Source organism: Stenotrophomonas lactitubi, assembly GCF_002803515.1.
Lineage (GTDB): Bacteria > Pseudomonadota > Gammaproteobacteria > Xanthomonadales > Xanthomonadaceae > Stenotrophomonas > Stenotrophomonas lactitubi.
Window position 1 is genome coordinate 1404890 of sequence record NZ_PHQX01000001.1, and the last position, 57167, is coordinate 1462056.

Sequence of the window (57167 nt, forward strand, 5' to 3'; positions counted from 1 at the left end):
TACCTGCTGGGCCGGCCGGCACCGTGGACGCGCGCGGCGGCCTGAGCCACCGCGCACGCAGTCTTCAACGCAACGCCGCGCGGCGCTTCTCGTCGATCCACTTCGAGGCCTGGGCCGGCTGGTAGTTCTTCATCCAGGCCAGCATCTCTTCGATGTCCGAGCCGTACCACAGGTCCTGGCGCTGCTCGGGGTGCAGGAAGCGCTCTTCCACCATGCGATCGATCATGCCGATCAGCGGTGCGTAGAAGCCGTCCACGTCGAGGAACGCGCAGGGCTTGTTGCCGATGCCGAGCTGGCGCCAGGTCAGCATCTCGAAGATCTCTTCCATGGTGCCGAAGCCGCCGGGCAGGGCGACGAAGCCATCGGAAAGATCGAACATGCGCGACTTGCGCTCATGCATCGAACCGACGATCTCCAGTTCGGTCAGGCCGCGATGGGCCACTTCCCAGTCGGCCAGCTGGCGCGGAATCACGCCGGTGACCTCACCGCCGGCGGCGAGCACGGCATTGGCCACGGTGCCCATCAGGCCGACATTGCCGCCGCCGTACACCAGGCGCATGCCGTCGCGGGCGATGCGATCGCCCAGCGCAATGGCGCGTTCGGTGTAGACCGGCTTGCTGCCAGCGTTGGAACCGCAGTACACACAGATCGACTTCATGGATCTTCCTGTCTTGGCCGGAAACGAAAACGCCCCGCGGTCGACCAGTGAAGCCGGTCGCAGGGCGGGGTGTCCGGGCAATTATGAGGCCTTACCGATGTTCTCTGTAGCGCCGGGCCATGCCCGGCGGCATTTCGTTCAGATCACCGCCAGCCCGTCGGCCTTCAGCCGGGCAGTGCCCGGCTCTACGAGGGTCTGCGGTTACGCAGCGGCAGCCTGCTCGCGGCGGGGCCCTTCACGCAGCGCGCGGCCCACCATGCCCACCAGCAGGTCCAGCTCGCTGCTGTCCATGCCGAAGTGCGGGGTGAAGCGCAGCGAGTTCTCGCCGCCGTGGATCACGTTGATGCCGTGCTGGCGCAGCCATTCCTCGGTGGAATTGGCGCCATAGCACTTGAACTGCGGGGCCAGCTCGCAGGAGAACAGCAGGCCGGTGCCCTGCACCTTGGTGATCAGGCCGCCCAGCTCGTTCTTCAGCTGCTCCAGCTTGCGCACGGCCTCAGCGCCGCGCTCGGAGATCGCCGCGCGGACCTGCGGGGTCAGCTGGGCCAAGGTGGCGCAGGCCACGTCCAGCGCACGCGGGTTGCTGGTCATGGTGTTGCCGTAGATGCCCTTGCGGTACAGCTGCGCGGCGTGCTCGGTCACCGCCAGCACCGACAGCGGGTACTGCGCGGCGTTGAGCGCCTTGGAATAGGTTTCCATGTCCGGCGCATCCAGGCCTTCGAAGCCCGGATAGTCGACCACCGACAGCACGCCATGGGCGCGCAGGCCGGCCTGGATCGAGTCCAGCAGCAGCAGGCTGCCGTGGGCGCGGGTCAGTTCGCGGGCCAACGCATAGAACGCAGGCGGCACGGAGCGGCCCGGGTCGCCTTCGCCCATCACCGGCTCCAGGAACACCGCTTCGATGAACCAGTTGTTCTGCGCGGCATCCTCGAACACCTTGCGCAGCCCGGCCTCGTCGTACGGGGCGACGGTGATCACCGACTCCTCGCCACGGTAGCTGGCCAGGTGCTGCATGTAGGTCTTGCGGCTGGAATCGGAATACAGCGCCGGGCGGTCGGTACGGCCGTGGAAGCTGCCCTTGATGACCACCCGCTTGATCGCCGCACCGGCATGGCGCGCGCCCGGGTCGGTCTGCAGCTTGGCGTTGACGTCGGCGATGCGCGCGGCCAGGCCAACCGCTTCGGAGCCGGAATTCAGGCACATGAAGCGTGTGAACGGACAGCCGCCACGACGGTGGCCGATCTCGGCCCGCAGCGCGGTGATGAAGCGCTGCTGGGACAGGCTGGGGGTCATGATGTTGGCCATCACCTGCGGCCGTGACATCGCCTCCATGACCGCATCGGGGGTATGGCCGAAGCCGAGCATGCCGTAGCCACCGGCGTCATACAGCACCGCGCCCTTCAGGGTGACCACCCACGGGCCGCGTGCGGCCAGCGCCACGTACGGGGTCACCGCATCATCGGCGTAGAAATTGACGAAGCCGTCCTGCATGGCATCGATCTGCGCCTGCTCATCCTGTGCCAGCAGCGGCCCCAGCTCGCCCTGCACGCGCGCGAATTCGGCAGCAGCGGCATCGACTGCGGCAACCAGTTGCGGATGGTTGGCGGCGAGGGCGGTCAGGGTTGCGTCATCCAGGCCGTTGGTGAGGCGGGTGCCGGGCTGGGCGCGGAGGGGGGCGAGGCGTTCGATGAAGCTCATTGCAGATCTCCTGAAACGTTGGGTCGCACGGGCCTTCAAAAGCAAAACGCGCGTCTTTACGCGCGCTTGGGGCGGGCTCGTGCAGCGGACTTCCTCGTCGATGCTAGCACTTGTTTTTTTGCGCGATAACCCCGCAAAAGACTGCTGCATAGCAGCATTTTGCGCGACGTTCGAGGTCCGCTGCGCAGGCTCGCAGACGCTGGACGTACAATGCGCGCCATTGTCGACCTGTTGCCGTCCACTGCCTTGAAGAAGTCCGATTTCCATTACGACCTGCCGGCCGAACTGATCGCCCAGGCACCCTTGGCCGAACGCTCGGCGAGCCGTCTGCTGCTGGTGCCGCCGGCTCCGGCTGCCTTCACCGATCTACAGGTGCGCGACCTGCCGTCGCTGCTGCAGCCGGGCGACCTGCTGGTGTTCAACGACACCCGGGTGATCCCGGCGCGCCTGTTCGGGCAGAAGGCCAGCGGTGGCCGCGTGGAGATCCTGATCGAGCGCTTGCTCGGCGGCCAGCAGGCGAGGGCCCAGGTGGGTGCCAGCAAGTCGCCGAAGCCCGGTAGCCGGATCGCGTTGGACCCGGGTGGTGAAGCCGAGGTGCTCGGGCGCGATGGCGAGTTCTACGTGCTGCAGTTCCATGTGCCGGAATCGCTGGAACAGTGGCTGCTGCACGCTGGCCGGCTGCCGTTGCCGCCTTACATCCAGCGCGAGCCGGGCGTGGACGATCGCGAGCGCTACCAGACCGTGTTCGCCCGCGAAGTGGGCGCGGTGGCGGCGCCGACCGCCGGCCTGCACTTCGATGAGGCGCTGCTGGCGGCACTGAAGGACAAGGGCGTGGATTTCGGCCACGTCACCCTGCACGTGGGCGCAGGCACCTTCCAGCCGGTGCGCGCCGACGACCTGAAGGACCACGTGATGCACCGCGAGTGGCTGAACGTGGGTGCAGAGCTGGTGCAGCAGGTGCGCCGCACGCGTGCGGCCGGTGGCCGGGTGATCGGCGTGGGCACGACCGTGGTGCGCGCGCTGGAAAGCGCGATGCGCGATGGCGAACTGCTGCCGTTCGCCGGCGAAACGCAGATATTCATCACCCCGGGCTACCGGATCCGCAGCGTCGACGCGATGGTCACCAACTTCCACCTGCCCGAAAGCACGCTGCTGATGATGATCTCGGCCTTCGCCGGCAAGGAGCGGGTGTTCGAGGCCTACCAGCACGCGATCGAGCAGCGCTACCGCTTCTTCAGCTACGGCGACGCGATGCTGCTGTTCCCGCAGGCGGGGTAGGGCTGAGGTGGGTAGCGCCGGGCCATGCCCGGCGGGGCGGAGTTGCGGGTCATCTGCCGGGCATGGCCCGGCGCTACCGGAGCAGGAAAGGCGGTTTTGGGAGAGAATAGGCGACTATTTGCCCGAACGACCGCTCCATGTCCCGATTGCAGTTCCAGCTCCAGACCCGTGATGGCCGCGCCCGCCGTGGCCGCCTGACCTTCCCGCGTGGCACGGTGGAAACGCCGGCCTTCATGCCGGTGGGGACCTATGGCTCGGTCAAGGGCATCCTGCCGGACCACGTGCGGGCGCTGGGTGCCGAGATCATCCTCGGCAACACCTTCCACCTGTACCTGCGCCCGGGCCTGGACGTCATCGCCGACCATGGCGGCCTGCACGGCTTCTGCCGCTGGGATGGCCCGATCCTGACCGACTCCGGCGGCTTCCAGGTGTTCTCGCTGGCCCACCGCCGCAAGATCACCGAGCAGGGCGTGACCTTCGCCTCGCCGACCGACGGTGCCCGGGTGTTCCTCGGCCCGGAAGAGAGCATGAAGATCCAAAAGGTGCTCGATTCGGACGTGGTGATGATTTTCGACGAGTGCACGCCGTACCCGGCCACCGAGGACGTCGCCCGCCGCTCGATGGAGCTGAGCCTGCGCTGGGCCCAGCGCAGCCGCAACGCGCATGACGAGCTCGGCAATGACGCGGCCCTGTTCGGCATTGTCCAGGGCGGGGTGCACACCGATCTGCGCAGCCGTTCGGCCGAGGCCCTGCAGGGGATCGGCTTCGACGGCTATGCCATCGGCGGCCTGGCCGTGGGTGAGCCGGAAGACGAGCGCAACGCCATGCTCGACCATCTGGACCCCGAGCTGCCCGCCGACCGGCCGCGCTACCTGATGGGCGTGGGCCGCCCCGAGGACCTGGTCGAGGGTGTCGCACGTGGCGTGGACATGTTCGATTGCGTGATGCCGACCCGGAATGCGCGCAACGGCCACTATTTCACCTCGTTCGGCACCGTTCGCATCCGCAATTCACAGTACGCGCGGGACATGGACCCGATCGAGCCGGGCTGTGGCTGCGTGGCCTGCGCCGGCGGCTATACCCGCTCGTACCTGCGTCATCTGGACCGCTGCAACGAGATGCTGGCGCCGATGCTGGGCACCCAGCACAACCTCTTCTATTACGAAAAACTGATGGCTGACATCCGCGCGGCCATCGAGGCGGGAACCTTCCTGGCCTTCCGCGAGTCCTTCTACGCAGCACGCGGGGCGGTGGCGCCGCCCCTGTAAACCCGCAGCACCCCCTGCCAAACGGCCCAAGGACGAATGCCCGGGGCCGTGGCATACTTCAAGGCTGACCCAGATCCGCGGTCGACACCTCGTGCCCGTGAAACGGCCGAAGCGCCGCCCAACCAAAGGACCAACGATGAACCTGCTTGCCTTCCTGATTCCCGCCGCCCACGCCCAGGCCGCTGGCGGCCAACCGCAGGGCATGGGCCTGACCACGCTGCTGTTCCCGATCATCCTGATCGCCATCATGTACTTCCTGATGATCCGCCCGCAGATGAAGCGGCAGAAGGAGCACAAGTCCATGCTTGAGAAGATCAAGCGCGGCGACGAAGTGCTGACCAACGGCGGCATCGCCGGCAAGGTCACCGATATCGGCGACAACTTCGTCACCGTCGAAGTGGCCGAGAACGTGCGCATCCGCGTGCAGAAGGGCGCTGTCGGCAGCGTGCTGCCGACCGGCACCCTGGATTCGGCCAAGTAAGCCACTCCCTTTCTGAAGCACAACCGCGGCGCCGGGGATGGCGCCGCGCGGGACCCAAGCAATGCTCGAATTTCCACGCTGGAAGTACGTCGTCATCGTGATCGTACTGGCGCTCAGCGCGCTGTACGCACTGCCCAACATCTACCAGAAGGACCCGGCCATCCAGATCACCGCCAACCGTGGCGGCCAGGTCGACGATGCGCTGCGTGACCGTGTGCTGGCCGACCTGAAGAAGGCCGGTGTCACCACGCTCGGCGCAGAGAAGGAAGGGGACAGCCTGATCGTCCGCCTGTCGGACCTGAAGTCGCAGTCCGCTGCCAGCGATGCGCTGCGTGACAGCGTGGGCGAGAACTACACGGTGGCCCTGAACCTGGCCTCGACCGTGCCGGATTGGCTGGCCAAGCTCGGCGGTCGCCCGATGGTGCTGGGCCTGGATCTGCAGGGCGGCGTGCACTTCGTGCTGCAGGTCGACCAGAAGGCCGCGCTGGACAAGCGCCTGGATGCCTACACCGAAGACGTGCGCAGCACCCTGCGTGATGCGCGCATCGCCTACCAGTCGGTGGAGCGTCGTGCCGACAACACCATCGTCGCCAACCTGAGCCCGTCGGCCGGCGAAGATGCCGGTACCCGTGCCCGTGCCGCGCTGGCCAAGGCGCAGCCGACGCTCGGCTACGACGTCAGCGGCAACCGCATCACGGTCTCCATTCCGGAAGCCGAGATCGCGCAGATCGCCAACGGCGCCATCGAGCAGAACATCAACACCCTGCGCAACCGCGTGAACCAGCTCGGCGTGTCCGAGCCGATCATCCAGCGCCAGGGCGCCGACCGCGTGGTGGTGCAGCTGCCGGGCGTGCAGGACACGGCCGAAGCCAAGCGCATGATCGGTGCCACCGCCACCCTGGAATATCGGGCGGTTGTGGATGGCAACGCGCAGGATGCCATCGCGTCGGGTCGTATCCCGCCGGAAGCCAAGGTCTACCAGCGTCGTGACAACGGCGGCCCGGTGCTGCTGAACAAGCGCGTGATCGTCACCGGTGACCAGATGGTGGCCGCGCAGGCGGTGACCGACTCCACCAGTGGCACCCCGGCAGTCAGCGTGACGCTGAACAACGTCGGTGGCCAGCGCATGTTCGACTTCACCAGTGCCAACGTGAACAAGCCGATGGCGGTGGTGTACACCGAGCGCGTGCCGACCGTGACCGTCGTCGACGGCCAGGAAGTGCGTGGCTTCAAGGTCAACGAGGAAGTGATCTCGGTGGCCAACATCAACGGCGTGTTCGGCAAGAACTTCCAGACCACCGGTCTGCAGAAGAAGGAAGCCGAAGACCTGGCCAAGCTGCTGAAGTCGGGCTCGCTGGCTGCGCCGATGGACTTCGTCGAAGAGCGCGTGGTCGGCCCGAGCCTGGGTGCGGAGAACGTCAAGAACGGCATCACCGCGGTGGTTTACGCGTTCATGTTCACGCTGGTGTTCTTCACCATCTACTACCGCATGTTCGGCCTGATCACCTCGGTCGCGATGCTGTTCAACCTGCTGATCGTGGTGGCGGTGATGTCGCTGTTCGGCGCAACCATGACCTTGCCGGGCTTTGCCGGTCTGGCGTTGTCGGTCGGTCTGTCGGTCGACGCCAACGTGCTGATCAACGAACGTATCCGTGAAGAGCTGCGTGCCGGAGTGCCGGGCAAGACCGCGATCGTGACCGGTTACGAGCGCGCTTCGGGCACCATCCTCGACGCCAACCTGACCGGCCTGATCGTCGGTGTGGCGCTGTTCGCATTCGGTACCGGTCCGCTGAAGGGCTTCGCGCTGACCATGATCATCGGTATTTTCGCTTCCATGTTCACCGCGATCACCGTATCGCGTGCACTGGCGACGCTGATCTACGGCCGTCGCAAGAAGCTCCAGAACGTGGCCATCTGACGGGACGACACGCACATGAAACTGTTTCCGCTGCACATCCTCCCGAACGATACCAAGATCGACTTCATGCGCTGGCGCCATGTCGCGATGGTCGTCACGATCATCGTGTTCCTGGCATCGATCGGCATCATCGGCTTCAAGGGCTTCAACTACGCTCTGGACTTCACCGGCGGCACCCTGATCGAAGCCCGCTTCGAACACGCGGTGGACGTCGAGGATGTCCGCAGCAAGCTTGAGCAGAACGGCTTCGACGGCGCCCAGGTACAGAGCGTCGGTGGCAACACCGACCTGCTGATCCGCCTGGCCCCGCACGGTGAACATGCTCCGGGTACCGGTGGCGCCTCTGCCGAGGACAAGGCCACTGCTGCGGCCGTGGTCAAGGCGGTTTCTTCGGCGGACAACCAGGCCACTGTGCTGCGCAACGAGTTCGTTGGTCCGCAGATCGGCAAGGACCTGGCGATGAATGGCCTGTACGCCACCATCTTCATGCTGGCCGGCTTCCTGATCTACATCGCGGTGCGCTTCGAATGGAAGTTCGCGGTTACCGCCAGCATCGTGGCCATGTTCGACCTGATCGTGACGGTGGCCTACGTGTCGCTGCTCGGCCGTGAGTTCGACCTGACCGTGCTGGCCGGCCTGCTGTCGGTGATGGGTTTTGCGATCAACGACATCATCGTGGTGTTCGACCGTGTCCGCGAGAACTTCCGCAGCCTGCGCGTGGAGCCGATGGAAGTGCTGAACCGTTCGATCAACCAGACGCTGTCGCGTACGGTGATCACCGCGGTGATGTTCTTCCTGTCCGCGCTGGCCCTGTACATGTACGGCGGCAGCTCGATGGAAGGTCTGGCCGAGACGCACATGATCGGTGCGGTGATCGTGGTGCTGTCCTCGATCCTGGTCGCGGTGCCGATGCTGACCGTGGGTGCCCTGCGCGTGACCAAGCAGGATCTGCTGCCCAAGGCCAAGGACATCGAAGCCCTGGAGCGTCGTCCGTAAGCCTCTGCTGCACGCAGTACACAGAGAACCCCGCGCAAGCGGGGTTTTTTGTTGGCAGGGCTTGCAGCCCTGCACCTGCTGAGGCAACAGCAACAGCAACGGCAACAGCGGGTTATCCGTGGGATGGCGGGGCGGTGTCGGATTGCGGGGACGCCGCAAGTACGTCCCTGTAGGCTTGGCAGCCGCATCCATGCGGCTGACACCCCGCAATCCGACACCGCCCCACCTCTGACAGATCCCCACGGCTGTGGGTAGGTGTCGACCTGGGTCGACACATCTGTCAGATATCGAAACAATTCTGGGGTCAGATCCGTTTTCCTTCGGAAAACGGATCTGACCCCAGCATGGATGCCGCGGCCAAGCCTACAGGGACGTATTTACGGCGTCCCCCGCAACCGGACCCACCCCGCCATCCCTCAGTACCCCAGCTTTTGACGTTGCTTCGGCCGTTGTCGTTGCCTCTGCAGGTGCAGGGTGCAACCCTGCAGAACACCACCACCCTACGGCAGCGTCGGTTGTGCAATCGGCCCCTGCGCACTACGATCCTGCGGTTCGCGCGCACACGCGTGCCCGTATTCCTGCTGAGCGCCCTGTGCGCCGCATCTGCCAACCCGAGGTCTTCATGGTCATCAAACCGCGCGTCCGCGGCTTCATCTGCGTCACCACCCACCCGACCGGCTGCGACGCCGCCGTCAAGCAGCAGATCGACTACATCCGTGCGCGCCCGCCGATCCAGAACGGCCCCAAGCGCGTGCTGGTGATCGGCGCCTCGACCGGCTACGGCCTGGCCGCGCGCATCACCGCCGCCTTCGGCAGTGGCGCCGCAACCCTGGGTATCTTCTTCGAGCGTCCGGGCAGTGAAACCAAGCCGGGTACGGCGGGCTGGTACAACTCGGCGGCGTTCCACAAGTACGCCGACGAAGCAGGCCTGTATGCCAAGAGCATCAACGGCGATGCGTTCTCCGACGAGGTGAAGGCGAAGACCATCGAGATGATCAAAGCCGATCTCGGCCAGGTCGATCAGGTGGTCTACAGCCTGGCTGCGCCGCGCCGCAAGCACCCCAAGACCGGTGAGATCATCAGCTCCACGCTGAAGCCGATCGGCGAGCCGATCACCCTGCGTGGTCTGGATACCGACAAGGAAGTGCTGACCGAAACCCACCTGCAGCCGGCGACTCCGGAAGAAATCGCCGGCACCGTCGCGGTGATGGGCGGTGAGGACTGGCAGATGTGGATCGACGCGCTGGCCGATGCCGGCGTGCTGGCCAATGGTTGCACCACCACGGCCTTCACCTACGTGGGCGAAGAGATCACCCAGGCGATCTACTGGAATGGCTCCATCGGTGCCGCCAAGAAGGATCTGGACGACAAGGTGCTGGGCCTGCGCGAGAAGCTGGCCAGGATCGGCGGCGATGCGCGCGTGTCGGTGCTGAAGGCAGTGGTGACCCAGGCCAGCTCGGCCATTCCGACCATGCCGCTGTACCTGTCGCTGCTGTTCAAGGTGATGAAGGAGAAGGGCACCCACGAAGGCTGCATCGAGCAGCTCGACGTGCTGTACGACATTCTGTACGGCGCCAAGGCCGATGGCGTTGCGGTCGATCGCCTGCGCCACGATCTGGTCGACGGCGATGGCCACACCGTCGCGCTGATCGATGAAGAAGGTCGCCTGCGCGCCGACTACAAGGAAATGACGGCCGACGTGCAGGGTGAGGTGCTGGCGCTGTGGCCGCAGGTGACCAACGAGAACCTGTACGAGATCAGCGATCTGGCCGGCTACAAGGCTGATTTTCTGCGTCTGTTCGGTTTCGGTGTCGAAGGCGTCGACTACGAAGCCGACGTCAACCCGGACGTGAAGATCGACAATCTGGTCGATCTGACCTGATGGAAAAAGGCCGGCGCAAGCCGGCCTTCTTGATTATGTAGAGCCGAGCCATGCTCGGCTGCTCTTCGCTTGGACCCTGCAGCCGAGCATGGCTCGGCTCTACAGAGAGGCATCAACCGAACTCGAAGTTCATCGCCGGCGCTGCAGGGCCGACGAAATCGCCCTGCACGTAATCCACGCCGGCACTGAACAGCAGTGTCATCGAGTTGGCGTCGCTGACGAACTCGGCCATGGTGCGGATGCCGGCTTCCTGTGCGCGTGCGGTGATCTGGCTGACCCGGTCGATGTTCTCGCGGGTGGCGGCCAGGTCGCTGGTGAAGCCGCGATCAAGCTTGAGGAACTGCGGCTGGAAGTGGGCCAGCAGCTGGAACGAATCCAGGCCCGAGCCGAACTGCTCAAGGCCGATCCGGCAGCCGAGCGGCGCCACTTCCGCCAGGAACTGCTGGGCGCTGCGCAGGTGCGTGAACACCTTTGACTCCGGCGCATGCAGCCACAGGCGTTCGCCCGGTACGCCGTGTGCCTGCAATTGCTGGCGCAGCGTGGCGATCATCTTCGGATCGTCGAACGATTCCGGCGTGACCTTCACCAGCATCTGCGTCGGATGACCCTCGCGCGCACGCGCGCCCAGTACCGCGATCGCCTGCGAGACGACCCAGCGGTTGATGTCCGCCAGCAGGCCGTGTTCTTCGGCGATGCCGAGGAAGGCGGTCGGGCTCAGCAGCTCTCCGTTGTGTTCCAGCCGCAGGTAGGCTTCATACAGCTCCAGCGACTCGCCCTGCAGGTTCAGCACCGGCTGGTAATGCAGCTGGAAGCCATCGCCTGCCAAGGCCTCGCGGATACGCGCGACCCAGCGCTGCACGCGCTCTTCTTCCACGCGATCGACAGCGGCCGGGTCGAAGATGCGACAGGTATTGCCGAGCGCGGCAGCGGCCTGCGTACATTCACTGGCGCGCGCCAGCACCTGGCCGATGCTGGCGATCTTCTCGCCCACCTGCACCCCGCCAATGCTGACGGTCACCGTGGCCGAGCGCGCACCGATGCTGAAGACGTGCGCGGCGTAGGCTTCACGGATGCGCTCGGCCAGTGCCACGGTCTGTGCATAGGGGCCGGACTGCAGCACGGCGAAACTGTGTTCGCCGAAACGGGCCAGCTGCGCATCCTCGCCAACGACCTCGGCCAGCAAGGCGGCGAGGGCGCCGATCAGGGCGTCGGCCGAGGCCAGTCCGATATCCGGGATCAGACGTGCGTAATGATCCGGTTCGACCATCAGCAGGCCGAACTGCCCCTCGCTGCGCCCCGCCTGTGCAACCGCGTCCTCGACCTGCAGCATGAAGGTCGGGCGGTTGAGCAGGCCGGTGACCTGGTCGCGCTGGCGCAGGTCTTCGACCTCGCGTGCCAGCTCCGGGTCGAATTCCATGCGCCGGCGGAACACCACCTGCAGGCAGGATTCTCCCTCGTAGGTGGCTGCGGTGAACTCCATCGTCGCCGGGAAGGCGTTGCCGTCCTGGTGGCGGGCGTCGAGCTGGTACTGCGGTGGCGGCGCGTCGCCGCGGCTGAGTGACTTCAGCAGCTGCTTGAAATCATCCACGTGCTGGGCGGCGACCATGTCCAGCAGCGAGATGCCTTCGACCTCCTCGAAATCCTCGTAACCGAACATTTCCAGGTAGGCATCATTGGCACGGATGTGCATGCCTTCGTGGACATAGGCAATCGGTTCACGCGACGAGGCGATCAGCGCGTCGCAGCGACGCTCGGTCTCGCGCATCTGCGCTTCGATCCGGCGCAGGCCGCGGCGGGCCTGCAGGTCGACCCACTGGTCGCGGATCACCGCCAGCAGGTGTTCGGCGCGCTGGCGCAGGGCGAGGGCGCGAACGCCGTTGCTGCTGGCCTGTACCAGTTCGTCCTCGTCGATGCGCTCGGCCAGCAGCACCAGCGGGATGTCCTTGCCGCTGGCGGCGATGTGCTGGGCCACCAGTGGCAGCGGGATGCTCTGCGAAGGCGCAGCCAGCACCAGGTCGATCGCCTGGCTGGCCAGTACCTGCGACAGCTCGGCCGAGTCCTGCGGGCGCCATGGGCGCACGGCGATGCCGCTGTTGCGCAGGGTGCTGACGATGGCTTCGGCGTTCTCGCCGCTGTCATCGACGATCAGCAGGCGGATGGTGATGTCGTTCGCGTTCTGCATGCACTGCTCCCCAATCTGCAAATCTAGATACACGATGCGTGGCGGCGCGTCCATGCGCGCAACGCTTGCGTGCCCGGAACGGCGATGCGGTTCACACCACGCAGCCGGCCGCGTGCCCGCTGGCCCAGGCCCACTGGAAGTTGTAGCCGCCCAGCCAGCCGGTCACGTCCAGCACCTCGCCGACGAAATGCAGGCCGGGCACCCGCTTGGATTCCAGCGTCGACGAAGAGACCTCGTTGGTATCGACACCGCCCAGGGTAACTTCGGCGGTGCGGTAGCCCTCGGTGCCGCTGGCCACCAGCGGGAATGCTGAAAGCACCTGCGCTGCCTTGCGCAGGTCCGGCTCGTCCAGCTGACGTACCGGGCGGTCAGGCAGCCAGTGCTCGCACAGGCGCTGCGCCAGTCGTTTGGGCAGCACATCGCCCAGCACTGTACGCAGTTCCGCGGCGGGGCGTTCGCGCTTCATCTGGCGCAGCCATCCGGCGGCATCCTGGCCGGGCAGCAGATCCAGCGACAGCGCGTCACCGGGTTGCCAGAACGAGGAAATCTGCAGGATGGCCGGGCCACTGACGCCACGATGGGTCAGCAGCATGAAGTTGCGGAAGCTGGTGCCGTTGCAGCTCGCCTCGACCGGCAGGGCGACGCCGCTGAGCTCGGCCAGGCGCTCCTGGTGGGTGCCGCTGAGTGTCAACGGCACCAGGCCGGCGCGCGTCGGCAGCAACTGGTGGCCGAACTGGCGCGCGATCTCATAGCCGAACCCGGTTGCACCGAGGCTGGGAATGGACAGGCCGCCGGTGGCGACCACCAGCGAGGCGCAATGGAACAGGCCGTGCGTGGTGTGCACGCGGAAGCCGTCAGTGCCGTGCTCGATGCGCTCCACGCTGCACTGCGTGCGGATCTGCACGCCGGCCTGCTGGCACTTGTCCACCAGCATCTTCACGATCTGCTTGGACGAGACATCGCAGAACAGCTGGCCCAGCTCTTTTTCGTGATAGGCGATGCCGTGGCGCTCGACCATCTCGATGAAGTGGTAGGGCGAGTAACGCGCCAGCGCCGACTTGCAGAAATGCGGATTGGCCGACAGGAAGTTGGCCGGGGTGGTGCCGGTGTTGGTGAAGTTGCAGCGACCACCGCCGGACATCAGGATCTTCTTGCCGATCTTGTTGGCGTGGTCGATCACCTGCACATGCCGGCCGCGCTGGCCCGCCGTGATCGCGGTCATCAGCCCGGCTGCGCCGGCACCGATCACCAGCACGTCGCAGCGGATCGTGCTCATGCCTTGGCGCGCTTGCGCCAGTTGGGGATCACGTCCAGCTGCATCTGATCGTTGAGCAGCTGCACTTCGGCGTCCTGGATCAGCACGCTCCAGCGCATCGCACGCTGGATCTGCTGGCCCCACAGGTCGACGAATCCGCCGTCCAGGTCAACCACCGACAGGTTGTCGAAGCGGGCCAGGCCCTTGCCCTGTTTCTGCCACCAGATGTCCGACGCATTGCCACCGTAGTTGACCACCTGCACCTGTCGGCTGCGGTTGCTGGCCTTGCGGATGCGCGACTCGTCAGGATGGCCGAGGTCGATCCACTGCAGGATGTCGCCGGTGTAGTCGTGTTCCCACAGGTCGGGCTCATCGTCGGTACTCAGGCCGCGGCCGAACTCCAGGCGGTCGCCAGCGTTCAGCGCGAAGGCGAGCAGGCGCACCATCAGGCGTTCGTCGGTTTCAGACGGATGCTGGGCCAGGGTCAGGTTGTGGGTCGCGTAGTAGCCGCGATCCATGTCGCTGATCTGCAGTTCGGCCTTGCGGATGGTGGCGGTGAGGGCCATGAAGATCCAGAGGGGTAAAGACCGTCAATGATAGAGGTTTGCCCCGGGGGTGTCCGGTATGGGGGGTGTCGGCAGGGCGTGATCGGTGGCACGCTGGCCGTCCTGATTCTTCCGGCTTGCCCTGTCGTATGTCCCGTTCACGTCCGTGCCGCCTGCAGATCTTCGGCATCGCGACCACGCCATGACCACGCCCAGTCGACTGCAGCTGCCGCCCGGTAACTGGGTTTCCCTGCTGGAGGGGCTGTGCGCGCGCTTCCCGCGCATCGATCGGTTGCAATGGGAGAGTCGCTTCGCGCGAGGCCGGGTGCAGGACGCGCAGGGCAGGGCGCTGGCAGCGGACATGCCGTGGCAGGTGGGGCTGGAGATCCGCTACTTCCGTGAAGTGGCTGACGAGCCGGTGATTCCCGTCGTGGAGACCATCCTGCATCACGACGCGCACCTGCTTGTGGCTGACAAACCGCACTTCCTGCCGACCGCGCCTGCCGGTGCCTTCGTGCGCGAAACCCTGTTGGCGCGCCTGATCGAGCGCACCGGCAACACCGAGCTGGTGCCGTTGCATCGGCTGGACCGGCTGACGGCCGGCCTGGTGTTGTTCTCCACCCGGCCGGAGACGCGCGACGCCTACCAGCGCCTGTTCCGTGAGCGCCGCATCGAGAAGACTTACGAGGCGCTGGCACAGGCCTTGCCCGATCTGCGGTTTCCGCTGGAGCGGCACAGCCGGCTGCAGCCAGGGGAGCCGTTCTTCCGTATGGTCGAAGGTCCCGGCGAACCGAATGCGCGGACCCGTATCGAGGTCATCGATGCGCACGGCCCGGTCTGGCGCTACCGGCTTGTGCCGGAATCCGGACGCAAGCATCAGCTGCGCGTCCATATGGCTGCGCTCGGCGCGCCGATCCTGGGCGACGGGTTCTACCCGCAGCTGCAGGACCGGCCGCAGGGTGAGGGCGAGCCGCCGTTGCAGCTGCTGGCGCAGGCACTGGCCTTTGATGATCCGCTGACGGGCCAGCGGCGCAGCTTCCGCAGTGCGCGCACCTTGAGCGTTTCCGGCTGAGGTACAGCTGGACTCACCTGTTCGGGCGGCGCGCCAGCCAGCGGTCCAGCTCGGCAGCGAACAGCTGGCGGTCGCGCGCGCCCAGAGGAGGCGGTCCGCCGGTCTGCACGCCCGAGCCACGCAGCTCTTCCATGAAATTGCGCATCGACAGCCGCTCGGCCATGTTGTTGGGGGTGTACAGCTGGCCGCGTGGGTTCAGGGCCACCCCCTTCTTCTCCAGCACCAGGGCGGCCAGCGGGATGTCCTGGGTGACCACCAGGTCGCCGGCGGCCACCCGCTCGACAATGGCGCTGTCAGCCACATCCAGTCCCTGCGGCACCTGGATCGAACGCAGCCAGCGCGAGGGTGGGGTGCGGATCCACTGGTTGGCGACCAGGGTCAGTTCCACACCGACCCGTTCAGCGGCGCGGAACAGGATGTCGCGAATGACGACGGGGCAGGCGTCTGCGTCCACCCAGATGCGGGGGAGCAGGGGTTCAGCTCGGGTTTCAGCTTCAGTCATTTACCCAGTGTAGGGTAGGAAAAACCTGAATGGGGGCCCGGGTTTAGCCTCGATCTGGTGCAACCCCTTGCCCTGCCTAGGGACCGGCCATTTGTCGCTGAATATCAAGGCTATCGCTTTTTGCTCAAAACACGCGTATCGTCTGGCCCACTGTGTTTGCTAGGGTCACCGTGAATCGTGGCCTGGTGCAGTTGATCTCACGATCCGCTCATCGATCCGCTTTACCAACGCCTGCAACTCAGTCTCGGCCCCGATACCCGGTGGCTGCGATTTTTTTCAACATGTGTTTCAGGAGTTAGTAAATATGTCTGATCGTCAGACCGGCACTGTCAAGTGGTTCAACGACGCCAAGGGCTTCGGCTTCATCACCCCGGAAAGCGGCCCGGACCTGTTCGTGCATTTCCGCGCGATCCAGGGCACCGGCTTCAAGACCCTGCAGGAAGGCCAGAAGGTTACCTTCGTCGCCGTCCAGGGTCAGAAGGGTATGCAGGCTGACCAGGTGCAGGCGGTCTAATCCGTCTGCTACCGTTTGGTAGCCAGAACGCCGGGAGCGAAAGCTCCCGGCGTTTTTCGTTATGGGCTTCCTGTAGCGTCGAGCCAGGCCCGGCTCTACAAAGGGCATGCACCCGGCACGGTACGATGCAGGCCTCCCCAAGGATCGTCCCCATGCGCATCGTCCATCATCTGGAAAACTCCCGTTCGCTGCGCGTGCTGTGGATGCTGGAGGAGCTGGGGCTGGACTACGAGCTGCGCCGCTACCCGCGCGACCCGAAGACGATGCTGGCGCCGCCGGAACTGCGCCAGGTGCATCCGCTGGGCAAGGCGCCGGTGCTGCAGGATGGCGATCTCATCCTCGCCGAATCCGGCGCCATCCTCGACTACCTGGTTGACCGCTACGACGTGCAGCGGCAGCTGTCGCCGTCGCCGGTGCCGGCCGACGGCAAAGAGCGCATCGACTACCGCTACTGGCTGCACTATGCCGAAGGCTCGGCGATGCCGCCGATGCTGCTGACGCTGGTGATCAGCCGCATCCGCAGCGCGCCGATGCCGTTCTTCGCGCGGCCGATTGCCCGCAGCATCGCCGACAAGGCCGAGCGCGGTTTCGTCGGCCCGCAACGACGCCTGCATCTGGACTGGATGGAACGGCGCCTGGCCGAAAGCCCGTGGTTTGCCGGGGAGCGCTTCACCGCCGCGGACATCCAGATGAGCTTCCCGATCCAGGCAGCGGCCGCACGCGGCGGCGGGCTGGACGACAAGCCGGCATTGCGTGGCTTCCTCAAGCGCATCGGTGAGCGTCCGGCCTACCAGCGTGCCGAGGCGCACGGTGGGGCATTGCAGGCCCTGCGCGGCGATTGAGGACGGCCATCCTCGCCCCCATGCTGTGCTCATGGATACCACAGCTCCCCAGTTCGACAACCGCCTGCTGAATCTGTTGCCGGGCGATCCCGAGTCCGGCCCGCGCCGGCGCGAAGTGCTGGGTGCGGCGTGGTCGCCGGTGATGCCGACGCCTGTTGCAGCGCCGGTGCTGCTGGCGTGGTCGCCGGAGGTTGCCGCGCTGCTCGGGTTCGATCCTGCGCAGGTCGATGATGAAGGCTTCGCCCAGGTGTTCGCTGGCAACGCGCTGTATGCGGGCATGCAGCCGTGGGCGGCCAACTATGGAGGCCATCAGTTCGGGCATTGGGCCGGGCAGTTGGGTGATGGTCGCGCCATCTCGCTGGGCGAGTTGATCGGCGCCGATGGCAGGCACTGGGAACTGCAGTTGAAGGGCGCCGGGCCCACGCCGTACTCGCGCGGCGCCGACGGCCGTGCGGTGCTGCGCTCGTCGATCCGCGAGTTCCTGTGCAGCGAGGCGATGCATCATCTCGGCGTGCCGACTACCCGCGCCCTGTCGCTGGTGGGAACCGGCGAGGACGTAGTGCGCGACATGTTCTATGACGGTCATCCGCGCGCGGAGCCTGGCGCGATCGTCTGCCGGGTATCGCCCTCGTTCCTGCGTTTTGGCTCATTTGAACTGCCCGCTTCACGTGGCGAGACCGCACTGCTGAAGCAGATGGTCGACGCCTGCATCGCCCGCGATTTCCCGGAACTGAAGGGGCAGGGCGAAGCGCTTTATGGCGACTGGTTCGCACAGATCGCCGTGCGTACCGCAGAGATGATCGCGCACTGGATGCGCGTCGGTTTCGTGCATGGGGTGATGAACACCGACAACCTCTCGGTGCTCGGCGTGACCCTGGACTATGGCCCGTATGGCTGGGTCGAGGACTTCGATCCGGACTGGACGCCGAACACCACCGATGCGCAGGGGCGTCGCTATCGTTTCGGCACCCAGCCGCAGGTGGCGTACTGGAACCTCAGCCGTCTGGCACAGGCGCTGTCGCCGTTGTTCGCCGATGTGCAGCCGCTGCAGGCAGGGCTGGCCGCCTACCAGGCGACCTTTGTCGCCTGCACCCGTCGCGATGTGGCGGCCAAGCTGGGTCTGGCAGCGGCCGACGATGCCGATCTGCAGCTCTACCAGCGCTGGCAGCAGCTGATGCAGGACGGTGGCATGGACATGACCCTGGCATGGCGTGCGCTGCTGCGCATCGATGCCAATGCACCCGATGCGGGGGTACTGGCCGAAGTCTTCTACGACCCCGAGCGGCAGCACGCGGTGCAGGAACCTCTGCAGCAGTGGCTGCAGGATTACGCGGCCCGACTGCGTGCCGATCCACTGTCGGCACCAGAGCGGTTCGCGAAGATGGGCGCAGCCAATCCGCTGTATGTGCTGCGCAACTGGTTGGCACAGGAAGCAATCGACCGCGCCGAGCAGGGCGACCTGGGCGGTGTGCACGCCCTGCAGGACGTACTGCGTGATCCGTACACCGAACGCCCGCGGCTGGAGCATTACGCCGGCAAGCGCCCAGCGTGGGCAGACAATCGCGCAGGCTGTTCGATGCTGTCCTGCAGTTCCTGAGGGTGGGTTTTGGCAGGGCTGCGCCCTGCACCTGCAGAGGCCAGGTCAACAGCCAGAGCAAAAGCTGGATTCCGTGGTTTGGCGGGGCGGTGTCGGAGTGCGGGGGCGCCGCAAGTACGTCCTTGTAGGCTTGGCAGCCGCTTGCTCGTGTGCGCGCTCCTGCGCACACGGCAAGACCGGGGTTGGGCAGGACGCCCCGCACTCCGACACCGCCCCACCTCCGACAGATTCCCGCTGCTGTGGGTAGGTGTCGACCTTGGTCGACACGGTAGATCCACGCCATGCGTGGATGCTCTTCGTTCAATTCTCGAAATATTCGATTTCGATAGAGATTCATCCACGCATGGCGTGGATCTACTGGCTACCGGCAAACTGTCGAAGGCGGGGCACTGTGGGTTTGCGGGGTGTGAGCCGCATGGATGCGGCGACCAAGCCTCCATGGACGGATTCACGGCGCCCCCGCAGACCCACAGTGCCCCGCCATCCCACGGAATGCACGCCGTTGCTGTTGCTTCGGCTGTTGCTGCTGCCTCTGCAGGTGCCGGGTGCAGCCCGGCCGAACCGCTCAACAGGCAGCCGGCGCCCGGAACAGGTACCCTATGCCGCCATCAGACAACCGAATCGCCATGACCGACGCCATCGTCGCTCCGCAGTGGGCCTCGCGCCTGCGCGACATCGCCGACTTCCCCAAGCCGGGCATCCTGTTCAAGGACATCATGCCGCTGCTCGCCCACAGCGAGGACTTCCGTGGCGCGATCGCAGCGATGGCCGATCGCTGGCGCGGGCAGAAGCTGGACGCGGTGGTCGGCATCGAATCGCGTGGCTTCATTCTGGGCGCGGCCATGTCGCTGGAACTGGGCGTCGGCTTCGTGCCGGTGCGCAAGCCGGGCAAGCTGCCGGGCAAGGTGCTGCGCGAGGAATACACCCTGGAATACCGCAGCGACTGCATCGAAGTGCATGCCGACGCGCTGCCCGCAGGTGCGCGCGTAGCGATCATCGATGACGTGCTGGCAACCGGCGGCACGCTGGTTGCTGCGTTGTCGCTGGTGCGCCGCCTGGGCGTGGAAGTAGTCGGCGCCGGCGTGCTGGTCGAGCTGGACGGCCTGGGTGGCCGTGGCCGCTGGGAAGCGGATCTGCCGCTGCACACCGAACTGGTGTTCTGATTCCGGTAGCTGCCAACCTTGGTTGGCACCGCGTGGATGGGCCAACCAAGGTTGGCCACTACCAGGTCAAGTCGCTGCCAACCGTGATTGGCAGCGCTCCTTCAATCACATCATCCGCACGCGGAACCGTCGGCCCTTGATCTTGCCGGCTTCCAGCTTCGCCACCGCCTTGTTGACCTGCTCGCGGGCGATAGCCACATAGGAGCGGGTCGGGAAGATCGCGATCTTGCCGATGAACTTGGCCGACAGGCCGGCGTCGCCGGTGAGTGCGCCGAGGATGTCGCCCGCGCGCAGCTTGTCGGTCTTGCCGCCATCGATACGCAGGGTGCGCATCGCCGCCTGCGGCAGCTCGGCCGGGCGCGACGTCGCCAGCGGCGTTTTCTGCCAATCCAGCGGCTCGCCGCGCTGCGCTTCGATGGCGTCGGCGCGGTTCTTTTCGCGGCCTGCCACAAGGCTGATCGCCAGGCCACTGGCGCCGGCACGACCAGTACGGCCGACACGGTGCTGGTAACTCTCGACGTCGGTCGGCAGCTCGTAGTTGATCACTGCTGCCAGCTCTTCCACATCCAGCCCGCGTGCGGCGACGTCGCTGGCAACCAGCACGTTGCAGCTGCGGTTGGCCAGGCGCAGCAGCACTTCCTCACGGTCGCGCTGCTCCATGTCGCCATGCAGGGCGAGCGCGGAGAAGCCGAACTGCTGCAGCGAGTTGGCCACTTCGTCCACGTCCTTGCGGGTGTTGCAGAACACCACGGCCGATTCAGGCGTGTACTTCAGCAGCAGGCCGGCCAGTGCCTTCTGCCGGTGCGCCGGTTCGACCTCGCAGAACAGATGACGGATGGCCGGCGCCTGATCAGCGCCTTCCACGGTCACTTCCACCGCATCGCGCAGCAGGTCGCGGGCCATGGCGCGAATGGTGTCGGGGAAAGTGGCCGAGAACAGCAGGCTCTGGCGATCGCGGTGGGTACGGCCGGCGATCTCACGGATCGGCTCTTCGAAACCCATGTCGAGCATGCGGTCGGCTTCATCCAGCACCAGCGTACGCACGGCGCCCAGATTCAGTGCGCGCTTGCGCGCCAGTTCCTGCACGCGGCCGGGCGTGCCGACCACCACGTGCGGATCGTGGCTTTCAAGCGACGCCAGCTGCGGGCCCAGCGGCGTGCCGCCGGTCAGCAGCAGCAGCTTCAGGTTGGGGATGCCGGTGGCCAGCTTGCGGATCTGCTTTGCCACCTGGTCCGCCAGCTCGCGGGTGGGGCACAGCACCAGCCCCTGCACGCGGATCAGGCTGGGGTCGATGGACTGCAGCAGGCCCAGGCCGAAGGCAGCGGTCTTGCCGCTGCCGGTAGGGGCTTGGGCAATGACATCGCGGCCATCAAGAATGGCGGGCAGGCTCTGCGCCTGGATCGGCGTGAGGGTGGTGTAGCCGAGGGCATCCAGGCCGGGCTGCAGGGCCGGGCTCAGCGGCAGGGTCGAGAAATCAGTCATGGCGCATTGTACCTGTGCGCGCGGCCGGTCCCGCCGTCGTTCACGATTGAGGGGGCGCCCGGTAGCGGCCGACCTTGGTCGGCACCTCGGCCGAACGTCCCCTCAACCCAGCCCCAGGGCCACCAGCCGATCAGCCATCGCCTGCAACTGCTCCGGGGTGGCTGGCTTTCCAGCGGCCCTGGGTTCCAGCAGCAGCTGGTGGAACCACGGGTTGGCGTGCTGCGTGTCGAAATTGAACGCACAGCTTGCCTGCTCGCCCATCACCGCCTGCACGATCCCGATCAGCGTGTCTTCGGCTTCATCGACATTGCCCGGCCCATAGCGATCATCCAGCAGGCGCAACGGGATCGGCAGCAGGGTGGGAGATGCGGGCATGCCTCAAGTCTAACGATCCACGTTGGACAGGAGCAGGAGGAGACTCAGGCCGCGTCAACATGGAACTGGATCAGGCCGCAGTGCAGGCACTCGAACGTGTAGAAACCGATATCTCCACCGGGCGCGTAGTCGCTGACCAGCTCCGACCAGAGTATTTCGTCGGCGCTATTGGCCGCGCACCATGCCGCGATGGTCGTTGCCGAGGCCTGACTCACCTGTTCCATGGTGGCGTCGCCCAGGAAGCGGCAGACATCGCTGCAATGTGCCAGCCATTTTTCGCCTTGAAAACTGACATAGCCTGGCGTGCGCAGGGACAGCTCTTCCAAGGCGGTTTCGGGCACTTCTTGGTCGACATCCAGACTGCAGGCAAATGCCACATCCAGTGCCGACGCTGCACGGCCATCGGCAATGCACCAAGGGCAGATCTGCTCTGAATAATCTTCGCGCCCTGCGTGGATGGCATCGCGCAGGTACACGTATCCACGCGCTTGCTGGCAGACCCTGCAGGCAGCCGAGGACGGCCCCACGTTGCCCGTCGCAACCGGGTCCGGGTGGTAGCGGAAGTTTGGAAAGTCATTGATGCTCATGGCGTCCATCCAGTGCAGCGCAGGGGACGTTCTTGTACGACCTGCGGATGGTCCAGGCAAGCTGGGAGGGTCGCTCAGCCCAGCACCGCCAGCACACCCTGATGGATCGCCAGGCCGCCGAACAGCAGCCAGCCGAACAGGATCAGCGCCAGCAGCAGCGGCTTCAGACCGGCCTGACGCAGGGCCGAGACGTGGGTGGTCAGGCCCAGTGCGGCCATCGCCATCGCCAGCAGCACCGTATCCAGCTGCACCAGCGCTGCCTGCAGCCCGGCCGGCAGCAGGTGCAGCGAATTGAGGCCGGCAACCGCCACGAAACCGAACGCGAACCACGGCACCACGATCCGGGCCTTGCCGCCGTCCGCCGCCGCCTTGCCGCCGCGCGCCAGCCACAGCGACAGCGCGATGAGGAACGGTGCCAGCAGCATCACCCGCACCATCTTGGTGATGACAGCGGTATCGGCGGCCGGCTCGCTTACCGCGCGTCCGGCGGCGACCACCTGCGCGACCTCGTGCACCGTCGCGCCGGTGAACAGGCCGTACTGCTGTGCGTCCATCGCCAGCCAGCCATGTGACTGCACCAGCGCGTACAGCGCGGGATACAGGAACATCGCCAACGTGCCGAACACCACCACCGTCGACACCGCCACCGTCACCTGCGCAGCACGGCCGCGCACCACCGGTTCGGCGGCCATGACGGCGGCCGCACCGCAGATCGCGCTGCCGGCACCGATCAGCATGGCGGCCTCGCGCTCCATCTTGAACACCCGCACGCCCAGCCAGCAGGCCAGGCCGAAGGTGCTCGCCACCACCAGTACGTCCATCAGCACGCCGGCGATGCCGACGTGGCCGATGTCCTGGAAGGTCAGCCGCAGGCCGTACAGCACGATGCCCGCGCGCAGCAGCCAATGCTTGGAGAAGCCGACGCCCGCCGCGCTGGCAGGGGCCAGCCGTGGATAGAACGTGTTGCCGACCACGATGCCAGCGACGATCGCCACGGTCAGCGCGCTCAGGCCGTGCGCCTGCAGCCAAGGCAGCTCGGCCAGATACAGCGAAGCGGCCGCGACCAGGCCGACCAGCAGCAGGCCGGGCAGCCGCGGCTGCCAGCGCTGGCGCAGGGCGGGCAGGGACCAGGAGGAGAGAGCAGGGGCGTTCATGGCAGTGGAAGGGTCTGGAGAGGCCATGCCAGCGTGCGCTCGCCACATTGACCTGTAAAACGAATAATATTGGTGAAAATTACCTATGTGGCAGGTTGAATGTGCGCCTGACCCTTCGCCAGCTGCAGGTCTTCGTCGCCATCGCCGATCACGGCAGCACCACGGCCGCCGGCCAGGCCATCGCCCTCTCGCAATCGGCCAGCAGCGCCGCGCTGCAGGAACTGGAGGCGCATTTCGGCACGCCGCTGTTCGACCGCATCGGCCGTCGTCTGGCGTTGAACGGCCACGGCCGGGCGTTGCTGGAACCGGCGCGCGCGCTGCTGGTCAATGCCGCCGATCTGGAGCGGCAGTTGGCGGCGGGCGGTGACCCGGCCCAAGGCGCACCACTGCGGCTGGTACTGGCGGCCAGCACCACCATCGGCAACTACCTGCTGCCGCCGCGTATCGCCGAACTGCTGCGGCAGGCGCCGCAGGCCGAGGTCGATCTGCGCATCGACAACAGTGCAGGCGTGGTGGCGGCCGTTCAACGGTTGGACGTGGATGCAGGATTGATTGAAGGCCCATGCCACGAACGCGGACTGCAGGTGACCGCCTGGCAGCAGGATCCGCTGGTGATCGTGGCAGCGGCGGATGCGCCTCCGCGCTGGTCGCTGGATGAACTGCGCGCAGCGCGTTGGCTGCTGCGCGAACCCGGTTCAGGCACCCGCGAGGCCGTAGAACAGGCATTGCTGCCGTACCTGCACGGCTTCGCACAGACCCTGCAGCTGGGCAATACCGAAGCCATCAAGCAAGCCGCCATCGCCGGTCTCGGCCTGGCCTGCCTGTCCCGCCACGCGCTGGAAGAACCGCTGGCCCTGGGCCGCCTGCGCATTCTGGAAACCCCGCTACCCGCCCTGCAGCGCACGCTGTGGCTGGTACGCCACCCCGGCAAGCGATGGTTGCCGGGCCTGCAGGCGTTGTTGGGGGAAGTGGAGTAGTCCGCCGCAATCCAGTCGATTGCATCCATTGATGGATCCTGCAGCGATCATCCACGCATGGCGTGGATCTACGTGTCGACCAAGGTCGACACCCACCAAGAGCAGGCCATGCCATTCCGACAGATCGCGGGAAACTGTCTGAGGCGGGGTGATGTGGGGCTGCAGGACCGTTGGCGCCATGGATGGCGCCATCGAGCCCCCATGGAGGGGTTTACGGCGTGTCCTGCAGCCCCGCCATCCCACTGCAAGCCCGCTTCAGGCTGTTGCTGTTGCTGCGGCCGTTGCCCCGCGGGTGCCGGGCGCCGCCCGGCCAAGCCCCGCAACCCGCTACAATGGTCGGATGCCTCTGATTACTCTGCAAAACGTCGACTTCAGCGTCGGCGGCCCCCTGTTGCTGGAAAAAGCCGAACTGTCGATCGAACCGGGCGAGCGTATTGCCCTGATCGGCCGCAACGGCGCCGGCAAATCGACCCTGCTCAAGTTGCTGTCTGGCGACCACAAGCCCGATGACGGCGAAGTGCGCGTGCAGCAGGGCGTGCGCGTAACCCGCCTGGAGCAGGAAGTGCCGCATGGCGCCGCCGGCAGCGTGTTCGACGTCGTCGCCGACGGCCTGGGCGAACTGGGCCAATGGCTCGCCGAATTCCACCACCTCAGCCACGCCGACGTGTTCGATGGCGAAGCGCTGGGCAACGTGCAGGCGAAGATCGATGCCGCCAACGGCTGGGGCCTGGATCAGCGCGTCAGCGAGACCCTGACCAAGCTCGACCTCGATGGCGAAGCGGAGTTCGCGCGCCTGTCCGGCGGCATGAAGCGCCGCGTGCTGCTCGGCCGTGCGCTGGTCTCCAGCCCCGACCTGCTGCTGCTGGACGAACCGACCAACCACCTGGACATCGAAGCCATCGACTGGCTCGAAATGTTCCTCAAGAACTGGAACGGCAGCGTGGTCTTCGTCACCCATGACCGCCGCTTCCTGCGCGCGCTGGCCACCCGCATCGTCGAGATCGATCGCGGCCAGGTCACCAGCTGGCCGGGCGACTGGGCCAACTACGAGCGCCGTCGCGAAGAACGCCTCAACGCACAGGCGCAGGAAAACGCGCGATTCGACAAGCTGCTGGCGCAGGAAGAAGTGTGGATCCGCCAGGGCATCAAGGCACGCCGCACCCGTGACGAAGGCCGCGTGCGCCGCCTGAAGGCGATGCGCAACGAGCGTTCGGAGCGCCGCGACCTCAGTGGCAACGTCAAGATGGAAGCGGCCCAGGGCGTGAGCTCGGGCAAGAAGGTCATCGACATCAAGGACATCTCGTTCGCCTTCGGCGATCGCACGATGGTCCGTGATTTCTCCACCACCATCCTGCGTGGTGACCGCATCGGCCTGATCGGCCCCAACGGCAGTGGCAAGACCACGCTGCTGAAGCTGCTGTTGGGCGAGCTGCAGCCGCAGAAGGGTGAAGTCAACGCCGGTACCAACCTGCAGGTTGCGTACTTCGACCAGTACCGTGCAGTGCTGCGCGAAGACTGGAGCGCGATCGAGAACGTGGCCGAAGGCCGCGATTTCCTCGAGTTCAACGGCAAGCGCAAGCATGTGCACGCCTACCTGCAGGACTTCATGTTCACCCCCGAGCGCGCGCGCGCGCCGATCACCCGCCTGTCCGGTGGCGAGCGCAACCGCTTGCTGCTGGCCAAACTGTTCGCGCAGCCGTCCAACCTGCTGGTGATGGACGAACCGACCAACGACCTGGACGTGGAAACCCTGGAGCTGCTGGAAGAGCTGCTGGGCGAATACAACGGCACGTTGCTGCTGGTCAGCCATGATCGTGACTTCATCGACAACGTGGTGACATCCACCCTGGTGATGGAAGGCGATGGCGTGATCGGTGAGTACGTGGGCGGCTACAGCGACTGGCAGCGTTACGCGGCCAGCGTCGCTGCCGCGCCTGCGGTGGTGTCCGCGGCCAAGTCCGCTACCGCTGCGCCGGTGGCGGCTGCGGAACCGGCTGCGCCCAAGCGCAAGCTTGCCTACAAGGAAGCGCGCGAGCTGGAGCAGTTGCCCAAGACGATCGAAAAGCTCGAAGGCGATGTCGAAGGCCTTACTGCAGCGATGAACGATCCGTCGTTCTACACGCGCAGCAGCGCCGAAGTGACCGCGCACACCCAGCAGCTGGCCAAGGTGCAGGCCGAACTGGATGCCGCGTACGCGCGCTGGGAAGAGCTGGAAGGCTGAGGGCTGATCGGCGCCCGGGTGCGCCGATTGCTGTAGAGCCGAGCCCATGCTCGGCTCCTGGAAGCCAAAGCAGCCGAGCGCAGGCTCGGCTCTACAGAAGAACAGCGGAGCAGGGCGCGGCTACGGATGCGAGGGCGCCGTGGCGCCCATCAATCATTTAACCCCGTGCAGATCCCGCAGCTGGCTCGTGCGGCTGCCAAAGTACGCCGCCAGATCGGCGATGTCCTGATCGCTCAGGTCCTTCGCCTGCGGTGTCATCAGCGCATGCTGGCGGTCACCGGCACGGTAGGCCTGCAGCGCGTGCGCCAGGTAATCGCCATATTGCCCACCCAGCTTCGGGTAGGTCGGATCGATCGGCGCATTGCCGTCGGCACCGTGGCAATCGATGCAGCTCTGGCTGGTGGCCTTGCTCTTGACCTTGGCGCGGGCCTCACCGGCGGCTTCACGCCCGGCAGGCAGGCCAGCGGATGAAGACGATCCGTGCTCGCCGCTGGCATGGCCGGGATCGCCGGCGGATTTCTCGCTGTTCTCCACCTGTGACTGCGAGCAGGCCGCCAGCAGCAGGGCGACGGACAGGGCGATGGCGTGACGCAGTGGATGCGCGGCTTTCGACATGGGCGGGCCTTACTTGACGGTGGACAGGTAAACAGCGAGATCGGCGATCTCCTGTTCGCTGAAACTCATCGACTGTGCCTGCATCGTGGGATGCCGGCGCTTGCCCTGGCGGTACTCGGTCAGGGCCTGGGTCAGGTACTGCTGGGTCTGGCCACCGATCTTCGGTACCCGGTAACTGGGGTAGGCGTTCTTGTAACCGGTGATACCGTGGCAACCCTGGCAGGTATAGGCCAGCACACGGCCATTGTCGAAACTGCCGGTGGGCGTGGCGGCCGCCGGCACAGGGGCCGTAGCCGGTGCCGGGGTGGGTGCTGCAGGAGCAGAAGCAGGAGCGGGCTGTGCGGCGGCCCCGAGGGGCAGGAGGACGGCCAGAGCGAGACAAGCGGCGAGCGGCTGCGGGCGCATGGTGTCTTTTCCGGGGATTCGGGTCTGGTCGTTCCGGCGTGGGGTACGGAACGACCCGAGTATAGCCTCAGGTTTCATCTAGCTGAAATGGGGTTGGCCCGACCGGCGGCGTGAATGCACCATGACCTTTGGGATATGGTGTTGCCGTGAAGTGGTGCATTACTTTGCTACCACACCTGCCCACGCATCCTCCAGGGATCTGACGATGTCGCACCAAACCTTCCTGCCCGGCCCCCGCAGCGGACTCTGCGCTGCCGCGCTGCTGCTCTCCACCTCCCTGCTGCTGAGCGGTTGCGCCGCTGGGCCCAACAACGAGGCCAAGGCGGCCGAGACCAAGGACGAGAAGAAGGTCGACGCGGTGCCGGTGGAAGTGGCCGTGGCCAGCCATCGCGCAGTGGCCGCCAGCTACACCGGAACCGCGGCACTGGAGCCGCGCGCCGAATCGCAGGTGGTGGCCAAGACCTCTGGCGTCGCGTTGGCGGTGCTGGTCGAGGAAGGGCAGCGGGTCAGCGCCGGGCAGCCTCTGGTGCGGCTGGATCCGGACCGCGCGCGCTTGTCCGTAGCGCAGAGCGAAGCGCAGATGCGCAAGCTGGAAAACGACTATCAGCGTGCACAGAAGCTGGTCAGCCAGCAGCTGGTCAGTGCGGCCAGCGTCGACCAGCTGCGCTACGACCTGGAAAACATCCGCGCCCAGTACCGCCTGGCCACGCTGGAACTGTCGTACACCACCGTGGTCGCACCGATTTCCGGCGTGATCGCCTCGCGGTCGATCAAGACCGGCAACTTCGTGCAGATCAACACGCCGATCTTCCGCATCGTCGACAACTCGCGGCTGGAAGCCACCCTCAACGTGCCCGAGCGTGAGCTGGCGACGTTGCGCGCAGGCCAGCCGGTCACGTTGTCGGCCGATGCGCTGCCGGGCCAGACCTTCACCGGTGTCGTCGACCGCATCGCGCCAGTGGTCGATTCGGGCAGTGGCACCTTCCGTGTGGTCAGCGCCTTCGATGGCGCCGCGCAGTCGCTGCAGCCGGGCATGTTCGGCCGCATCCGCATCGACTACGACCAGCGTGCCGATGCGCTGGTGGTGCCGCGCCTGGCACTGCTGGACGATGGCGAGCCGGCGGTGTTCCGGGTGCGCGAGGGCAAGGTCGCGCGGGTGCCGGTCAAGCTTGGCTACGCCGAAGGGCCCTGGGTGGAGATCCGTGAGGGCCTGGCCGCTGGCGACCAGATCGTCACCGCCGGCAAGGTCGCCCTGCGCGATGGCACGGCAGTGCAGGTGATCGCCGATCCGAAGGCCAAGGCGAAGACGGTAGCCACCTCGGCCAAGCCGGCAGAGAAGGCCGGGAGCACGCAATGACCGCGCCCGGCCACGACCACGGTGCCTCGCCAGGGAGCGACGGCGCCGCCGCAGGCATGCGTGGCGGCCTGGTGGAGTTCGCCACCCGCCGTCGCGTCACCATCGCCATGTGCACGGTCACCCTGCTGCTGTTCGGCCTGATTGCGCTGGGCAACCTCAAGGTCAACCTGCTGCCGGACCTGAGCTATCCGACGCTGACCGTGCGCACCGAGTACACCGGTGCGGCGCCGACTGAAATGGAAACCCTGATCACTCAGCCGGTCGAAGAGGCCGTGGGCGTGGTCAAGAACCTGCGCAAGCTGAAGTCGGTGTCGCGCACCGGCCAGAGTGATGTGGTGCTCGAGTTCGCCTGGGGCACCAACATGGACCAGGCCAGTCTGGAAGTACGCGACAAGATGGAAGCGCTGAACCTGCCACTGGAAGCCAAGGCTCCGGTGCTGCTGCGCTTCAATCCCTCCACCGAGCCGATCATGCGCCTGGTGCTGTCGACCAAGGCCGCGCCTGCGACCGACGAAGAAGCGATCCGTGAACTGACCGGTCTGCGTCGCTATGCCGATGAAGACCTGAAAAAAAAGCTGGAGCCGGTCACCGGCGTGGCGGCGGTCAAGGTCGGCGGTGGCCTGGAAGACGAGATCCAGGTCGACATCGACCAGCAGAAACTGGCCCAGCTCAACCTGCCGATCGACACCGTCATCAAGCGGTTGAAGGAAGAGAACATCAATATTTCCGGCGGCCGTCTGGAGGAGGGCTCGCAGCGCTTCCTGGTGCGTACCGTCAACCAGTTCGCCGACCTGGAAGAGATCCGCAACCTGCTGGTCACCACCCAGGCATCCAATGGCAGCGCGGCCGACTCGGCGCTGCAGCAGATGTTCAACATCGCGGCCTCGACCGGCTCGGCTGCGGCGGTTGCTGCTGCGTCGGCTGCGCAGAGCGCTTCGTCCGGCGGCGCCTCCAGCGTGGTCGCCAACGGTGTGCCGGTGCGCCTGAAGGACGTGGCCACCGTGCGCCAGGGCTACAAGGAACGCGAAGCGGTCATCCGCCTCGGCGGCAAGGAATCGGTCGAACTGGCGATCTACAAGGAAGGCGACGCCAATACCGTTGCCACTGCCGAGGCGCTGCGCAAGCGCCTTGAGCAGATCAAGGCAACGTTCCCGGCCGATGCCGAACTGACCACCATCGAAGACCAGTCGCGCTTCATCGAGCACGCCATCGCCGACGTCAAGAAGGACGCGGTGATCGGTGGCCTGCTGGCGATCCTGATCATCTTCCTGTTCCTGCGAGATGGCTGGAGCACGTTCGTGATCAGCCTGTCGTTGCCGGTCTCGATCATCGCCACGTTCTTCTTCATGGGCCAGCTCGGCCTGAGCTTGAACGTGATGTCGCTGGGCGGTCTGGCACTGGCCACGGGCCTGGTGGTGGATGACTCGATCGTGGTGCTGGAGAGCATCGCCAAGGCGCGCGAACGCGGCCTGGGCATCCTGCAGGCGGCGATCGCTGGCACCCGCGAAGTAAGCATGGCGGTGGTTGCTTCCACCCTGACCACCATCGCGGTGTTCCTGCCGCTGGTGTTCGTCGACGGCATCGCCGGCCAGCTGTTCCGCGACCAGGCGCTGACCGTGGCGATCGCCATCGCGATCTCGCTGCTGGTGTCGATGACCCTGATTCCGATGCTGAGCTCGCTGAAGGGCCGGCCGCCGCTGGCATTCCCGGAAGAAGCCGCGGCTGAGCCGTGGCAGCCGCAGAGCCGCTGGCAGAAGCCGGTCGCGCTCGGCCGTCGTGGTGTGATGGCAACGATGCGCTGGAGTTTCTATGCGCTGGCATGGTTGGTGGTGCGCCTCTGCCGCGGCGTGGCTGCAGTGGTCGGCCCGGTGATGCGCAAGGCCAGCGACATCGCCATGAAGCCGTACGCCGGTGCTGAGCGTGGCTACCTGCGGCTGCTGCCAGGTGCGTTGGCCCACCCCGGCAAGGTGCTGGGCCTGGCTGCACTGGCGTTCGTCGGCACGATGGCATTGGTGCCGATGCTCGGTGCCGACCTGATCCCGCAGTTGGCGCAGGACCGTTTCGAAATGACGGTCAAGCTGCCGGCCGGCACGCCGCTGAAGCAGACCGATGCGCTGGTGCGTGAACTGCAGTTGGCACACGGCAAGGGTGAAGGCGTGGCATCGCTGTATGGCGTCAGCGGCAGCGGTACCCGCCTGGATGCCAGCCCGACCGAGAGCGGCGAGAACATCGGCAAGCTGACCATCGTGATGGAAGGCGGCGGCAACCCGCAGACCGAAGCGGAGATCACCGAGCGCCTGCGCGACACCATGGGCCAACACCCGGGTGCGCAGGTGGACTTCGCGCGGCCGGCATTGTTCAGCTTCTCCACGCCGCTGGAGATCGAACTGCGCGGACAGGACATGGCCACACTGGAAGTGGCGGGCCAGCGCCTGGCGGCGCTGCTGCGTGGCAACGCGCACTACGCCGACGTCAAGTCGACCGTGGAAGAGGGTTTCCCGGAAATCCAGATCCGCTTCGACCAGGAGCGTGCCGGTGCACTGGGCCTGACCACGCGGCAGATCGCCGACGTGGTGGTGAAGAAGGTGCGCGGCGATGTGGCCACCCGCTACAGCTTCCGTGACCGCAAGATCGACGTGCTGGTGCGCGCACAGGAAACCGACCGTGCCAGCGTGGAGAGCATCCGCCGCTTGATCGTCAATCCGGGCAGCACCCGTCCGGTCACCCTGGACGCAGTGGCTGATGTGGTCGCCACCACCGGCCCGAGCGAGATCCATCGCGCCGACCAGACCCGGGTTGCCGTGGTCTCGGCCAACCTGCGCGACATCGACCTTGGCGCGGCCATGCGCGAAGTGCAGCAGATGGTGTCCGAACAGCCGCTGGGCGCCGGCGTGGGCCTGCACATCGGTGGCCAGGGTGAGGAACTGGCACAGGCCGCGAAGTCGCTGATCTTCGCCTTTGGCCTGGCGATCTTCCTGGTCTACCTGGTGATGGCCTCGCAGTTCGAGTCGCTGCTGCACCCGTTCGTGATCCTGTTCACCATCCCGCTGGCGCTGGTGGGCGCGATCCTGGCGCTCATGCTGACCGGCAAGCCGATCTCGGTGGTGGTGTTCATCGGCCTGATCCTGCTGGTCGGTCTGGTCACCAAGAACGCGATCATCCTGATCGACAAGGTCAACCAGCTGCGCGAGGCCGGCGTGGCCAAGCACGAGGCGCTGGTGGAAGGCGCGCGCTCGCGCCTGCGGCCGATCATCATGACCACCCTGTGCACGCTGTTCGGCTTCCTGCCGCTGGCGGTGGCGATGGGCGAGGGCGCCGAGGTGCGCGCACCGATGGCGATCACCGTGATCGGTGGCCTGCTGGTGTCGACGCTGTTGACCCTGCTGGTGATCCCGGTGGTGTACGACCTGATGGATCGCCGCGGTGATGCCTACTACCGCGAACGTGGCCGCAAGCATGCCGGTGAGGGTCTGCATGCCGCGCAGGGCAGCAGCGCGGGTGGGGAGGAACCGGCATGAGCATTGCCGAGTTCTCCATCCGTCGGCCGGTCACCACCATCATGTGTTTCGTGTCGCTGGTGGTGGTCGGACTGATTGCCTCGTTCCGGCTGCCACTGGAAGCGCTGCCGGACATCTCCGCACCGTTCCTGTTCGTGCAGATTCCGTATACCGGCTCCACCCCGGAAGAAGTCGAGCGGACCATCATCCGCCCGGTGGAGGAGTCGCTGGCGACGATGACCGGGATCAAGCGCATGCGTTCATCGGCAACTTCAGAAGCGGCGTCGATCTTCATCGAGTTCAGCGACTGGGACCGTGACATCGCCATCGCCGCATCCGACGCGCGTGAGCGCATCGATGCAATCCGCAGCGATCTTCCCGACGACGTGCAGCGCTACAACGTGTTCAAGTGGTCCAGCAGCGACCAACCGGTGCTGAAGGTGCGCCTGGCCAGTACCACCGACCTGACCACCGCCTACGACATGCTCGACCGCGAGTTCAAACGGCGTATCGAACGGATTCCGGGCGTGGCCCGGGTCGAGATCACCGGTGCGCCGCCGAACGAGGTGGAGATCGCGATTGATCCGAACCGCCTGAACGCCCACGGCCTGAGCATCAACGAGCTGAGTGATCGCCTGCGCACGCTGAATTTCTCGATCTCGGCCGGGCAGATCGATGACAACGGCCAGCGCGTGCGCGTGCAGCCGGTGGGTGAGATCACCGACCTGCAGGAAATGCGTGATCTGGTCATCAATGCCAAGGGGTTGCGCCTGGGCGACATTGCCGATGTGCGGCTGAAGCCGGCACGGATGAGCTACGGCCGCCGCCTCGATGGCAATCCTGCCGTCGGCCTGGACATCTACAAGGAGCGCAGCGCCAACCTGGTGGACGTCTCACGCGGCGCGCTTGCCGAGGTTGAAGCGATCCGCGCGCAGGACTCGATGCGCGATGTGCAGATCAAGGTGATCGACAACCAGGGCAAGGCGGTGACGTCGTCCCTGCTGGAGCTGGCCGAGGCCGGCGGCGTCGGCCTGATCCTGTCGGTGACGGTGCTGTTCTTCTTCCTGCGCCACTGGCCGTCCACGCTGATGGTGACCCTGGCCATTCCGATCTGTTTCACCATCACCCTCGGCTTCATGTACTTCGCCGGCGTCACGCTCAACATCCTGACCATGATGGGCCTGCTGCTGGCCGTGGGCATGCTGGTCGACAACGCCGTGGTGGTGGTCGAGAGCATCTACCAGGAACGTGAGCGGCTGCCGGACCAGCCACGCCTGGCCTCGATCATCGGCACCCGCAACGTTGCCATCGCGCTCAGCGCCGGCACCTTGTGCCACTGCATCGTGTTCGTGCCCAACCTGTTCGGCGAAACCAACAACATCAGCATCTTCATGGCGCAGATCGCGATCACCATCTCGGTCTCGCTGCTGGCCTCGTGGCTGGTGGCGGTCAGCCTGATCCCGATGCTGTCCGCACGCATGGCCACACCGAAGCTGGTGCATTCGCAGACCGGCGTGATCGCGCGCCTGCAGCGTCGATACGCGCAGCTGCTGGACTGGTCACTGCACCATCGTGGCTGGAGCCTGCTGGGCATCCTGCTGGTGGTGCTGGTCAGCCTGGTACCGATGAAGCTGACCAAGATCGACATGTTCGGTGGTGATGGTGGCAAGGACATCTTCATCGGCTACATGTGGAAGGGCGCCTACACCTACCGGCAGATGTCCGAGGAAGTGGCCCGCGTCGAAGCCTGGGTCGAGGAGAACCGCGAGCGCCTGCACGTGCAGCAGGTCTATTCCTGGTACAGCGAACAGGAAGGCAGTTCGACCGTGGTAACCCTGGACGAGAAGTACGCCAAGGACATCAAGGCGCTGCAGGAGGAGCTGCGCAAGGGCCTGCCGAAGTCCGCGCGCACCGACTACTTCGTTGGCAACCAGGGCGGTGATGGCGGCGGCGGTGGCGGCAACCAGGGCGTGCAGGTACAGCTGGTCGGCGACTCCAGCGCGATGCTGCAGGAGATCGGCCAGGAAGTGCTGCCGCTGCTGGCACAGCGCACCGAGCTGCGCGATGTGCGTATCGACAATGGCGAGAAGGGCGGCGAGCTGAAAGTGCACGTCGACCGCGAGCGCGCGGCGGCGTTCGGCTTCAATGCCGAGCAGGTGGCCAGCTTCGTCGGCCTGGCGCTGCGCGGTGCGCCGATGCGCGAGTTCCGTCGTGGCGACAACGAAGTGCCGGTGTGGGTGCGCTTTGCCGGTGCCGAACAGAGCAGCCCCGAAGACCTGGCGGGCTTCAGCGTACGCACCGGCGATGGCCGCAGCGTGCCGCTGTTGAGCCTGGTCAGTGTCGACGTGGGTTCATCGGCGACCCAGATTGGCCGCACCAACCGCCAGACCACGCTGACCATCAAGGCCAACCTGGCCGAGAAGATCACCGCGCCGGACGGCCGCAAGGCCATGGAAGCAGTGCTCAAGCCGATGAACTTCCCGGCCGGCTACGGCTTCACCTTCGACGGTGGCGACTACGGCGATGACAACGAGGCGATGCAGCAGATGGTGTTCAACCTGCTGATCGCGCTGGTGATGATCTACGTGGTGATGGCCGCGGTGTTCGAATCGCTGCTGTTCCCGGCGGCGATCATGAGCGGCGTGCTGTTCTCGATCTTCGGCGTGTTCTGGCTGTTCTGGATCACCGGTACCTCGTTCGGGATCATGTCCTTCATCGGCATCCTGGTGCTGATGGGCGTGGTGGTGAACAACGGCATCGTGATGATCGAGCACATCAACAATCTGCGCCGGGGCGGGATGGGGCGTACCGAGGCGCTGGTCGAAGGCTCGCGCGAGCGTCTGCGCCCGATCATGATGACCATGGGCACAGCGATCCTGGCGATGGTGCCGATCTCGCTGACCGATACGCAGATGTTCGGCAACGGGCCGGAGTACTCGCCGATGGCGCGTGCGATTGCCGGTGGCCTGGCGTTCTCGACCGTGGTCAGCCTGCTGTTCCTGCCGACCATCTACGCGGTGCTGGATGACCTGCGCAATGCGGTGGTGCGCCTGATCCAGCGCGCCCGTGGGCTGGAGAGGGTAGAGCCGGGCGCTGCCCGGCTGTAATGCACAACACAACGTGTTTGTGGTGGGGGGAGACCGGTCGTAGTGGGGCGGTCTCCCCCGTTTTTTTGTTCGCGGGCCGGGTCAGGCCTTGCGCAGGAACCAGGTGCGACGCGTGTATTCGTGGCCGAAGTCGACATGCCTGAACCGCGCGATCTCACGTGGACCACGCCGGTAGTAGCGCCAGGGCGCCTTCTCTGCCGGAGGGGTCTGGCCATAGAAGACATCCATGTGGCCCACGGGCATCGACTTCGGTGTCACGTGCATGACCACGCTGCGACGCGTGCCGGCCGATGGGTGCGGGGCGCCGCCATGGAACAGCTGCGGGTGCCAGACGATCACGTCACCCGGCTGCACGTGCACTGCCTCCGGTTGCAGGCCAGCATCTTCGCACTGGCGTGCTACCGCGTCCTGATACGCCGTCCAGCCTTCCGGAGACATCGCGCTGACCGGCCCGTCGCCGAGGACTTTGCGGCGCAGTGCCTGCACGTCGATGGGCGGTAGCAGGTGGCTGCGCGGAACCACGCGCAGTGGGCCATTGCTGTCATCAACCGCGTCCAGTGCCGTCCACACGCCCATGTAGCGTTCACCCGGGGAAGTGCAGAACACCGGCGTATCGCGGTGCAACGACTGTTCCGATCCGCGCTCGTAGTAGAGGCTGGTGTAGAGCGTGGTGGGCTCGCCGAAGAAGCGGTCACAGACATCGATGGCCGGGTTGTCGGTAAGCAGGCGCGTCATCGCATCCACTACCAGGTGCAGATTGACAACCCGATACAAGCGCTTGTGATCGTCAAGGTTGCGCGACACCGACTTGGGATTGCGCTGCTTGAAGCGCGCGATGCGCTCGTTGATGTCTTCCACCAGTGCGGGCGCGATGGCCTGGCGCACCACCACGAAACCATCGCGCATCAGCGCATCGTATGCATCCATCGCTGTATTCCTTCCTTAAATGTCGACTATAGCCATGCGTGGCGAGACGTTACCCCGCCACCTTGCTCCACACCTTGCCTGCAGTCAGCCACAGGCCCAGCATGCTGCCCAGGTTGGTCAGCATGAAGGTCAGCACCACGCGGGTGACGCGGTTGCGGTACCAGCCCTTCAACGACTGCGCGTCATCACGCAGCTTGAGGAAATCCTCGTAGGTCGGCTTGCGCAGGCGCGCCTCCACCAGTGCCGAGAACGCACCGGTGGGGATGCTCAGGCGGAACGGCTTGAACGGCGCCACCACGATCGCGGTGAGGATGCTCAGCGGGTGGCTGCCGGCCACCAGACAGCCCAGGCCGGCCAGACCGCCGGTATACATCGCCCAGGTCGCCAGCAGTTCGGTGCCCACGCCCAATCCACCACGATAGAAGCCGACACCGATGCCGGTGGCCACGATGGCGAGGATCGCCAGGGTGAACCACGGGATGTTGCGCTTCTTCGGCACCGCTTCCAGCTGCTCGCGCAACGGCGCGGGCGCCTCGGTATCGGTTTCCAGGTAACGCGCCAGGCCGGCCAGGTGACCGGCACCGACCACCGCCAGCACTTCGCGCTGTTGCGGATCATGCGCTTCACGCAGACGTGTCGCCATGTAGCGGTCGCGCTCGCCGATGATCGTTTCGTACAGGGCCGGGCTCTCGCTGGCGAACTCGCCGAAGCTCGATTCCAGCATGTCACCCTGCTTCAGCTTCTCGATCTCGTCTTCGCCGACATCCTCGGACGAGAACAGGCCGGCGCCGAGCCCGGCCACCAGCTTCAGCTTGCCGAAGAAGCCCAGTCGCTGCGAAGCGCGGCGGAATGTCAGGCCGACTTCGCGGTCGATCAGGTGCACCGGCAGGTTGCGCTCGCGTGCCAGGTCCACTGCACGCTTCAGTTCGGCGCCCGGCTCGATGCCGAGCTGTTCGGCCAAGCGGCGCTGGTAGGCCGACAGCGCTAGGTTGGCGGCGAACAACGCGACGCGGCCCTTGCGGATCACTTCCACCAGGTCCAGTTTGGCCAGCGTGTCCGGGTCGCTCAGTGCCTGCAGGCGCTGCGGGTCCAGCTCGACGGCGACGGCATCGAAACGTCCGCTGTCGATGGCTTTTTCTACTGCCTCGACGCTGGCATGGGAGACGTGGGCAGTGCCCAGCAGGGTGTAGCGCACGCCATCGCGTTCGACCACGCGCACGGGCTGGCCGGCAAACAGATCGTCGCCGGTTTCGGGAAGGGTTTCGGTCATGGAATCATTCATTGGAAGGAGCGGAATCGGCGCCATCGCCGAGCGCGCGCTGCATCTGTACGGTGTCCAGCCAGCGGCCGTGCTTGCGGCCGAGGCCGCGGAACACGCCCACCAGCTGGAAACCGAAGCGTTCGTGCAGCTTGATGGAGGCAATGTTGGTCGGCTCGCCGATCACCGCCACCATCTGTCGATGGCCGCGCGCGGTGCAGGCATCGATCAGTGCCTGCAGCAGGCTGGTGCCGACGCCCCGGCCCTGGAAGCGTGCATCGACATAGACCGAGTTTTCAACGGTCCACTGGTAGGCGATGCGCGTGCGGTAGGTGTTGGCATACGCGTAGCCGGCAACCTGGCCGTCGACCTCGGCCACCAGGTAGGGGAAGCCGCGGTCGATGATGTCGCGCATGCGGCGCAGCATCTCGGCCTGGTCAGGAATCTCGTACTCGTAGGTGTTGACGAAGTCGGTCACTTCCACCGCGTAGATCGCGGTGATCGCAGCGATGTCGGCAGGGCCGGCATCACGGATGAGTACGGCCATGCGCGGGCTCCGGGTCAGTCGATGTAGCGCTTGAGCAGATCGCCGTAGGCGTCGATGCGACGATCGCGCAGGAACGGCCAGATGCGGCGCACGTGCTCGCTGCGTTGCAGGTCAACCTCACACATCAGGATCGTCGCGTCGGTGCCGGCTTCGGCCAGGAACTCGCCCTGCGGGCCCAGCACGTGGCTGTTGCCCCAGAACTGGATGCCCGAGGCGCCCAGCGGCGACGCTTCATGACCCACGCGGTTGCAGCTGAGCACCGGCACGCCGTTGGCCACGGCATGGCCACGGTGGCTCAGCACCCAGGCGTCGCGCTGGCGGGTCTTCTCGTCCTGCACGTCATCCGGATCCCAGCCGATCGCGGTGGGGTAGAGCAGCAGTTCAGCACCGGCCAGCGCCATCAGGCGCGCCGCTTCCGGGTACCACTGGTCCCAGCACACCAGCACGCCAAGGCGGCCGACCGAGGTGTCGATCGGTTTGAAGCCGATGTCGCCCGGGGTGAAGTAGAACTTCTCGTAGAAACCCGGGTCGTCCGGAATGTGCATCTTGCGGTACTTGCCCAGCAACGTGCCGTCCTTCTCGAAGACCACGGCGGTGTTGTGGTACAGGCCGGCAGCGCGGCGCTCGAACAGCGAGCCGACCAGCACCACGCCGTGCTTCTTCGCCAGCGCGCCCAGGCGCTCGGTGCTTGGGCCCGGGATCGGCTCGGCCAGGTCGAATTCATCGACCGATTCGTGCTGGCAGAAGTAGGGACCGTTGTGCAGTTCCTGCAGCAGCACCAGCTTCGCGCCCTGCGCCGCAGCGTCGGCAACACGCGCTTCGATCACCGCCAGGTTGGCGGCGGCATCACCGTGGTTGCGCTCCTGGATCAGGGCGACGGTAAGAGGGCTGCGCGAGTTCATGCGGGGCGATCCTGCGGGGGAAAACCCGCATGTTAACGCGGATGCGGCATGACAGCGTGTTGGCTGCTGAATGGTGCACGCAACCGGTAGCGCCGGGCCATGCCCGGCGGATTCTCCAGATGCCGCTGCGCTCGCCGGGCATGGCCCGGCGCTACCGCGTGGCTTTATGCCTTCAACAGCCCCGCGGGCAGCTGCATGGTGATGCAGTGCAGGCTGCCGTTCTGCCAGATCAGCGAGCGGCAGGGCACCTGCACGATCTCGCGGCCGGGGTGGGCCTGTGCCAGCACATCGCGGGCCAGGTCGTCGGCCGGGTCGCCATAGGCTGGCATCAGCACCGCACCGTTGACGATGAGGTAATTGGCATACGAAGCAGCCAGGCGGCGGCCTTCATCGATTACCGGCTTTGCCCACGGCAACGGGAACAGGCGGTACGGCTGGCCGTCGCGCGTGCGCAGTGCGGCCAGCTCGGCACCCATCGCCTGCAGTTCGGCGTAGTGCGAATCGCTGGCGTCGTCGCAGGCCTGGTAAACGATGCTGTCGGCCGAGGCGAAGCGGGCGAGGGTGTCGATATGGGCGTCGGTGTCGTCGCCTTCCAGATAGCCATGATCCAGCCACAGCACGCGTTCCTGCTGCAACCAGTTCGACAGGTCGGCGCTCAGGCTGTCGCGGTCACGGTCGGGATGGCGTTCGTGCAGGCACTTCCAGGTGGTCAGCAGGGTGCCTTCACCATCGGTCTCGATGCCGCCGCCTTCCAGTGCGAACGGAATGCTGCGCACCGTCGCGTCGTTGAACACGCCGGCCTGGTCGAGCACGCCGACCAGCTGGTCATCGAGGGTGGCATCGAACTTGCCGCCCCAGCCGGTGAAGCGGAAGTCCAGCAGCTGGAAGCTGCCGTCGGCGCGGCGCAGGGTGATCGGGCCCGAATCACGCAGCCAGGTATCGTCGTACGCGGCGGTGGTGAAGTGGACCTTGTCCATGTCGATGCGGTTGGAGCGCAGCCGCATCTCGGCATAGGTCTCCACGTCATCGTCGGCCACGCAGATCAGCACCGGCTGGAAGCGGGTGATCGCCGCAACCAGGGCGATGTAGGTCTCTTCCACCTGGCCCAGGCGCTCGGCCCAGTCGGTGTCGGCGGTGGGCCAGGCAATCAGGACGCCGCTCTGGGCTTCCCATTCGGCAGGAAAACGAAGGGTCTGGTTCATGGTCTCGCTACACGCGCCCGCCGGTGGCGGGCATGGGGGTCAACGGATCGGCGGCTTGGGGCCGATTTCGTTCGGATCCGCCTGGTTTGCCACCACGTCGATCACCTTCTGCTTCTCGAAGTAGACGGTGAACTGCGGGTACACCCAGCGGTGGATGGTCGGCCATTGCCGTTTCTGTCCGCCGCGCGGCTGCAGCTGCTCTGCCGGCGCGCCGAACTGGGACTGCACCTGCTGCATGCTCTGGCCGCGGACGGGCAGGGCGCCGGCCGGCTTTTCGCGGGCGCGGTCGACAAGCAGGGTATCGGCCAGCGCCGGGGTGGCGGCAGCCAGGGTGGCCAGTACGGCCAGGGTGCACAGGTAACGCGTCATCTCGATCTACTCCCCAGTGGTCAAGAACAGCGATTACAGCAAAAACGGCAGGAAAAAACCGCATAAACAAAAAACCGCCCGAAGGCGGCTTTTTGCATCGGGTCGGCCCCGCGTGGGGCCAGCCGCGGTCACAAGGACCGTTGGGCTTAGCGCTGACGCGCCTTGAAACGCGGGTTCGACTTGCAGATGACGAAGATCTTGCCACGACGACGCACGACCTTGCAGTCACGGTGACGGGCCTTCGCCGACTTCAGGGAGGACAGAACTTTCATGGCATACCTCGGCGTAAACAGTAGTTGTTCGGGTGGAGCGTGGCCGCGATATGCGAAAGACAATCGGCAGTTGACGCTCGTTCAAGCCCGCCATTCTACCGGGCTTTTCCCCATGGTTTCAAGTGGTTGCACAAATGGCCCGTTGCGGGGTGTCTGGCAGGGGCTAGAATGCCCCCTTCACACGCGCAAGGACCCCCATGAATCCACTCGTTCCCGTCCTGACCATCGACGGCCCATCAGGGGCTGGCAAGGGTACCATCAGCCGCATCGTGGCGCGCCGGTTGGGCTGGCACTACCTGGATTCGGGCGCTCTGTACCGCGCCGTCGGCGTGGCGGCCAGCTGGGCCGACATCGACACCTCCGATGCCTCCGCGCTGGTGCGCTGCACCTTTGATACCCATGTCCAGTTCGTCGAGCAGGGCGATGCCATGCGGGTCCTGGTCAATGGCACCGATGCCACCGACGAGCTGCGGCTGGAGACCACCGGAGCGCTGGCGTCGGCCATTGCCGCCATTCCCGAGGTCCGGGCCGCCCTGAAGGAGCGCCAGCGCGCATTCAGGATGGAGCCGGGGCTGGTCGCCGACGGCCGCGACATGGGCACCGTCATCTTCCCCGACGCCCCCTACAAGGTCTTCCTGACCGCCAGTGCCGAGGAGCGCGCCGAGCGCCGGCATAAGCAGTTGAAAGACAAGGGGGTTTCTGTTAACTTTGAAGACCTCCTGCGCGAGATCATGGCCCGCGACGCCCGTGATGCTCAGCGTACCGTGGCGCCCCTGAAGCCGGCAGACGATGCTGTCCTCATCGACACCACAGGCATCGGCATCGAAGATGTCGTTGCCAGAGTGATGGATCTGCTTCCGGTTCCGGCTGCCTGATCCGTTCGCGCGGGAGCTCTGCCAGCAGCATCGGTGGAGGTCGCGCATCTGCAGTGCTGTAAAAGCTCCGTCGCGCAATGATGCGTGGCGGTTTTCCTACTTCCACACACGACCTGCATTTCCGGGGTCGACCAACAGGCGGGCGGCAGCCATTCCCTGAAGGGAAGCCAGCCGACCCATGTGTCCAACAGAGTAAATCTAATGACCGAATCATTTGCCGAACTGTTTGAAGCCAGCCAGGCCAACCTGGCCAAGCTGAAGCCGGGCGCCATCGTCAGCGGTACCGTTGTTGAAGTCCGCGGCGACGTCGTGGTGATCAACGCCGGGCTGAAGTCGGAAGGCATCGTGCCGATCGAACAGTTCCGTAACGACGCTGGCGAAATCGATGTTGCCGAAGGCGACATCGTCAAGGTCGCCCTCGACTCGATCGAGAACGGCTTCGGTGAAACCGTCCTGTCGCGCGAGAAGGCCAAGCGCGCGATGGTGTGGGACGAGCTGGAAGAAGCGTTGGAAAAGAACGAAACCATCACCGGCCGCATCAGCGGCAAGGTCAAGGGTGGTTTCACCGTGGACATCAAGGATGTCCGCGCCTTCCTGCCGGGTTCCCTGGTCGATGTGCGCCCCGTGCGCGATCCGGCCTACCTGGAAGGCAAGGAGCTGGAATTCAAGCTCATCAAGCTTGACCGCAAGCGCAACAACGTCGTGGTCTCGCGCCGCGCTGTCGTCGAAAGCGAGCACTCGGAAGAGCGCGAGCAGCTGATGGACAAGCTGCAGGAAGGCGCGATCCTGAAGGGTGTCGTCAAGAACCTGACCGATTACGGCGCATTCGTGGACCTGGGCGGTATCGACGGCCTGCTGCACATCACCGACATGGCATGGAAGCGCGTGCGCCATCCGTCCGAAGTCGTGAACGTCGGCGACGAGCTGGACGTGCGCGTGCTGAAGTTCGACCGCGAGCGCAACCGCGTTTCGCTGGGCCTGAAGCAGCTGGGCGAAGATCCGTGGGATAACATCGCCCGTCGTTACCCGGCCAACAGCCGCGTGTTCGGCAAGGTCTCCAACGTCACCGATTACGGCGCATTCGTCGAAATCGAGCCGGGCGTCGAAGGTCTGGTGCACGTTTCCGAGATGGATTGGACCAACAAGAACGTCAACCCGTCCAAGGTTGTGCAGGTCGGTGACGAAGTTGAAGTCATGGTCCTGGACGTCGACGAGGAGCGTCGCCGCATCTCGCTGGGCATGAAGCAGGTTGCCGCCAATCCGTGGGAAACCTTCGCTGCCACCCACAAGAAGGGAGACAAGGTGTCGGGCCAGATCAAGTCGATCACCGACTTCGGCATCTTCATCGGTCTGGACGGCGGCATCGACGGCCTGGTTCACCTGTCCGACATCAGCTGGGCGACCACTGGCGAAGACATCGTTCGCAACTTCAAGAAGGGCGACAACCTGGACGCAGTGGTCCTGGCCGTCGATCCGGAGCGCGAGCGCATTTCGCTGGGCGTCAAGCAGCTGGAGCAGGATCCGTTCGGCCAGTACATGGCGACCAATCCGAAGGGCTCCAAGGTCGAAGGCGTGGTGAAGGAAGTCGACGCCAAGGGTGCGATCATCGAGCTGTCCGACGGCATCGAAGGCTATGTTGCAGCTCGCGACATCGCCAACGAGCGCGTCGACGACGCGACCCAGCATCTGAAGGTCGGCGACAAGGTTGAAGCCAAGTTCGTGGGCATGGATCGCAAGGGTCGTACCCTGCAGCTGTCGATCAAGGCCAAGGACGACGCTGAAATGCGCGAAGTGCTGGAGGAATACCAGTCCTCTTCGGCTTCCAGCGGCACCACCCAGCTGGGCGCGCTGCTGCGTGCACAGCTGAACGGCAACAAGTCCGAGTAATATCGGCCTTACGCTGTTCGTTGTTTCCTGGACGGCCCGGGCACTGCCCGGGCCGTTTCAGGCTGAGATGCCCCTGATGTGAGCCGGTAATGACCAAATCCGAACTGATCGAAATCCTCGCGCGCCGGCAGGCGCACCTGAAGGCCGATGATGTCGATCTGGCGGTCAAGTCATTGCTGGAAATGATGGGGGGCTCACTGTCGGCCGGCGATCGCATCGAGATCCGCGGCTTTGGCAGCTTTTCGCTGCACTACCGTCCGCCGCGCCTGGGTCGCAACCCGAAGACCGGCGAATCGGTTGCCCTGCCGGGCAAGCATGTCCCTCATTTCAAGCCAGGCAAGGAATTGCGCGAGCGGGTCAGCAGTGTGCTGCCGCTGGACGCAGATCCGGCCTGAGCCATCCGTCGCGCGACTTCGTGCGAATCCCGCCACGAGTCGGATAAGCTACGGCCTCCTGCCAATGGAGCTGTCGCATGAAAGTTTTTCGTCTGCTGGTCCTGCTGGCGGTTCTCATCCTTGGTCTGATCATCGGTGCGGTCAACATGACGGCCATGTCGATCAACCTGCTGTTTACCCAATTGAACACGTCCGTCGGCGTGGCGCTGATTGCCGCCCTGCTGATCGGTGTCGTGGTCGGTGCTGGCCTGGTGCTGGTAAGCGTGGTCATTCCGCTCTACAGCCAGCTGCGCCGTGCCAACAAGTCGGCGGCTGCACCGTCGGCGCCGGTCGCCCCCTCCCAATCTTTTGATGGACGTTGATCGAAGATGGAATTCGTTTCCGAGTGGTTCTGGTTCTTCCTGTGTCTTCCGTTGGCGGCGCTGGCCGGCTGGGTGATCGGACGCCGCGGCGGTCAACGCCACGGTGACAACCAGGTCAGCCACCTGTCCAGCACCTATTTCCGTGGCCTGAACTACCTGCTCAACGAGCAGCCGGACAAGGCCATCGAACTGTTCCTGCACATCGCCGAGCTGGACAAGGAAACCTTCGAGACCCAGGTCGCGTTGGGCCATCTGTTCCGCCGCCGTGGTGAAGTGGACCGCGCGATCCGTCTGCACCAGGGCCTGGTCAACCGCCAGGACCTTAGTGATGCGCAGCGCGTGCAGGCCCTGCTGGCACTGGGCGAGGACTACATGAAGTCCGGCCTGCTGGACCGTGCCGAAACGGTGTTCACCGAACTGGCGCAGTTGGACCAGCGCGCACCGCAGGCGCTCAAGCACCTGATCGGCATCTACCAGGCCGAGCGTGACTGGGAAAAGGCGATCGACAACGCTACCCGCTTCGAAGATGTCACCGGCGAGCCGATGGGCAAGCTGATCGGGCAGTTCGAATGCGAGCTTGCCGAGCGCTTCCGTGGCGCTGGCAAGCTGGAAGAGGCGAGGGCGGCCATCGCCCGCGCCTACCAGGCCGATGCCATGTCGGTCCGTGCCGGCATCATCGAGGGCCGCCTGGAAACCGATGCAGGCAACGCCGAGGCCGCCGTGCGTGCCTTCGAGCGTGCTGCCCGCAACGATCCGGAGTACCTGCCGGAAGTGCTGCCGGCGCTGATGGAAAACTACCGCAAGGTCGGTGACCTGGGCGGCGCGCGCGCCTTCCTGTCCGAGATGACCGAGCACTACCGCGGCATCGCCCCGGTGCTGGCGCTGACCCGCCTGATGGAAGAGCAGGAGGGTGTCGCACCTGCCCGCGCCTATCTTGGCCGCCAGCTCAAGGATCGCCCGTCGGTGCGTGGCGAATCGGCACTGATCGACCTCACCTTGGCCGAGGGCGCAGATTCCACCGCGACCCTGCACGACCTCAAGCACATCACCGACCAGTTGCTGGTGCGCAATCCGGCCTACCGCTGCACCCGCTGCGGATTCGGCGCGCGTACCCACCACTGGCAATGCCCCAGCTGCAAGGAGTGGGGCACGGTCAAGCCGCTGTTGAATTACGCGGTGCTCTGAACCATGCCGTGGCTTGTGATGGCCGCGCTGCTGGGCCTGGCCCTGCTCAGCGCGGCATTGACCTGGGCGGCACGCGTGTACGCCCTGCGCAGGCAGTTGCTGGACCAGCCCGGCGAGCGCCGCAGCCACAGCGTCGCCACCCCGCGCGGTGGCGGTATCGCCATCGTGATCAGTCTGCTGGTTGCGGCAGCCGTGGCCGCTTGCGTCTGGCCGGACGCTGCAGCCAGCCTGGCTGTCGCCAGCCTTGGCCTGGCGCTGGTTGCCGGCATTGGCTGGTGGGATGACCATCGGCCGCTGCCGGCCATGCGCCGGTTGCTGGTGCATTTCCTCGCCGCCGCCTTGCTGGCGGGACTGGTCAAGATGCACGGGGGCAGCTGGCTGCTGAGCCTGCTGGTGCTGTTCTTCACCGCCTCGCTGATCAACATCTGGAACTTCATGGATGGGATCAACGGGATTGCCAGCAGCCAGGCAGTCATCGTTGCGCTGGGCTTCGCGATGGTGCTGCCCTGGCCCTATTCGCTGGTGGCCATCGTGCTTGGCCTGGCGTGCCTGGGTTTTCTGCCATTCAACTTTCCGCAGGCGCGGATCTTCATGGGTGATGTCGGTAGTGGCGCGCTGGGCTATGCCGTGGCAGTGGTGCTGGCCGTCGCTGCAGTGCACACCGACATCAACTGGATCCTGCTGCTGCTGCCGTTGTCCGCCTTCCTTGTGGACGCGGGCTTCACGCTGTTGGCGCGCATGCTTTCCGGGCAACGCTGGATGGAACCCCACACCCAGCACGTCTACCAGCGCGCGGTCCAGGCAGGAGCCAGCCATGCCCAGGTGACAGGGATGTACTTTGTTTTGGGCCTGTTCAGTATTACAGTGTTCAATATCTGCACCAATTTGCAGCCGAGGTGGGAGGCTGCCGTAGCGGTCGCGTGGTTTGCCGCGTTGACCCTGCTGTGGCTCCTCCTGCGCAATGGATTGCGCCACCGATAAGGAATTACTCGATCTATGTCTTCACCCTGGCGGGACAGAATCCTCGGTCTGATGCCGCGTACGGCCATCGTCTGCCACGACTTGTTCATGGTATGGGCCTGTTGGCAGCTGCTGCATGCAGGTCGTTACTCGATCCTTGCCGACGCTCCCGCATTGCCGCTGTGGAACGTGGACACCACGCTGGTGCTGGCGCTGCAGGGCCTGGTGTTCTGGCGTATCGGCCTCTATCGCGGGCTGTGGCGCTTCGCCAGCGTCAGCGACCTGCTGAACATCTTCAAGGCCAGCTTCATCGGCCTGATCGCCATTGTTCTGGTGCTGGCCTGGAAGCGCTTCAACGGCGTGCCGATGTCGGTGCTGGTGATCTATCCGTTCGCACTGTCGGCACTGCTGGGCGCGCCGCGCCTGTTGTACCGGGCGTGGAAGGACTACCAGTCGCTGCAGTCCGATTCGTCCGCGCGCCGCGTGCTGATTCTCGGCGCCGGCCAAGCCGCTGAGACCCTGGTGCGCGACCTGCGCCGATCCGGCAATTTCGAGCCGGTTGGCCTGCTCGATGATGCACCGCACCTGCGTGGCGCCAAGCTGCAGAGCCTGCCGATCCTGGGCACGCTGGACGACGCACCGGCGGTGGCCCGGGAGACCGCGGCCAAGCTGCTGGTGATCGCCATGCCCTCGCTGGATGCCGTTGGCATGCAGCGCGTGGTGGCCATCTGCGAGAGCACCGGCATTCCGTTCCGCACGGTGCCCAAGCTCAGCGACATCCTGCAGGGTCAGTCGCTGCCGGGCCAGTTGAAGGAAGTGGCCATCGAAGACCTGCTTGGGCGCAAGCCGATCATGCCGGACTGGAACCTCATCCGCGGCTGGTTGGGTGGGCGCACGGTGATGGTCACCGGTGCCGGTGGCTCGATCGGGTCCGAGTTGTGTCGCCAGTGCGCGCGCCATGGTGCCGGTCGTATCGTGCTGCTGGAGATCAGTGAGCTGCTGCTGTTGACCATCGAGGGCGAGCTGCGCCGCAGCTTCCCCGATGTCGAGATCGAAGCCGTGCTCGGTGACTGTGGCGACCCTGCGGTGATCCGTCATGCGCTGTCGCTGCACCCGGTCGACACCGCCTTCCATGCGGCCGCCTACAAGCATGTGCCGGTGCTGGAGCGTCAGCTGCGCGAAGCCGTGCGCAACAACATCCTGGCCACCGAGAACGTGGCCCGCGCCTGCCTGGAAGCCCGCGTCGAGCACTTTGTGTTCATTTCGACCGACAAGGCGGTGGACCCGGTCAATGCGCTGGGCGCCAGCAAGCGCTATGCGGAGATGATCTGCCAGAGCCTGGACCAGAAGTCCACGCACACCCGTTTCGTGACCGTGCGCTTCGGCAACGTGCTGGCGTCGGCCGGCAGCGTGGTGCCGTTGTTCCGCGAGCAGATCCTCAAGGGCGGCCCGGTTACGGTGACCGACCCGGAGGTCAGCCGCTATTTCATGACCATTCCCGAGGCCTGCCAGCTGATCCTGCAGGCGGCCGCGTCGGCGTCGCACGGGGCGATCTATACCTTGGACATGGGCGAGCCCGTGCCGATCCGGGTGCTGGCCGAACAGATGATCCGCCTGGCGGGCAAGCAGCCCTACAAGGACATCCCGATCATCTACACCGGCATGCGCCCGGGCGAGAAGCTGCACGAGACGCTGTTCTATTCCGACGAGGACTACCGGCCGACCGCGCACCCGAAGATCCTGGAAGCCGGCGTACGTGCGTTCTCGCGTGACGTCGTGCTGGGCAACGTGCCCAAGCTGCGCGAGGCGATTGCCAGGTACGACATCGATACGATCCAGGAAATCCTGTTCGCGACCATGCCGGAATTCTCGCCAATCGAACAGGATGCTTACATTTCTTCCGCTAAGGTTGTGCCCTTTCCGGCACGTGAGGCCAGCAGGCACCAATGAGCAAGCGCATTCGCAAGGCAGTATTTCCAGTAGCAGGTCTGGGCACGCGTTTTCTTCCGGCGACCAAGACGGTGCCAAAGGAGATGCTGCCGATCATCGATCGGCCGCTGATCCAGTACGCCGTGGATGAGGCGATCGAAGCGGGCTGTGACACCCTGGTGTTCATCACCAATCGCTACAAGCACGCTGTCGCCGACTATTTCGACAAGGCCTACGAGCTCGAGCAGAAGCTCGAGCGCGCGGGCAAGCACGAGCAGCTCGAATTGATCCGCCATGTGCTGCCGGAAGGCGTGCGCGCGATCTTCGTCACCCAGGCCGAGGCTCTGGGCCTGGGCCACGCGGTGCTGTGCGCCAAGGCGGTCATCGGTGACGAGCCGTTTGCTGTGCTGTTGCCGGATGATCTGATCTGGAACCGCGGCGCGGGTGCACTGAAGCAGATGGCCGACCTCAACGAGGCCAGCGGCGCCAGCGTCATCGCCGTGGAAGACGTGCCACACGACAAGACGGCCAGTTACGGCATCGTCGCCACCGAGGCGTTCGATGGCCGCAAGGGGCGTATCTCGCAGATCGTGGAGAAGCCGAAGCCGGAAGACGCACCGAGCGATCTGGCGGTGGTGGGTCGCTACGTGCTGAGCCCGAAGATCTTCGAGCTGCTTGAGCAGACCCGGACCGGTGCCGGCGGCGAGATCCAGCTGACCGATGCGATCGCCGAACTGCTGAAGACCGACGAAGTTGATGCCTATCGTTTCGAAGGCACCCGTTTCGACTGCGGCACCCATCTGGGGCTGGTCGAGGCGACGATTCGTTTTGCGCTGGACAACCCGAAGCTGGCCGGCCCGGCGCGGGAGAAGCTGACGGCGATGCTGGCGGAATAAGGTGTTTTCAAGCGCTCCGTTCGCGGCGCCTTGATTGATACGTGATGGGCGGGATGGGCGGGCCTTTGCAGGACACGCCGTAAACCCGTCCATGGGGGCTCGATGGCGCCATCCATGGCGCCAACGGTCCTGCAAAGCCCCACCCATCCCGCCAGCCTGGTTTCCTGCGGGCGCGGACGGGTAGGGCGGAATCAACGGCAGAAGCAAAAGCAGAAAGGCAGCCATTGGCTGCCTTTTTTGTGGCTCTGACCCCATCGTGGAAAGCATCCACGCATGGCGTGGATCTACTGCCTTTGCTCACCCCTCCGCCGCGCGGAATGTTGGGTGGTCCGGGTGGGTGAGGCTGACCGGGACTGTCAGCGGCATGGATGCCGCTGCCAAGCCTACAGGGATGTACTTGCGGCGTGTCCCGGGCAGTCTCACCCGCCCGGGCCCCACAGCCAGCCAACAATCAGCCGGCAACGCTCTGAACCTTACAGCGCCTCGAAAATGCCCGCCGCGCCCATGCCGGTACCGATGCACATCGTCACCATGCCGTACTTCTGCTGGCGACGACGCAGGCCGTGCAGCAGGGTCGCGGTACGGATCGCACCGGTCGCACCCAGCGGGTGGCCCAGGGCGATCGCCCCGCCCAGCGGATTGACCTTGCTCGGGTCCAGGCCGCAATCGCGGATCACCGCCAGCGACTGTGCCGCGAAGGCTTCGTTGAGCTCGATCCAGTCCAGCTGGTCCTGGGTAAGGCCGGCCTGCTTCAGCGCCTTCGGAATCGCGGCGATCGGGCCGATGCCCATCACTTCCGGACGCACGCCGGCCACCGAGAAGCTGACGAAACGGGCCAGCGGGGTCAGGCCGTAATCCTTGATCGCCTGTTCCGACGCCAGCAGCACCGCGCCGGCGCCATCGCTCATCTGCGAGGAGTTGCCGGCAGTGACGGTGCCGCCGAACTGGCCGTTGCGGAACACCGGACGCAGCTTGGCCAGGCCTTCAGCGGAGGAATCCGGACGCGGGCCTTCGTCGGTGTCGGCCACCTTGTTGCGGGTGATGATGCGCTTGCCGTCGGCCAGGTCGGGCTGGTGCGAGATGATCTCGTACGGGCTGATCTCGTCCTTGAAGTCGCCATTCTGGATGGCGGCCATGGCCTTCTGGTGCGATGCCAGGGCGAACGCGTCCTGGTCTTCGCGCGAGACCTTCCATTCTTCAGCGACCTTCTCGGCGGTGATGCCCATGCCGTAGGCGATGGCGACGTGGTCGTTGTCGAACACGCTCGGGGCCATCGCGATCTTGTTGCCCATCATCGGCACCATCGACATCGATTCGGTGCCGCCGGCCAGCATCAGGTCGGCATTGCCAAGGCGGATGGCGTCGGCCGCCTGCGCTACGGCCTGCAGGCCGGAGGAGCAGAAGCGGTTCACGGTCTGCGCGGCGATGGTGTTCGGCAGGCCGGCCAGCAGCACGCCGATGCGGGCCACGTTCATGCCCTGCTCGGCTTCCGGCATCGCGCAGCCGATGATCGCGTCATCGATGCGGTTGACGTCCACGCCCGGTGCCTGCGCGACGACGCTGCGCAGCACGTGGGCGAGCATGTCATCGGGGCGGGTGTTGCGGAACATGCCCTTGGGCGCCTTGCCAACCGGGGTGCGGGTGGCGGCGACGATGTAGGCGTCCTGGATTTGCTTGGTCATTGCAGTGATCTCTTGAATTTTTTAGCCGGAGTGCCGACCAACGGTCGGCACCCACCAAAAGCAGGGAGGGGCAATCAGTTCCGCAGCGGCTTGCCGGTCTTGAGCATGTGCGCGATGCGGGCCTGGGTCTTTTCCTGCTGGGCCAGTTCGACGAAGTGCTTGCGCTCCAGGGTCAGCAGCCACTCTTCGTCGACCAGGGTGCCGCGGTCGACCTTGCCGCCGCACAGCACGGTGGCGATGCGCTCGGCGATCTCGTAGTCGTACGGGCTGATGAAGCGGCCTTCCAGCATGTTGACCAGCATCATCTTGAAGGTCGCGATGCCGACGTCACCGGCCACCTGGATGCGGCGTGCCGGCAGCGGCGGACGGTAGCCCGCTTCGGCCAGCGCACGTGCTTCGGCCTTGGCGATGTACAGCGCCTCGTAGCTGTTGAACACCACCTTGTCGGTGCTGCGCAGCAGGCCCAGTTCCTGGGCGTTGACCGCCGAGTTGGACACCTTGGCCATCGCCACGGTCTCGAAGGTCTTCTTCAGTTCGGCGAACACGTCACCGCCCGGGCCTGCAGCCTGCGAGGCGCGCACGGCCAGTTCCTTCAGGCCGCCACCGGCCGGCAGCAGACCGACGCCGGCCTCGACCAGGCCGATGTAGCTTTCCAGGAAGGCCACGGTCTTGGCGCTGTGCATCTGGAATTCGCAGCCGCCACCCAGGGCCAGGCCACGCACCGCAGCCACCACCGGCACCAGCGAGTACTTGATGCGCTGGCTGGTGCGCTGGAAGTTGTGCACCATTTCCTCGAACTGGTCGACCTTGCCGGCCTGCAGCAGGCCGAGCGCGCCGGCCAGGTCGGCACCGGCGGAGAAGGGCTCCTTCTGCTGCCAGATCACCAGGCCCTGGAAGTCCTTCTCGGCGCGCGTGACGCACTCCTGCAGGCCATCCAGCACGTGGTCGGACACGGTGTTCATCTTGGTCTTGAAGCTGACCACGGCGATGCCATCACCGTCGTGCCACATGCGCAGGCCGTCGTTCTCGAACACGGTCTCGCCCGGTGCGAACTTCTCGCCCAGCAGCGGATCGGGGAAGCGCTGGCGCTGGTACACCGGCAGCGACGAGCGCGGCAGCTTGGCGTTGCGCGACGGGCTGTAGCTGCCCTCGGCGGCGTGCACACCGTCGCGGCCATCGAACACCCAGTCCGGCAGCGGGGCGTTGCTCATGCTCTTGCCGGCCACGATGTCATCGGCGATCCACTGTGCGACCTGCTTCCAGCCGGCGGCCTGCCAGGTTTCGAACGGGCCCAGCGACCAGCCGTAGCCCCAGCGGATGGCCAGGTCGACGTCGCGCGCGGTCTCGGCGATGTCGGCCAGGTGGTAGGCGCTGTAGTGGAACAGATCGCGGAAGGTCGCCCACAGGAACTGCGCCTGCGGGTGCTGGCTCTCGCGCAGCTTGGCGAACTTCTCGGCCGGGTTCTTGATCTTCAGGATCTCGACCACTTCCGGTGCGGCGGCGCGGTCAGCCGGACGGTAGTCCTGCTTTTCCAGGTCCAGCACCACGATGTCCTTGCCGACCTTGCGGAAGATGCCGGCGCCGGTCTTCTGGCCCAGTGCACCCTTGGCAATCAGCGCATCCAGCCACTTCGGCGACTTGAAGAATTCATGCCACGGGTCATTCGGCAGAGTATCGCCCATGGTCTTGATGACGTGGGCCATGGTGTCCAGGCCGACCACGTCGGAGGTGCGGTAGGTGGCCGACTTCGGGCGGCCGACCAGCGGGCCGGTCAGGCCGTCCACTTCATCGAAGCCCAGGCCGAACTGCTGGGTGTGGTGGATGGTGGACAGGATCGAGAACACGCCGATGCGGTTGCCGATGAAGTTCGGGGTGTCCTTGGCGTACACCACGCCCTTGCCCAGGGTGGTGACCAGGAAGGCTTCCAGGCCTTCCAGCACGCTGGCGTCGGTGGTGGTGGCCGGAATCAGCTCGGCCAGGTGCATGTAGCGCGGCGGATTGAAGAAATGCACGCCGCAGAAGCGGTGGCGCAGCTGTTCCGGCAGCACGTCGGCCAGCTTGTTGATGCCCAGGCCCGAGGTGTTGGAGGCCAGCACCGCGTGGTCGGCCACGAACGGGGCGATCTTCTTGTACAGGTCCTGCTTCCAGTCCATGCGCTCGGCGATGGCCTCGATGATCAGGTCGCAGTCCTTCAGCTGTTCCAGCCCGGTCTCGTAGTTGGCCGGGGTGATGGCTTCGGCCAGCGACTTGCTGGCCAGCGGTGCCGGGCTCAGCTTGCCGAGGTTGGCGATCGACTTCAGCACGATGCCATCGGCCGGACCTTCCTTTGCGGGCAGGTCGAACAGCACGGTGTCGACGCCGGCATTGGTGAGGTGGGCGGCGATCTGGGCACCCATGACGCCGGCACCCAGCACGGCGGCGCGGCGGACTAGCAGGGAATTGGACATGGTGTAGGGCCTTTGTTGGTCAGCAGTTACTGGGTGGAATCAATGGAGGCGGGCAGGGTGCTGCCGCTGCGGGCGGCGGCGCGGAATCCGGCCTCGGCGAAATGGATCAGTTCATGCGCGGCATGGGCACGATGCGCCGTTTCGGTGACACCGGCGGGTCGCTTGATCAGCCCGAAATCGGCCATGGCATAGGTCAGCGAGCCGGCTAGGAAATCCAGGCGCCAATAGAGCTCCTCTTTGCTCAGGCTGGGCACGCAGGTGGCAATCGCCTTGCCGAACTCACGCAGCACGTGGCCATAGTGGTCGGACAGGAACTTGCGCAGGTTGTCGTTCTTTTCAGCGTAGGCACGGGCGATCACGCGGACGAAGGCGCCGCCGTTCTGGCGGTCCTGGGCCAGCGCCAGGGCCGGCTCGACGAAGGCGGCCAGCACCGGCCGCAGTTGCCCGGGGTGTTCGTTGCGGGCGCGCTCGAGCTGGGCCAGGCGGGCGCCGGTCATCTCGTCCATGCGGCGGCGGAAGACTTCGTTGACCAGGTTTTCCTTGGACCCGAAGTGGTAGTTCACCGCAGCGATGTTGACGTCGGCCTGGCTGGTGACTTGGCGCAGCGAGGTGCCGGCAAAGCCGTGCTGGGCGAACAGCTCCTCGGCGGCGCCGAGGATCCGGTCCTTGGTCGAGAAGTGGGCGGGCTTGGCCATCGGGCGGGCGGACCTTAATCAAACGATTGTTTGATACTAGAACCAGACGGTAGCGTATGGCATTTTGCAGTGCAGCAAAAATGCCTGGGCGGTTACAGGGGATTCAGTAGTGCCAGCCCATGGCTGGCAGCTCGCAATCCTGAATGGGAGCCCCAGGCCCGAAACGACCGGCATGAGGCCTGCCAGCCATGGGCTGGCACTACTGAGTGGGATCTTTTACAATCCGCGCACGTTTATCAGGCTAAGCCCGCGTTTCGACGCGGCTTTTTTTTTGTTACCCTTCGGGCCATCAGCGGCCCGATTCCATTGGAGACATCCCATGGCGCTGGAGCGCACCCTTTCGATCGTCAAGCCGGACGCCGTTGCCAAGAACGTCATCGGCGAAATCTACGCCCGCTTTGAAAAGGCTGGCCTGAAGGTCGTGGCCGCCAAGTACAAGCAGCTGTCGCGCCGTGAAGCCGAAGGCTTCTACGCCGTGCACCGCGAGCGTCCGTTCTTCAACGCACTGGTCGAGTTCATGATCTCCGGCCCGGTGATGATCCAGGCCCTGGAAGGCGAGAACGCCGTCCTGGCCCACCGCGACCTGCTGGGCGCCACCAACCCGAAGGAAGCCGCTGCGGGCACCATCCGCGCCGACTTCGCCGAATCCATCGATGCCAACGCCGCCCACGGCTCGGACTCGGTCGAGAACGCCGCGATCGAAATCGCCTACTTCTTCGCCGCCACCGAAGTCGTTTCGCGCTGAGAGTGATGCCGTGAACGAGGTCGTACAGCCAACCGCCATCCCTTCCGTACTCGTTGCGGGTCCGGTTGTGGCAAAGCAGAATCTGCTCGACCTCGATCGCGAGGGTCTGGAGCGCTTCTTCGCCGAGACTCTCGGCGAAGCGCGCTACCGCGCCCATCAGGTGATGAAGTGGATCCACCATCACTACGTCACCGATTTCGATGAGATGACCGACCTGGGCAAGGCGCTGCGCGGCAAGCTGCACCAGCACGCCGAGGTCCGCGTCCCCAACATCGTGTTCGACAAGCCCTCCGCCGACGGCACCCACAAGTGGCTGCTGGCGATGGGCACCGATGGCAAGAACGCCATCGAGGCCGTCTACATTCCGGACAAGAACCGCGGCACCCTGTGCGTGTCCTCGCAGGTGGGCTGCGCGCTGAACTGCACGTTCTGTTCAACCGCCACCCAGGGCTTCAACCGCAACCTCTCCACTGCCGAGATCATCGGCCAGGTGTGGGTCGCTGCGCGTCATCTGGGCAACATCCCGCACAAGCAGCGTCGTCTCACCAACGTGGTGATGATGGGCATGGGCGAGCCGTTGATGAATTTCGACAACGTCGTGCGCGCCATGAGCGTGATGCGCGACGACCTGGGCTACGGCCTGGCCAACAAGCGCGTGACCCTGTCGACCTCCGGCCTGGTGCCGCAGATCGACCGCCTGTCCGCCGAAAGCGACGTGTCGCTGGCGGTGTCGCTGCACGCGGCCGACGATGCGCTGCGCGAGACGCTGGTCCCGCTCAACAAGAAGTACCCGATCGCCGAGCTGATGGCATCGTGCGCACGCTACCTGCGCGCCAACAAGCGCCGCGAGTCGGTGACCTTTGAATACACCCTGATGAAGGGCATCAACGACCAGCCCGAGCATGCCCGGCAGCTGGCGCGGCTGATGCGCCAGTTCGACAATGCCGTGCAGGCGTCGCACTCGGGCAAGGTCAACCTGATTCCGTTCAATCCGTTCCCGGGGACGCGCTACGAGCGTTCCGAAGAAGCGCATATCCGTGCCTTCCAGAAGATCCTGCTCGACGCGAAGGTGCTGACCATGGTCCGACGGACCCGTGGCGACGACATCGACGCTGCCTGTGGCCAGCTCAAGGGCCAGGTGATGGATCGCACCCGCCGCCAGGCAGAGTTCAACAAGACGTTGCAGGCAGGGAAGGGGAGCGATGCGGCGGCCTGATCGCCTGCCGGTGGCCCTGTTCGCAGGCGCGCTGGCACTGGCAGCGGGCGGTTGCACGACCACAAGTGAGATTCCGATCGGCCCGGGCGGGGTCGCGCCGATCCACACCGTCCGCGATGCGCCGGGCGTACGCCAGAAGTTCCACTACGAGGATCTGCTGGCGCTGGCCGCCCGCGACATGCAGGTGGGCAATCTGGACGAGGCCGAGCGCAAGGTGCGCCGTGCGCTGAAGCTCCAGCCCAACGGGGTGGATGCGGTGATGCTGCTGGCCGGAGTCGAAGACCGCAGGGGGCGCGAGCAGCAGGCGGGGGATGGTTTCCGCCGCGCTGCGGAGCTGGCGCCGAAACGCGGTGACGTGCTCAACAATTACGCGGCGTGGCTGTGCCAGCACGGCCACTCGGCCGAATCGCTGGTCTGGTTCGATCGTGCCCTGGCTGCCCCGGACTACGCCACGCCCGCCGCTGCCCTGGCCAATGCCGGTGGTTGCGCGTTGGACGCTGGCCAGCTTGAACGCGCCGAGCGCGACCTGCGTGCCGCCCTGGCGCAGGTGCCGGACAACCCGGTCGCGTTGGAGGCGATGGCCCAGCTGAGCTTCCGTCGCGGCCAGTTCATGGAGGCCCGCGCCTTCGCCGAACGTAGGATTGCGGCTGCACCGGCCACGCGTTCCGTGTTACAACTTGCGTCTCAAATCGAGGCGCGGCTGGGTGATCAGGCAGCATCTGATCGCTATCTTCAGCGGATTCGACAGGAATTTCCGCAGGACGCGGGCTCCTAACTCCAGGGTTGAT

General features: G+C 65.6%; 50 protein-coding genes (1 of these 50 cut by a window edge). 28 read left to right on the top strand and 22 right to left on the bottom strand.

From position 1 onward, the window contains the following. Positions 1–45, top strand: partial view of a bifunctional diguanylate cyclase/phosphodiesterase gene (locus CR156_RS06855; protein WP_100552289.1) — the final stretch only. The gene continues 2802 nt to the left of window position 1, outside the view; only the last 45 of its 2847 coding nucleotides appear in the window; its start codon lies off the left edge, out of view; the stop codon is at positions 43–45. Between the two features lie 19 nt (positions 46–64). On the opposite strand, the gene CR156_RS06860 is transcribed toward CR156_RS06855, so the two are convergent. Then, entirely contained in the window at positions 65–658 is a 594-nt protein-coding gene (locus CR156_RS06860) for an LOG family protein (protein WP_025875132.1), read from the bottom strand. 201 nt (positions 659–859) lie between these two features. Continuing rightward, a complete protein-coding gene (locus tag CR156_RS06865) occupies positions 860–2356 on the bottom strand; it encodes an aminotransferase class III-fold pyridoxal phosphate-dependent enzyme (RefSeq protein ID WP_100552290.1) in 1497 nt (498 codons plus the stop codon). Positions 2357–2602: 246 nt separating this feature from the next. Between CR156_RS06865 and queA the strand changes: the two genes are divergently transcribed. From queA to fabV, 6 genes are all read left to right on the top strand, one after another. After that, positions 2603–3634, top strand: coding sequence for a tRNA preQ1(34) S-adenosylmethionine ribosyltransferase-isomerase QueA (gene queA / locus CR156_RS06870; protein WP_100554086.1), 1032 nt, complete (start codon positions 2603–2605; stop codon positions 3632–3634). Positions 3635–3771: 137 nt separating this feature from the next. Next, positions 3772–4902, top strand: a complete 1131-nt coding sequence (gene tgt, locus CR156_RS06875; RefSeq protein ID WP_100552291.1) for a tRNA guanosine(34) transglycosylase Tgt — start codon at positions 3772–3774, stop codon at positions 4900–4902. 136 nt (positions 4903–5038) lie between these two features. Beyond that, on the top strand, positions 5039–5383 hold the full coding sequence (yajC, locus tag CR156_RS06880) for a preprotein translocase subunit YajC (protein WP_089240484.1): 345 nt from the start codon (positions 5039–5041) through the stop codon (positions 5381–5383). Positions 5384–5444: 61 nt separating this feature from the next. Next, positions 5445–7301 (top strand): protein translocase subunit SecD, encoded by a 1857-nt coding sequence (gene secD, locus CR156_RS06885; protein WP_089240486.1) that lies wholly within the window; start codon positions 5445–5447, stop codon positions 7299–7301. A 15-nt stretch (positions 7302–7316) separates the two neighbouring features. Next, on the top strand, positions 7317–8297 hold the full coding sequence (gene secF, locus CR156_RS06890) for a protein translocase subunit SecF (protein ID WP_100552292.1): 981 nt from the start codon (positions 7317–7319) through the stop codon (positions 8295–8297). 622 nt (positions 8298–8919) lie between these two features. After that, positions 8920–10179: an enoyl-ACP reductase FabV gene (gene fabV / locus CR156_RS06900; RefSeq protein ID WP_100554087.1), complete on the top strand. Its 1260-nt coding sequence runs from the start codon at positions 8920–8922 to the stop codon at positions 10177–10179. 112 nt (positions 10180–10291) lie between these two features. Here the strand turns inward: fabV and CR156_RS06905 are convergent, their stop codons facing one another. From CR156_RS06905 to CR156_RS06915, 3 genes are all read right to left on the bottom strand, one after another. Next, positions 10292–12361, bottom strand: a complete 2070-nt coding sequence (locus CR156_RS06905; RefSeq protein WP_100554088.1) for an EAL domain-containing response regulator — start codon at positions 12359–12361, stop codon at positions 10292–10294. A gap of 91 nt (positions 12362–12452) precedes the next feature. After that, on the bottom strand, positions 12453–13637 hold the full coding sequence (locus tag CR156_RS06910) for a BaiN/RdsA family NAD(P)/FAD-dependent oxidoreductase (RefSeq protein WP_100552293.1): 1185 nt from the start codon (positions 13635–13637) through the stop codon (positions 12453–12455). Further along, positions 13634–14182, bottom strand: coding sequence for a YaeQ family protein (locus CR156_RS06915; protein ID WP_025875114.1), 549 nt, complete (start codon positions 14180–14182; stop codon positions 13634–13636). The genes CR156_RS06910 and CR156_RS06915 overlap by 4 nt, the downstream gene beginning before the upstream one ends. 181 nt (positions 14183–14363) lie before the next feature. Between CR156_RS06915 and CR156_RS06920 the strand changes: the two genes are divergently transcribed. Next, complete coding sequence (locus tag CR156_RS06920) at positions 14364–15233, top strand: pseudouridine synthase (protein ID WP_100552294.1); 870 nt, start codon at positions 14364–14366, stop codon at positions 15231–15233. A gap of 13 nt (positions 15234–15246) precedes the next feature. Here CR156_RS06920 and CR156_RS06925 read toward each other — a convergent pair whose 3' ends face one another. Continuing rightward, positions 15247–15735 carry a YaiI/YqxD family protein gene (locus tag CR156_RS06925; RefSeq protein ID WP_049466875.1) on the bottom strand — a complete coding sequence of 163 codons (489 nt, stop codon included), beginning with the start codon at positions 15733–15735 and terminating at the stop codon, positions 15247–15249. A 304-nt stretch (positions 15736–16039) separates the two neighbouring features. On the opposite strand from CR156_RS06925, the gene CR156_RS06930 reads away from it, so the two are divergent. The 4 genes from CR156_RS06930 (at position 16040) to CR156_RS06950 (ending at position 19851) form a co-directional block, all read left to right on the top strand. After that, positions 16040–16249 carry a cold-shock protein gene (locus tag CR156_RS06930; protein WP_025875108.1) on the top strand — a complete coding sequence of 70 codons (210 nt, stop codon included), beginning with the start codon at positions 16040–16042 and terminating at the stop codon, positions 16247–16249. Positions 16250–16401: 152 nt separating this feature from the next. After that, positions 16402–17091 (top strand): glutathione S-transferase family protein, encoded by a 690-nt coding sequence (locus tag CR156_RS06935; RefSeq protein WP_100552295.1) that lies wholly within the window; start codon positions 16402–16404, stop codon positions 17089–17091. A gap of 31 nt (positions 17092–17122) precedes the next feature. Beyond that, positions 17123–18688, top strand: coding sequence for a protein adenylyltransferase SelO (locus CR156_RS06940; protein WP_100552296.1), 1566 nt, complete (start codon positions 17123–17125; stop codon positions 18686–18688). A gap of 626 nt (positions 18689–19314) precedes the next feature. Continuing rightward, positions 19315–19851, top strand: a complete 537-nt coding sequence (locus CR156_RS06950; protein WP_100554089.1) for an adenine phosphoribosyltransferase — start codon at positions 19315–19317, stop codon at positions 19849–19851. Positions 19852–19956: 105 nt separating this feature from the next. On the opposite strand, the gene dbpA is transcribed toward CR156_RS06950, so the two are convergent. The 4 genes from dbpA to CR156_RS06970 all read right to left on the bottom strand — a co-directional run bounded on the left by dbpA (position 19957) and on the right by CR156_RS06970 (position 23449). Beyond that, complete coding sequence (dbpA, locus tag CR156_RS06955) at positions 19957–21333, bottom strand: ATP-dependent RNA helicase DbpA (RefSeq protein WP_089240500.1); 1377 nt, start codon at positions 21331–21333, stop codon at positions 19957–19959. Positions 21334–21435: 102 nt separating this feature from the next. Then, positions 21436–21708, bottom strand: a complete 273-nt coding sequence (locus tag CR156_RS06960) for a hypothetical protein (RefSeq protein ID WP_100552297.1) — start codon at positions 21706–21708, stop codon at positions 21436–21438. Between the two features lie 44 nt (positions 21709–21752). After that, positions 21753–22295, bottom strand: coding sequence for a CbrC family protein (locus tag CR156_RS06965; protein WP_165376907.1), 543 nt, complete (start codon positions 22293–22295; stop codon positions 21753–21755). Between the two features lie 74 nt (positions 22296–22369). Then, positions 22370–23449 carry a YeiH family protein gene (locus CR156_RS06970; RefSeq protein WP_100552299.1) on the bottom strand — a complete coding sequence of 360 codons (1080 nt, stop codon included), beginning with the start codon at positions 23447–23449 and terminating at the stop codon, positions 22370–22372. A 101-nt stretch (positions 23450–23550) separates the two neighbouring features. Here CR156_RS06970 and CR156_RS06975 point away from each other — a divergent pair, with 101 nt between their 5' ends. Together CR156_RS06975 and CR156_RS06980 are read left to right on the top strand one after the other, a co-directional pair. Then, entirely contained in the window at positions 23551–24426 is an 876-nt protein-coding gene (locus tag CR156_RS06975; RefSeq protein ID WP_100554090.1) for a LysR substrate-binding domain-containing protein, read from the top strand. A gap of 340 nt (positions 24427–24766) precedes the next feature. Then, positions 24767–26647 (top strand): ATP-binding cassette domain-containing protein, encoded by a 1881-nt coding sequence (locus CR156_RS06980; protein ID WP_100552300.1) that lies wholly within the window; start codon positions 24767–24769, stop codon positions 26645–26647. A 153-nt stretch (positions 26648–26800) separates the two neighbouring features. Here the strand turns inward: CR156_RS06980 and CR156_RS06985 are convergent, their stop codons facing one another. Together CR156_RS06985 and CR156_RS06990 are read right to left on the bottom strand one after the other, a co-directional pair. Then, positions 26801–27262, bottom strand: a complete 462-nt coding sequence (locus CR156_RS06985; protein WP_099821251.1) for a c-type cytochrome — start codon at positions 27260–27262, stop codon at positions 26801–26803. Positions 27263–27271: 9 nt separating this feature from the next. Then, positions 27272–27667 (bottom strand): c-type cytochrome, encoded by a 396-nt coding sequence (locus CR156_RS06990; RefSeq protein WP_100552301.1) that lies wholly within the window; start codon positions 27665–27667, stop codon positions 27272–27274. 205 nt (positions 27668–27872) lie between these two features. Between CR156_RS06990 and CR156_RS06995 the strand changes: the two genes are divergently transcribed. The 3 genes from CR156_RS06995 to CR156_RS07005 are packed head-to-tail and all read left to right on the top strand — an operon-like array spanning position 27873 to position 35628. Beyond that, positions 27873–29024, top strand: a complete 1152-nt coding sequence (locus CR156_RS06995) for an efflux RND transporter periplasmic adaptor subunit (protein ID WP_100552302.1) — start codon at positions 27873–27875, stop codon at positions 29022–29024. Further along, on the top strand, positions 29021–32542 hold the full coding sequence (locus CR156_RS07000; protein WP_100552303.1) for an efflux RND transporter permease subunit: 3522 nt from the start codon (positions 29021–29023) through the stop codon (positions 32540–32542). Before CR156_RS06995 ends, CR156_RS07000 begins: the two co-directional genes overlap by 4 nt. Beyond that, the gene (locus CR156_RS07005) at positions 32539–35628 is read left to right on the top strand and encodes an efflux RND transporter permease subunit (RefSeq protein ID WP_100552304.1); all 3090 of its coding nucleotides are present in this window, start codon (positions 32539–32541) and stop codon (positions 35626–35628) included. The genes CR156_RS07000 and CR156_RS07005 overlap by 4 nt, the downstream gene beginning before the upstream one ends. Positions 35629–35709: 81 nt before the next feature. Here CR156_RS07005 and CR156_RS07010 read toward each other — a convergent pair whose 3' ends face one another. The 7 genes from CR156_RS07010 to ykgO form a co-directional block, all read right to left on the bottom strand. Then, on the bottom strand, positions 35710–36555 hold the full coding sequence (locus CR156_RS07010; protein ID WP_100552305.1) for a phytanoyl-CoA dioxygenase family protein: 846 nt from the start codon (positions 36553–36555) through the stop codon (positions 35710–35712). A gap of 49 nt (positions 36556–36604) precedes the next feature. Continuing rightward, the gene (locus CR156_RS07015; RefSeq protein ID WP_100552306.1) at positions 36605–37825 is read right to left on the bottom strand and encodes a TraB/GumN family protein; all 1221 of its coding nucleotides are present in this window, start codon (positions 37823–37825) and stop codon (positions 36605–36607) included. Between the two features lie 4 nt (positions 37826–37829). Beyond that, positions 37830–38360: a GNAT family N-acetyltransferase gene (locus tag CR156_RS07020; protein WP_100552307.1), complete on the bottom strand. Its 531-nt coding sequence runs from the start codon at positions 38358–38360 to the stop codon at positions 37830–37832. A 14-nt stretch (positions 38361–38374) separates the two neighbouring features. Then, positions 38375–39262 (bottom strand): carbon-nitrogen hydrolase, encoded by an 888-nt coding sequence (locus CR156_RS07025; RefSeq protein ID WP_025875046.1) that lies wholly within the window; start codon positions 39260–39262, stop codon positions 38375–38377. Between the two features lie 164 nt (positions 39263–39426). Beyond that, complete coding sequence (locus CR156_RS07030; protein WP_100552308.1) at positions 39427–40464, bottom strand: agmatine deiminase family protein; 1038 nt, start codon at positions 40462–40464, stop codon at positions 39427–39429. A gap of 39 nt (positions 40465–40503) precedes the next feature. After that, a complete protein-coding gene (locus CR156_RS07035) occupies positions 40504–40833 on the bottom strand; it encodes a hypothetical protein (RefSeq protein WP_089240526.1) in 330 nt (109 codons plus the stop codon). Between the two features lie 146 nt (positions 40834–40979). Continuing rightward, entirely contained in the window at positions 40980–41105 is a 126-nt protein-coding gene (ykgO, locus tag CR156_RS07040; protein ID WP_005409283.1) for a type B 50S ribosomal protein L36, read from the bottom strand. Positions 41106–41302: 197 nt separating this feature from the next. On the opposite strand from ykgO, the gene cmk reads away from it, so the two are divergent. The 8 genes from cmk (at position 41303) to galU (ending at position 49594) form a co-directional block, all read left to right on the top strand. Next, positions 41303–41980, top strand: a complete 678-nt coding sequence (cmk, locus tag CR156_RS07045; RefSeq protein WP_032977572.1) for a (d)CMP kinase — start codon at positions 41303–41305, stop codon at positions 41978–41980. Positions 41981–42181: 201 nt separating this feature from the next. Next, complete coding sequence (gene rpsA, locus CR156_RS07050; protein WP_025875032.1) at positions 42182–43867, top strand: 30S ribosomal protein S1; 1686 nt, start codon at positions 42182–42184, stop codon at positions 43865–43867. A gap of 89 nt (positions 43868–43956) precedes the next feature. Further along, positions 43957–44262 carry an integration host factor subunit beta gene (locus CR156_RS07055; protein ID WP_005409286.1) on the top strand — a complete coding sequence of 102 codons (306 nt, stop codon included), beginning with the start codon at positions 43957–43959 and terminating at the stop codon, positions 44260–44262. Between the two features lie 77 nt (positions 44263–44339). Further along, positions 44340–44624: a lipopolysaccharide assembly protein LapA domain-containing protein gene (locus CR156_RS07060; RefSeq protein WP_025875021.1), complete on the top strand. Its 285-nt coding sequence runs from the start codon at positions 44340–44342 to the stop codon at positions 44622–44624. Positions 44625–44630: 6 nt separating this feature from the next. After that, the gene (gene lapB, locus CR156_RS07065; protein ID WP_032977571.1) at positions 44631–45809 is read left to right on the top strand and encodes a lipopolysaccharide assembly protein LapB; all 1179 of its coding nucleotides are present in this window, start codon (positions 44631–44633) and stop codon (positions 45807–45809) included. Positions 45810–45812: 3 nt separating this feature from the next. Next, positions 45813–46790, top strand: a complete 978-nt coding sequence (locus tag CR156_RS07070; RefSeq protein WP_100552309.1) for an MraY family glycosyltransferase — start codon at positions 45813–45815, stop codon at positions 46788–46790. 15 nt (positions 46791–46805) lie between these two features. Next, positions 46806–48719, top strand: a complete 1914-nt coding sequence (locus tag CR156_RS07075) for a polysaccharide biosynthesis protein (protein ID WP_165780973.1) — start codon at positions 46806–46808, stop codon at positions 48717–48719. After that, entirely contained in the window at positions 48716–49594 is an 879-nt protein-coding gene (gene galU, locus CR156_RS07080) for a UTP--glucose-1-phosphate uridylyltransferase GalU (protein ID WP_100552310.1), read from the top strand. The genes CR156_RS07075 and galU overlap by 4 nt, the downstream gene beginning before the upstream one ends. A gap of 473 nt (positions 49595–50067) precedes the next feature. Here the strand turns inward: galU and CR156_RS07085 are convergent, their stop codons facing one another. The 3 genes from CR156_RS07085 to CR156_RS07095 form a co-directional block, all read right to left on the bottom strand. Further along, a complete protein-coding gene (locus tag CR156_RS07085) occupies positions 50068–51276 on the bottom strand; it encodes an acetyl-CoA C-acyltransferase (RefSeq protein ID WP_100552311.1) in 1209 nt (402 codons plus the stop codon). A gap of 74 nt (positions 51277–51350) precedes the next feature. Beyond that, complete coding sequence (locus CR156_RS07090) at positions 51351–53723, bottom strand: 3-hydroxyacyl-CoA dehydrogenase/enoyl-CoA hydratase family protein (protein WP_089240532.1); 2373 nt, start codon at positions 53721–53723, stop codon at positions 51351–51353. Between the two features lie 26 nt (positions 53724–53749). Then, positions 53750–54418: a TetR/AcrR family transcriptional regulator gene (locus CR156_RS07095; RefSeq protein ID WP_100552312.1), complete on the bottom strand. Its 669-nt coding sequence runs from the start codon at positions 54416–54418 to the stop codon at positions 53750–53752. Positions 54419–54737: 319 nt separating this feature from the next. Here CR156_RS07095 and ndk point away from each other — a divergent pair, with 319 nt between their 5' ends. Genes ndk through pilW form a run of 3 tightly spaced genes read left to right on the top strand, consistent with a single transcriptional unit; the run spans position 54738 to position 57154 of the window. Then, positions 54738–55163, top strand: coding sequence for a nucleoside-diphosphate kinase (gene ndk / locus CR156_RS07100; protein ID WP_089240536.1), 426 nt, complete (start codon positions 54738–54740; stop codon positions 55161–55163). A 10-nt stretch (positions 55164–55173) separates the two neighbouring features. Beyond that, positions 55174–56379 carry a 23S rRNA (adenine(2503)-C(2))-methyltransferase RlmN gene (rlmN, locus tag CR156_RS07105; protein WP_100552313.1) on the top strand — a complete coding sequence of 402 codons (1206 nt, stop codon included), beginning with the start codon at positions 55174–55176 and terminating at the stop codon, positions 56377–56379. Next, on the top strand, positions 56366–57154 hold the full coding sequence (gene pilW, locus CR156_RS07110; RefSeq protein ID WP_100552314.1) for a type IV pilus biogenesis/stability protein PilW: 789 nt from the start codon (positions 56366–56368) through the stop codon (positions 57152–57154). The genes rlmN and pilW overlap by 14 nt, the downstream gene beginning before the upstream one ends. Positions 57155–57167: the final 13 nt, after the last annotated feature.

Coding starts and splice junctions, on each gene's coding strand:
- CR156_RS06860 (WP_025875132.1), bottom strand. CDS start 658: ATGAAGTCGATCTGTGTGTACTGCGGTTCCAACGCTGGCAGCAAGCCG.
- CR156_RS06865 (WP_100552290.1), bottom strand. CDS start 2,356: ATGAGCTTCATCGAACGCCTCGCCCCCCTCCGCGCCCAGCCCGGCACC.
- tgt (WP_100552291.1), top strand. CDS start 3,772: ATGTCCCGATTGCAGTTCCAGCTCCAGACCCGTGATGGCCGCGCCCGC.
- yajC (WP_089240484.1), top strand. CDS start 5,039: ATGAACCTGCTTGCCTTCCTGATTCCCGCCGCCCACGCCCAGGCCGCT.
- secD (WP_089240486.1), top strand. CDS start 5,445: ATGCTCGAATTTCCACGCTGGAAGTACGTCGTCATCGTGATCGTACTG.
- secF (WP_100552292.1), top strand. CDS start 7,317: ATGAAACTGTTTCCGCTGCACATCCTCCCGAACGATACCAAGATCGAC.
- fabV (WP_100554087.1), top strand. CDS start 8,920: ATGGTCATCAAACCGCGCGTCCGCGGCTTCATCTGCGTCACCACCCAC.
- CR156_RS06905 (WP_100554088.1), bottom strand. CDS start 12,361: ATGCAGAACGCGAACGACATCACCATCCGCCTGCTGATCGTCGATGAC.
- CR156_RS06910 (WP_100552293.1), bottom strand. CDS start 13,637: ATGAGCACGATCCGCTGCGACGTGCTGGTGATCGGTGCCGGCGCAGCC.
- CR156_RS06915 (WP_025875114.1), bottom strand. CDS start 14,182: ATGGCCCTCACCGCCACCATCCGCAAGGCCGAACTGCAGATCAGCGAC.
- CR156_RS06920 (WP_100552294.1), top strand. CDS start 14,364: ATGACCACGCCCAGTCGACTGCAGCTGCCGCCCGGTAACTGGGTTTCC.
- CR156_RS06925 (WP_049466875.1), bottom strand. CDS start 15,735: ATGACTGAAGCTGAAACCCGAGCTGAACCCCTGCTCCCCCGCATCTGG.
- CR156_RS06930 (WP_025875108.1), top strand. CDS start 16,040: ATGTCTGATCGTCAGACCGGCACTGTCAAGTGGTTCAACGACGCCAAG.
- CR156_RS06935 (WP_100552295.1), top strand. CDS start 16,402: ATGCGCATCGTCCATCATCTGGAAAACTCCCGTTCGCTGCGCGTGCTG.
- CR156_RS06940 (WP_100552296.1), top strand. CDS start 17,123: ATGGATACCACAGCTCCCCAGTTCGACAACCGCCTGCTGAATCTGTTG.
- CR156_RS06950 (WP_100554089.1), top strand. CDS start 19,315: ATGACCGACGCCATCGTCGCTCCGCAGTGGGCCTCGCGCCTGCGCGAC.
- dbpA (WP_089240500.1), bottom strand. CDS start 21,333: ATGACTGATTTCTCGACCCTGCCGCTGAGCCCGGCCCTGCAGCCCGGC.
- CR156_RS06960 (WP_100552297.1), bottom strand. CDS start 21,708: ATGCCCGCATCTCCCACCCTGCTGCCGATCCCGTTGCGCCTGCTGGAT.
- CR156_RS06965 (WP_165376907.1), bottom strand. CDS start 22,295: ATGAGCATCAATGACTTTCCAAACTTCCGCTACCACCCGGACCCGGTT.
- CR156_RS06970 (WP_100552299.1), bottom strand. CDS start 23,449: ATGAACGCCCCTGCTCTCTCCTCCTGGTCCCTGCCCGCCCTGCGCCAG.
- CR156_RS06980 (WP_100552300.1), top strand. CDS start 24,767: ATGCCTCTGATTACTCTGCAAAACGTCGACTTCAGCGTCGGCGGCCCC.
- CR156_RS06985 (WP_099821251.1), bottom strand. CDS start 27,262: ATGTCGAAAGCCGCGCATCCACTGCGTCACGCCATCGCCCTGTCCGTC.
- CR156_RS06990 (WP_100552301.1), bottom strand. CDS start 27,667: ATGCGCCCGCAGCCGCTCGCCGCTTGTCTCGCTCTGGCCGTCCTCCTG.
- CR156_RS06995 (WP_100552302.1), top strand. CDS start 27,873: ATGTCGCACCAAACCTTCCTGCCCGGCCCCCGCAGCGGACTCTGCGCT.
- CR156_RS07000 (WP_100552303.1), top strand. CDS start 29,021: ATGACCGCGCCCGGCCACGACCACGGTGCCTCGCCAGGGAGCGACGGC.
- CR156_RS07005 (WP_100552304.1), top strand. CDS start 32,539: ATGAGCATTGCCGAGTTCTCCATCCGTCGGCCGGTCACCACCATCATG.
- CR156_RS07010 (WP_100552305.1), bottom strand. CDS start 36,555: ATGGATGCATACGATGCGCTGATGCGCGATGGTTTCGTGGTGGTGCGC.
- CR156_RS07015 (WP_100552306.1), bottom strand. CDS start 37,825: ATGACCGAAACCCTTCCCGAAACCGGCGACGATCTGTTTGCCGGCCAG.
- CR156_RS07020 (WP_100552307.1), bottom strand. CDS start 38,360: ATGGCCGTACTCATCCGTGATGCCGGCCCTGCCGACATCGCTGCGATC.
- CR156_RS07025 (WP_025875046.1), bottom strand. CDS start 39,262: ATGAACTCGCGCAGCCCTCTTACCGTCGCCCTGATCCAGGAGCGCAAC.
- CR156_RS07030 (WP_100552308.1), bottom strand. CDS start 40,464: ATGAACCAGACCCTTCGTTTTCCTGCCGAATGGGAAGCCCAGAGCGGC.
- CR156_RS07035 (WP_089240526.1), bottom strand. CDS start 40,833: ATGACGCGTTACCTGTGCACCCTGGCCGTACTGGCCACCCTGGCTGCC.
- ykgO (WP_005409283.1), bottom strand. CDS start 41,105: ATGAAAGTTCTGTCCTCCCTGAAGTCGGCGAAGGCCCGTCACCGTGAC.
- cmk (WP_032977572.1), top strand. CDS start 41,303: ATGAATCCACTCGTTCCCGTCCTGACCATCGACGGCCCATCAGGGGCT.
- rpsA (WP_025875032.1), top strand. CDS start 42,182: ATGACCGAATCATTTGCCGAACTGTTTGAAGCCAGCCAGGCCAACCTG.
- CR156_RS07055 (WP_005409286.1), top strand. CDS start 43,957: ATGACCAAATCCGAACTGATCGAAATCCTCGCGCGCCGGCAGGCGCAC.
- CR156_RS07060 (WP_025875021.1), top strand. CDS start 44,340: ATGAAAGTTTTTCGTCTGCTGGTCCTGCTGGCGGTTCTCATCCTTGGT.
- lapB (WP_032977571.1), top strand. CDS start 44,631: ATGGAATTCGTTTCCGAGTGGTTCTGGTTCTTCCTGTGTCTTCCGTTG.
- CR156_RS07070 (WP_100552309.1), top strand. CDS start 45,813: ATGCCGTGGCTTGTGATGGCCGCGCTGCTGGGCCTGGCCCTGCTCAGC.
- CR156_RS07075 (WP_165780973.1), top strand. CDS start 46,806: ATGTCTTCACCCTGGCGGGACAGAATCCTCGGTCTGATGCCGCGTACG.
- galU (WP_100552310.1), top strand. CDS start 48,716: ATGAGCAAGCGCATTCGCAAGGCAGTATTTCCAGTAGCAGGTCTGGGC.
- CR156_RS07085 (WP_100552311.1), bottom strand. CDS start 51,276: ATGACCAAGCAAATCCAGGACGCCTACATCGTCGCCGCCACCCGCACC.
- CR156_RS07090 (WP_089240532.1), bottom strand. CDS start 53,723: ATGTCCAATTCCCTGCTAGTCCGCCGCGCCGCCGTGCTGGGTGCCGGC.
- CR156_RS07095 (WP_100552312.1), bottom strand. CDS start 54,418: ATGGCCAAGCCCGCCCACTTCTCGACCAAGGACCGGATCCTCGGCGCC.
- ndk (WP_089240536.1), top strand. CDS start 54,738: ATGGCGCTGGAGCGCACCCTTTCGATCGTCAAGCCGGACGCCGTTGCC.
- pilW (WP_100552314.1), top strand. CDS start 56,366: ATGCGGCGGCCTGATCGCCTGCCGGTGGCCCTGTTCGCAGGCGCGCTG.